Origin of the sequence: Pseudarthrobacter sp. NIBRBAC000502771, assembly GCF_006517215.1 — a bacterium.
In the GTDB taxonomy this organism is placed as follows: domain Bacteria; phylum Actinomycetota; class Actinomycetes; order Actinomycetales; family Micrococcaceae; genus Arthrobacter; species Arthrobacter niigatensis.
In genome coordinates this window covers 1,747,122-1,802,877 of sequence record NZ_CP041187.1, presented here as the reverse complement: position 1 = coordinate 1,802,877, position 55,756 = coordinate 1,747,122, and the positions used below count along the sequence as shown (strand labels likewise).

52 protein-coding genes and 1 tRNA gene (2 of these 53 only partly in view) are annotated in these 55,756 nt (G+C 66.1%); 25 read left to right on the top strand and 28 right to left on the bottom strand.

Annotation, left to right across the window (positions count from 1 at the left end; all coding sequences use genetic code 11):
* The 3 genes from NIBR502771_RS08420 to NIBR502771_RS08410 form a co-directional block, all read left to right on the top strand.
* A protein-coding gene (locus NIBR502771_RS08420) for an ABC transporter ATP-binding protein (protein WP_141159359.1) crosses the window boundary here: on the top strand, positions 1–1,271 show its 3' portion. 538 nt of this gene lie to the left of the window's left edge; only the last 1,271 of its 1,809 coding nucleotides appear in the window; the start codon falls outside the window, past its left edge; the stop codon is at positions 1,269–1,271.
* Complete coding sequence (locus NIBR502771_RS08415; RefSeq protein WP_141159358.1) at positions 1,268–3,094, top strand: ABC transporter ATP-binding protein; 1,827 nt, start codon at positions 1,268–1,270, stop codon at positions 3,092–3,094. The genes NIBR502771_RS08420 and NIBR502771_RS08415 overlap by 4 nt, the downstream gene beginning before the upstream one ends.
* 83 nt (positions 3,095–3,177) lie before the next feature.
* Positions 3,178–3,254, top strand: a tRNA-Pro gene (locus tag NIBR502771_RS08410).
* 140 nt (positions 3,255–3,394) lie between these two features.
* Here NIBR502771_RS08410 and NIBR502771_RS08405 read toward each other — a convergent pair.
* Positions 3,395–3,625 (bottom strand): hypothetical protein, encoded by a 231-nt coding sequence (locus tag NIBR502771_RS08405; protein ID WP_141159357.1) that lies wholly within the window; start codon positions 3,623–3,625, stop codon positions 3,395–3,397.
* A gap of 128 nt (positions 3,626–3,753) precedes the next feature.
* Between NIBR502771_RS08405 and NIBR502771_RS08400 the strand changes: the two genes are divergently transcribed.
* The gene (locus NIBR502771_RS08400; protein ID WP_141159356.1) at positions 3,754–5,019 is read left to right on the top strand and encodes a helix-turn-helix transcriptional regulator; all 1,266 of its coding nucleotides are present in this window, start codon (positions 3,754–3,756) and stop codon (positions 5,017–5,019) included.
* A gap of 53 nt (positions 5,020–5,072) precedes the next feature.
* Here NIBR502771_RS08400 and NIBR502771_RS08395 read toward each other — a convergent pair whose 3' ends face one another.
* Positions 5,073–6,011: a phosphoribosylaminoimidazolesuccinocarboxamide synthase gene (locus NIBR502771_RS08395; RefSeq protein WP_141159355.1), complete on the bottom strand. Its 939-nt coding sequence runs from the start codon at positions 6,009–6,011 to the stop codon at positions 5,073–5,075.
* A gap of 1 nt (position 6,012) precedes the next feature.
* A complete protein-coding gene (purD, locus tag NIBR502771_RS08390) occupies positions 6,013–7,329 on the bottom strand; it encodes a phosphoribosylamine--glycine ligase (protein ID WP_141161467.1) in 1,317 nt (438 codons plus the stop codon).
* A 99-nt stretch (positions 7,330–7,428) separates the two neighbouring features.
* Between purD and NIBR502771_RS08385 the strand changes: the two genes are divergently transcribed.
* Genes NIBR502771_RS08385 through NIBR502771_RS08375 form a run of 3 tightly spaced genes read left to right on the top strand, consistent with a single transcriptional unit; the run spans position 7,429 to position 10,474 of the window.
* Complete coding sequence (locus tag NIBR502771_RS08385; protein WP_141159354.1) at positions 7,429–9,015, top strand: molybdopterin-dependent oxidoreductase; 1,587 nt, start codon at positions 7,429–7,431, stop codon at positions 9,013–9,015.
* Positions 9,016–9,039: 24 nt separating this feature from the next.
* Complete coding sequence (locus NIBR502771_RS08380) at positions 9,040–10,056, top strand: asparaginase (protein ID WP_141159353.1); 1,017 nt, start codon at positions 9,040–9,042, stop codon at positions 10,054–10,056.
* Between the two features lie 40 nt (positions 10,057–10,096).
* Positions 10,097–10,474 carry a sterol carrier family protein gene (locus tag NIBR502771_RS08375; RefSeq protein WP_141159352.1) on the top strand — a complete coding sequence of 126 codons (378 nt, stop codon included), beginning with the start codon at positions 10,097–10,099 and terminating at the stop codon, positions 10,472–10,474.
* Positions 10,475–10,492: 18 nt separating this feature from the next.
* Here the strand turns inward: NIBR502771_RS08375 and NIBR502771_RS08370 are convergent, their stop codons facing one another.
* Positions 10,493–11,254, bottom strand: a complete 762-nt coding sequence (locus NIBR502771_RS08370) for an SDR family oxidoreductase (RefSeq protein ID WP_141159351.1) — start codon at positions 11,252–11,254, stop codon at positions 10,493–10,495.
* 129 nt (positions 11,255–11,383) lie between these two features.
* Here NIBR502771_RS08370 and aceE point away from each other — a divergent pair, with 129 nt between their 5' ends.
* On the top strand, positions 11,384–14,125 hold the full coding sequence (gene aceE, locus NIBR502771_RS08365; protein ID WP_141159350.1) for a pyruvate dehydrogenase (acetyl-transferring), homodimeric type: 2,742 nt from the start codon (positions 11,384–11,386) through the stop codon (positions 14,123–14,125).
* Positions 14,126–14,149: 24 nt separating this feature from the next.
* Complete coding sequence (gene nboR / locus NIBR502771_RS08360) at positions 14,150–14,791, top strand: nicotine blue oxidoreductase (RefSeq protein WP_141159349.1); 642 nt, start codon at positions 14,150–14,152, stop codon at positions 14,789–14,791.
* Positions 14,792–14,852: 61 nt separating this feature from the next.
* Here nboR and NIBR502771_RS08355 read toward each other — a convergent pair whose 3' ends face one another.
* The 8 genes from NIBR502771_RS08355 to NIBR502771_RS08320 form a co-directional block, all read right to left on the bottom strand.
* The gene (locus tag NIBR502771_RS08355; protein WP_141159348.1) at positions 14,853–16,400 is read right to left on the bottom strand and encodes an HNH endonuclease signature motif containing protein; all 1,548 of its coding nucleotides are present in this window, start codon (positions 16,398–16,400) and stop codon (positions 14,853–14,855) included.
* A gap of 55 nt (positions 16,401–16,455) precedes the next feature.
* On the bottom strand, positions 16,456–17,109 hold the full coding sequence (locus tag NIBR502771_RS08350) for a uracil-DNA glycosylase (protein WP_141159347.1): 654 nt from the start codon (positions 17,107–17,109) through the stop codon (positions 16,456–16,458).
* Positions 17,110–17,126: 17 nt separating this feature from the next.
* Complete coding sequence (locus tag NIBR502771_RS08345) at positions 17,127–18,107, bottom strand: aldo/keto reductase (RefSeq protein WP_141159346.1); 981 nt, start codon at positions 18,105–18,107, stop codon at positions 17,127–17,129.
* Between the two features lie 87 nt (positions 18,108–18,194).
* Complete coding sequence (locus NIBR502771_RS08340; RefSeq protein WP_141159345.1) at positions 18,195–21,029, bottom strand: molybdopterin-dependent oxidoreductase; 2,835 nt, start codon at positions 21,027–21,029, stop codon at positions 18,195–18,197.
* Positions 21,030–21,031: 2 nt separating this feature from the next.
* Positions 21,032–21,964, bottom strand: a complete 933-nt coding sequence (locus NIBR502771_RS08335; RefSeq protein ID WP_141159344.1) for a xanthine dehydrogenase family protein subunit M — start codon at positions 21,962–21,964, stop codon at positions 21,032–21,034.
* The gene (locus NIBR502771_RS08330) at positions 21,955–23,178 is read right to left on the bottom strand and encodes an XdhC family protein (RefSeq protein ID WP_141159343.1); all 1,224 of its coding nucleotides are present in this window, start codon (positions 23,176–23,178) and stop codon (positions 21,955–21,957) included. Before NIBR502771_RS08330 ends, NIBR502771_RS08335 begins: the two co-directional genes overlap by 10 nt.
* Positions 23,179–23,277: 99 nt before the next feature.
* Complete coding sequence (locus tag NIBR502771_RS08325) at positions 23,278–24,819, bottom strand: NCS2 family permease (RefSeq protein ID WP_141159342.1); 1,542 nt, start codon at positions 24,817–24,819, stop codon at positions 23,278–23,280.
* 9 nt (positions 24,820–24,828) lie between these two features.
* Positions 24,829–25,323 carry a nucleoside deaminase gene (locus NIBR502771_RS08320; RefSeq protein ID WP_141159341.1) on the bottom strand — a complete coding sequence of 165 codons (495 nt, stop codon included), beginning with the start codon at positions 25,321–25,323 and terminating at the stop codon, positions 24,829–24,831.
* A 311-nt stretch (positions 25,324–25,634) separates the two neighbouring features.
* Between NIBR502771_RS08320 and ligD the strand changes: the two genes are divergently transcribed.
* Positions 25,635–26,879 carry a non-homologous end-joining DNA ligase gene (gene ligD / locus NIBR502771_RS08315; RefSeq protein ID WP_141159340.1) on the top strand — a complete coding sequence of 415 codons (1,245 nt, stop codon included), beginning with the start codon at positions 25,635–25,637 and terminating at the stop codon, positions 26,877–26,879.
* A 13-nt stretch (positions 26,880–26,892) separates the two neighbouring features.
* On the opposite strand, the gene NIBR502771_RS08310 is transcribed toward ligD, so the two are convergent.
* Positions 26,893–27,897 (bottom strand): family 16 glycosylhydrolase, encoded by a 1,005-nt coding sequence (locus tag NIBR502771_RS08310; protein WP_141159339.1) that lies wholly within the window; start codon positions 27,895–27,897, stop codon positions 26,893–26,895.
* A gap of 118 nt (positions 27,898–28,015) precedes the next feature.
* A complete protein-coding gene (locus NIBR502771_RS08305; protein WP_141159338.1) occupies positions 28,016–28,225 on the bottom strand; it encodes a hypothetical protein in 210 nt (69 codons plus the stop codon).
* Positions 28,226–28,572: 347 nt separating this feature from the next.
* Here NIBR502771_RS08305 and pucL point away from each other — a divergent pair, with 347 nt between their 5' ends.
* Entirely contained in the window at positions 28,573–29,481 is a 909-nt protein-coding gene (pucL, locus tag NIBR502771_RS08300; RefSeq protein WP_141159337.1) for a factor-independent urate hydroxylase, read from the top strand.
* Between the two features lie 157 nt (positions 29,482–29,638).
* A complete protein-coding gene (locus tag NIBR502771_RS08295) occupies positions 29,639–31,171 on the top strand; it encodes a nucleobase:cation symporter-2 family protein (RefSeq protein ID WP_141159336.1) in 1,533 nt (510 codons plus the stop codon).
* Positions 31,172–31,254: 83 nt separating this feature from the next.
* Here NIBR502771_RS08295 and NIBR502771_RS08290 read toward each other — a convergent pair whose 3' ends face one another.
* On the bottom strand, positions 31,255–32,010 hold the full coding sequence (locus tag NIBR502771_RS08290) for an IclR family transcriptional regulator (protein ID WP_141159335.1): 756 nt from the start codon (positions 32,008–32,010) through the stop codon (positions 31,255–31,257).
* Between the two features lie 221 nt (positions 32,011–32,231).
* On the opposite strand from NIBR502771_RS08290, the gene NIBR502771_RS08285 reads away from it, so the two are divergent.
* The 4 genes from NIBR502771_RS08285 to NIBR502771_RS08270 are packed head-to-tail and all read left to right on the top strand — an operon-like array spanning position 32,232 to position 37,416.
* On the top strand, positions 32,232–33,677 hold the full coding sequence (locus NIBR502771_RS08285; RefSeq protein WP_141159334.1) for an NAD-dependent malic enzyme: 1,446 nt from the start codon (positions 32,232–32,234) through the stop codon (positions 33,675–33,677).
* A gap of 34 nt (positions 33,678–33,711) precedes the next feature.
* Complete coding sequence (gene aceB / locus NIBR502771_RS08280; protein WP_141159333.1) at positions 33,712–35,310, top strand: malate synthase A; 1,599 nt, start codon at positions 33,712–33,714, stop codon at positions 35,308–35,310.
* Position 35,311: 1 nt separating this feature from the next.
* Positions 35,312–36,586 carry an aldolase gene (locus NIBR502771_RS08275; protein WP_141159332.1) on the top strand — a complete coding sequence of 425 codons (1,275 nt, stop codon included), beginning with the start codon at positions 35,312–35,314 and terminating at the stop codon, positions 36,584–36,586.
* A 17-nt stretch (positions 36,587–36,603) separates the two neighbouring features.
* The gene (locus NIBR502771_RS08270) at positions 36,604–37,416 is read left to right on the top strand and encodes a bifunctional allantoicase/(S)-ureidoglycine aminohydrolase (RefSeq protein WP_141159331.1); all 813 of its coding nucleotides are present in this window, start codon (positions 36,604–36,606) and stop codon (positions 37,414–37,416) included.
* Positions 37,417–37,484: 68 nt separating this feature from the next.
* Here the strand turns inward: NIBR502771_RS08270 and NIBR502771_RS08265 are convergent, their stop codons facing one another.
* Complete coding sequence (locus NIBR502771_RS08265; RefSeq protein ID WP_141159330.1) at positions 37,485–38,666, bottom strand: zinc-dependent alcohol dehydrogenase; 1,182 nt, start codon at positions 38,664–38,666, stop codon at positions 37,485–37,487.
* Positions 38,667–38,850: 184 nt separating this feature from the next.
* Here NIBR502771_RS08265 and NIBR502771_RS08260 point away from each other — a divergent pair, with 184 nt between their 5' ends.
* Complete coding sequence (locus NIBR502771_RS08260; RefSeq protein ID WP_141159329.1) at positions 38,851–39,099, top strand: hypothetical protein; 249 nt, start codon at positions 38,851–38,853, stop codon at positions 39,097–39,099.
* 9 nt (positions 39,100–39,108) lie between these two features.
* Here the strand turns inward: NIBR502771_RS08260 and NIBR502771_RS08255 are convergent, their stop codons facing one another.
* The 3 genes from NIBR502771_RS08255 to NIBR502771_RS08245 form a co-directional block, all read right to left on the bottom strand.
* Positions 39,109–39,822 (bottom strand): HAD family hydrolase, encoded by a 714-nt coding sequence (locus NIBR502771_RS08255; protein ID WP_141159328.1) that lies wholly within the window; start codon positions 39,820–39,822, stop codon positions 39,109–39,111.
* Complete coding sequence (locus NIBR502771_RS08250) at positions 39,822–40,112, bottom strand: ribosomal protein L7/L12 (RefSeq protein WP_141159327.1); 291 nt, start codon at positions 40,110–40,112, stop codon at positions 39,822–39,824. The genes NIBR502771_RS08255 and NIBR502771_RS08250 overlap by 1 nt, the downstream gene beginning before the upstream one ends.
* 113 nt (positions 40,113–40,225) lie before the next feature.
* Positions 40,226–42,034 (bottom strand): glycoside hydrolase family 15 protein, encoded by a 1,809-nt coding sequence (locus NIBR502771_RS08245; RefSeq protein WP_141159326.1) that lies wholly within the window; start codon positions 42,032–42,034, stop codon positions 40,226–40,228.
* A 63-nt stretch (positions 42,035–42,097) separates the two neighbouring features.
* Between NIBR502771_RS08245 and NIBR502771_RS08240 the strand changes: the two genes are divergently transcribed.
* A complete protein-coding gene (locus NIBR502771_RS08240; RefSeq protein ID WP_141159325.1) occupies positions 42,098–42,829 on the top strand; it encodes a DUF72 domain-containing protein in 732 nt (243 codons plus the stop codon).
* Positions 42,830–42,861: 32 nt separating this feature from the next.
* A complete protein-coding gene (locus tag NIBR502771_RS08235; protein WP_141159324.1) occupies positions 42,862–43,974 on the top strand; it encodes an App1 family protein in 1,113 nt (370 codons plus the stop codon).
* Positions 43,975–43,978: 4 nt separating this feature from the next.
* Here NIBR502771_RS08235 and NIBR502771_RS08230 read toward each other — a convergent pair whose 3' ends face one another.
* From NIBR502771_RS08230 to NIBR502771_RS08215, 4 genes are all read right to left on the bottom strand, one after another.
* Entirely contained in the window at positions 43,979–45,523 is a 1,545-nt protein-coding gene (locus NIBR502771_RS08230; RefSeq protein ID WP_141159323.1) for a glycoside hydrolase family 1 protein, read from the bottom strand.
* 97 nt (positions 45,524–45,620) lie between these two features.
* Positions 45,621–45,998 carry a hypothetical protein gene (locus tag NIBR502771_RS08225; RefSeq protein WP_141159322.1) on the bottom strand — a complete coding sequence of 126 codons (378 nt, stop codon included), beginning with the start codon at positions 45,996–45,998 and terminating at the stop codon, positions 45,621–45,623.
* A 90-nt stretch (positions 45,999–46,088) separates the two neighbouring features.
* Positions 46,089–46,463, bottom strand: coding sequence for a J domain-containing protein (locus NIBR502771_RS08220; protein WP_141159321.1), 375 nt, complete (start codon positions 46,461–46,463; stop codon positions 46,089–46,091).
* 59 nt (positions 46,464–46,522) lie between these two features.
* A complete protein-coding gene (locus tag NIBR502771_RS08215; protein ID WP_141161466.1) occupies positions 46,523–46,948 on the bottom strand; it encodes an Hsp20/alpha crystallin family protein in 426 nt (141 codons plus the stop codon).
* Between the two features lie 146 nt (positions 46,949–47,094).
* Here NIBR502771_RS08215 and NIBR502771_RS08210 point away from each other — a divergent pair, with 146 nt between their 5' ends.
* The gene (locus tag NIBR502771_RS08210; protein WP_141159320.1) at positions 47,095–47,412 is read left to right on the top strand and encodes a MerR family transcriptional regulator; all 318 of its coding nucleotides are present in this window, start codon (positions 47,095–47,097) and stop codon (positions 47,410–47,412) included.
* A gap of 19 nt (positions 47,413–47,431) precedes the next feature.
* Here the strand turns inward: NIBR502771_RS08210 and NIBR502771_RS08205 are convergent, their stop codons facing one another.
* From NIBR502771_RS08205 to NIBR502771_RS08195, 3 genes are all read right to left on the bottom strand, one after another.
* The gene (locus NIBR502771_RS08205; protein WP_141159319.1) at positions 47,432–48,229 is read right to left on the bottom strand and encodes a phosphatase PAP2 family protein; all 798 of its coding nucleotides are present in this window, start codon (positions 48,227–48,229) and stop codon (positions 47,432–47,434) included.
* Between the two features lie 255 nt (positions 48,230–48,484).
* Positions 48,485–49,363 (bottom strand): NAD(P)-dependent oxidoreductase, encoded by an 879-nt coding sequence (locus NIBR502771_RS08200; RefSeq protein ID WP_141159318.1) that lies wholly within the window; start codon positions 49,361–49,363, stop codon positions 48,485–48,487.
* A 45-nt stretch (positions 49,364–49,408) separates the two neighbouring features.
* Positions 49,409–50,002: an adenylate kinase gene (locus NIBR502771_RS08195; RefSeq protein ID WP_141159317.1), complete on the bottom strand. Its 594-nt coding sequence runs from the start codon at positions 50,000–50,002 to the stop codon at positions 49,409–49,411.
* A 290-nt stretch (positions 50,003–50,292) separates the two neighbouring features.
* Here NIBR502771_RS08195 and NIBR502771_RS08190 point away from each other — a divergent pair, with 290 nt between their 5' ends.
* From NIBR502771_RS08190 to NIBR502771_RS08175, 4 genes are all read left to right on the top strand, one after another.
* Positions 50,293–51,036 (top strand): GAF and ANTAR domain-containing protein, encoded by a 744-nt coding sequence (locus NIBR502771_RS08190; protein WP_141159316.1) that lies wholly within the window; start codon positions 50,293–50,295, stop codon positions 51,034–51,036.
* Positions 51,037–51,104: 68 nt separating this feature from the next.
* Positions 51,105–51,515, top strand: coding sequence for a response regulator transcription factor (locus NIBR502771_RS08185; RefSeq protein ID WP_141159315.1), 411 nt, complete (start codon positions 51,105–51,107; stop codon positions 51,513–51,515).
* A 155-nt stretch (positions 51,516–51,670) separates the two neighbouring features.
* Positions 51,671–52,048, top strand: coding sequence for a metalloregulator ArsR/SmtB family transcription factor (locus NIBR502771_RS08180; protein WP_141159314.1), 378 nt, complete (start codon positions 51,671–51,673; stop codon positions 52,046–52,048).
* Positions 52,045–53,070: a cation diffusion facilitator family transporter gene (locus NIBR502771_RS08175; RefSeq protein ID WP_141159313.1), complete on the top strand. Its 1,026-nt coding sequence runs from the start codon at positions 52,045–52,047 to the stop codon at positions 53,068–53,070. The genes NIBR502771_RS08180 and NIBR502771_RS08175 overlap by 4 nt, the downstream gene beginning before the upstream one ends.
* 67 nt (positions 53,071–53,137) lie before the next feature.
* On the opposite strand, the gene NIBR502771_RS08170 is transcribed toward NIBR502771_RS08175, so the two are convergent.
* Positions 53,138–54,307 (bottom strand): acyl-CoA desaturase, encoded by a 1,170-nt coding sequence (locus NIBR502771_RS08170; protein ID WP_141159312.1) that lies wholly within the window; start codon positions 54,305–54,307, stop codon positions 53,138–53,140.
* 13 nt (positions 54,308–54,320) lie between these two features.
* Positions 54,321–55,418 carry a ferredoxin reductase gene (locus NIBR502771_RS08165; RefSeq protein WP_141159311.1) on the bottom strand — a complete coding sequence of 366 codons (1,098 nt, stop codon included), beginning with the start codon at positions 55,416–55,418 and terminating at the stop codon, positions 54,321–54,323.
* 244 nt (positions 55,419–55,662) lie between these two features.
* Between NIBR502771_RS08165 and NIBR502771_RS08160 the strand changes: the two genes are divergently transcribed.
* On the top strand, positions 55,663–55,756 hold the 5' end (the start) of the coding sequence (locus tag NIBR502771_RS08160) for a YnfA family protein (protein ID WP_246839889.1). It continues 224 nt past the right edge of the window; only the first 94 of its 318 coding nucleotides appear in the window; the start codon lies at positions 55,663–55,665; its stop codon lies beyond the right edge, outside the window.

Genomic DNA, 55,756 nt, shown 5'->3' with positions numbered 1-55,756 from the left:
ACAGCTTCCGGTTCCGTACCCGGTTCAGCAAGGTTGCCCGGCGCAGCCAGGACCAGGCCGGCGACCTCGCCACCACCGTAGAGGAATCCGTCCACGGCATCCGAGTGCTCAAGGCGTTCGGGCGCAGCCGCGAAGCCCTGGAAAACTTCAACGAGCAGGCGGAGGAGCTTCGCCAGACGGAGATCGCGAAAGCGCGCCACCAGGCGACCTTCACCATGGTGGTCACCCTGCTCCCCGAACTGGCCCTCGGTGCCGGACTGGTGGTCGGCGTGATGTTGTGCGCCAGCGGCCAGCTCAGCATCGGCTCGCTGGTTGCATTCTTCGCCACGGCCGCGGTCATCGCCTCCCCCGTGGAATTCTCCGGCATGCTGCTGGCCATGGCACTCACTGCCAAGACCGCCGTCGACCGCCATTACGAGGTGATGGACACCCGCAACACCATCACCAGCCCGGCGGAACCACGGCGCCCAGGGCAGCCCGCCGGGGCGCTCCGTTTCACCAACGCAACCTTCGCTTTCGAAGACGCCCCGGACAAGCCGATCCTCAAGGACATCAACTTCGATGTCCGGCCCGGCGAGACGATGGCCCTGGTGGGCATCACTGGCAGCGGCAAGAGCGCGCTGATCCAGCTGGTTCCCCGCCTGTATGACGTCACGAGCGGCGCCATCAGCATTGACGGCATCGACATCAGGGACTTCGACGTGGAGGAACTGCGCAGCATGGTAGGGGTAGCTTTCGAGGACACCACGCTCTTTTCGAATTCGGTGCGGGACAACGTGCTGCTCGGCGCCCCGGTCCGCTCCGATGAGGTACTCGATGAAGCCCTCGACGTTGCCCAGGCCCATTTCGCCTACTCCCTGCCCCAGGGTGTGGACACTCTGATCGGCGAGGAAGGCCTGAGCCTGTCGGGAGGGCAGCGGCAGCGCATTGCCCTGGCGCGCGCCATCGCCGCCCGTCCGCGTGTCCTGGTCCTGGATGATCCCCTGTCCGCCCTGGACGTCCACACCGAGGAATTGGTGGAGGGACGCCTCCGGGAGGTCCTCAAGGACACCACCACCCTTATCGTCGCCCACCGGCCATCCACCGTGGCCCTCGCTGACCGGGTAGCACTGCTCGAAAACGGGCGGATCGCCGCCGTCGGAACCCACACCGAGCTGCTGGCCCGCAACCAGCACTACCGCTACGTCATCGCCAGCCTGGACCGGGAGCCGCGGGACCTGGACTCCGAACTGTCGGCACTTGAAGACCGGGCCGAGGAAGTGACCCGATGAGCGCCGCAGCGTTTGGCACAGCCAACGAGGACAACGCCCACCTCAGCAAGGCGGAGAGCCGCGCGGTACGACGCCGGTCGCTGGCCCTGCTGGGGTCGCTGATCCGTCCGGTGCGGGTACGGTTCTGGCTCACTATTGCCATGGTGGTGCTCTCCCAGGCTGCGCGCGTGGCGGGCCCGGCCCTGATCGCCTTCGGCATCGACCACGCCCTCCCCGCACTCCAGGCCGGCGACAACCTCCCGCTGGTGTTCACCGGCGTCGCCTACCTGCTGGCAGCAATTGCGACGGCGGGACTCACCGCCCTGTACGTCACCTCCACGGCGCGGCTCAGCCAGGCCATGCTGCTGGATCTCCGCGTCCGGGTTTTCCGGCACACCCAGCGGCTTAGCCTCGAGTTCCACGAGAAGTACACCTCCGGCCGCATCATCGCGCGGCAGACCTCTGACCTGGAGGCGCTGCGCGAACTCCTCGATTCGGGCGTCAGCTCCCTGGCCTCAGGCATGCTGTTCATGGCTTTCACCGCCGCCACCATCTTTGCGCTGGACTGGCGGAGTGGGCTGCTGGTGCTGGCCGCCGGCGTACCCATGTTCTTCCTGGCCCGCTGGTACCAGAAACACTCGCAGATCGCCTTCCGCGAATCACGCGTGGTCTCCGCCCGGCTGATCGTGCATTTCGTGGAAACCATGACCGGCATCCGTGCCGTGAAAGCCTTCCGTAAGGAGAAAGAGAACTCAGAGCGCTACGGGAAACTGGCTGAGGACTACCGGCAGGTGACCGTTCGATCCATCAACCTCAACGGGATCTTCCAGCCTGGCCTGGTGCTGATCGGCAACGTCTGCGTGGCAGTGGTACTGCTCTTCGGCGGATTCCGCGTTCTGGGCGGCGACCTCGCAGTCGGCGTGCTCCTGGCCCTCATCCTGTCCACCAAGCGGTTCTTCCAGCCCGTGGACCAGATGGCCATGTTCTATAACTCGTTCCAGAGCGCGCAGGCCGCCCTGGAGAAGGTTTCCGGGCTCCTCGAAGAGGTGCCCACGGTCCGGCCGCCCAAGAACCCTGTTGCCCTGCCTGCGGCCACGGGGCGGATCGACTTTAGCGGTGTCGAGTTCCGCTACGGTGACGGCCCCATAGTGGTTCCCGCGCTGGACCTCCACATCCCGGCCGGACAGACCGTGGCGCTGGTAGGCCAGACGGGCGCAGGAAAATCCACCCTGGCCAAGCTCATCGCCCGCTTCTACGACGTCACCTCCGGAACACTCACCCTGGACGGTGTGGATCTCCGCGACCTGGCCACTACCGACCTCCGCCGCAACATCGTCATGGTCACCCAGGAAGCCTTCCTGTTCAGTGGCTCCGTTGCCGACAACATCGCCCTGGGCCGTCCGGAAGCGTCCCGGGCCGAAATCGAAGAGGCCGCCAAGGCTGTGGGGGCGCACGAGTTCATCCTGGAACTCCCCGAGGGCTACGACACGGACGTCAACAAGCGCGGCGGCAGGGTCTCGTCCGGCCAGCGCCAGCTGATCAGCTTTGCCAGGGCCTTCCTGGCGCGGCCTGCGGTGCTGATTTTGGATGAGGCCACCTCTTCGCTGGACATCCCGTCCGAACGCCTGGTGCAGGCAGGGCTGGCCCGGCTGCTGGCCGGGACGGAGGCAGCACGGAGGACAGCGCTGATCATCGCCCACCGCCTGTCCACAGTGGAGACGGCGGACCGGGTGTTGGTAGTTCACGACGGACGGATCGTGGAAGACGGCACTCCCGACGAACTCATTGGCGGCGGCGGACGGTTCGCTGACCTCCACGGCGCGTGGAAGGATTCGCTGGTCTGAGGCTGCCGGCAGGGGGCCGACCTCAGGATTTCGCATCGGGACCCGGAATCGGCTATCCTTGTAAAGTTGCTTTTGCAGCGGATCGGGATGTAGCGCAGCTTGGTAGCGCGCTTCGTTCGGGACGAAGAGGTCGCAGGTTCAAATCCTGTCATCCCGACCATAACGGAAAGAGGGTCTCCAAACGGAGGCCCTCTTTTTTGCATCTCGATGTGGTTACGCCAGTTTCCCGCCGGCTTAAAAGGAACAGCCCCGGAGCTGTTGCTCCGGGGCCACCCTCGCCTCCTGTTATGAGGAAGCTATTTACGCCGGGTCAGGCCAGTTGCCAATGTAGGTGACGATGGAGGTGTCCGTGGTAGTAGTGGTCTTCTTGTCCTTCTTCGCCTTGGTGGAGGCGGGGTCAGGCCAGTTGCCAATAGCTACCGACGTACCCGAGTTATCGGCGATGGAACCTGCAGACAGAACGGCCGGAGCCGCCGCGGAAAAAGCCAGGGCCCCAGCCAAGGCGGCCGCGGTTGCAATCTTCTTCAACATATAAGTTCCTCAATACGAGTCGGATTCGTTACAAAGCCAGCACTGTCCTTGTTGACACACATTGTAAAATATTTTCCACAGGGGCTGTCAAGCATTCACAGGCCCAGCTGTCCAGAAGGAGGAAACGCGTGGGCAACGGATTCGGAGAAAAGCTCCGGGCGGAGCGCCTTGAGCGTGGACTGACACAGGCCGAGCTGGGCAAGGACCTGTATTCACCCAGCTACATCTCTTTGCTCGAGACCGGTCGGCGTGAACCGACAGCTGAAGTAATTGAGGAATTGGCCCGACGGCTGGAGTTGGCACCCAAGGCACTGGAGGCTTGGAGCCAACCCATTTCCGTGAGTGACGCCGAATACGTTCTGGCTGGGCTTTATGCCCGCCAAGCCTGGGATCTGCGGGATTATCCGTTGGCGGCAAGCCATGCAGCCACCGCCGCACAAATAGCGCTTGACGGTAAAAACACCAGCGCCTGGTGGAACATGACCTACATGCAGGCCGAGTGCCTCATGAAGCAGGGCGACCTGCCGGAGTGCCAGAAGATTATCGAACGCCTCCTGGAACACCCCATGGCGAGAGAGTCGGTTGGCCTGGGCGTTCGCGCCCTGCAGATGCTGGCCGCTGTTTGCCATGGCCAGGGCCAACTGGCACTCGCCGTGGACCATGCGCTTGAGGCCGTAAAGCTGTCGGTCAACCTTCCCAGGGGGTCCACGGTCCTCATTGGCGCGCACCGGATTCTCATTGGGGCCCTCGCCGAAAGCGGGCGGCTGGATGAAGCCTGGAAGTATTGCCAGGCCCTGCTGGAGCAGGTGGATGAGCACTCCATGTCCCAGCTCGCTGGCGAAGTCGCCTGGGTTGTCGGCAATGTCGCGTTCATGCGGCACGATTACACCGAAGGCGTCAAGCACCACGAGCGGGCAGCACGACTGCTCTCCCCCGCTAACGATATTGAGCTTTGGGCTCGGTTCAACAAGGCTTCCGCGGCCGTCCGTCTATCCTCTGGAATTGTGGAGCCGGAAACACTGGCAGCCATTGAACGTGCGGAGCTGGCATTCTCGATTGTCGGGGGGACCAAGAGCGACGAACTCGAAGTCGCCTTCATTCGCGCGCGCTGGCTCTACCTGACCGGGGACATCGTGGCCGCCGTCGAAAAGCTCCGTGAGATCCATGCTGAACGCGACGCCCTGGGCAAGCACACCGCCGGTGAAGTTTCACTTCTGCTTGGCAAGTCGCTGAAGGCCGCGGGGGAAACCGAAGAGGCTCTGGTGCACTTGGAGGAATCACGAAAGGCGTTCGCCGCAGCCGGCGCGCAGGACCGGGTCCAGCAGGCATTGGATGCAATCCTCGAAATCAACCTGGCACAGAAACGGGCGGCTTCGGCTTCCAAGGCCAGCTGACCAAAAAGCCGGGCAAACCCATTCACATGGTCTGCCCGGCTTTTGGTTAAATTTTAGGAAAAGGTCTTGCCGGTGATTTTCTCGTACGCCTCGACGTACCGGCTGCGGGTACGCTCAACCACATCTGCCGGCAGTGCCGGCGGCGGGGTGTCGGAGGACTTGTCCCACCCGGACTCGGGGGACGTCAGCCAGTCCCGGACGTACTGCTTGTCGTAGGACGGCTGCGCCTGGCCCGGCTTGTAGGTGGCAGCGTCCCAGAAGCGCGAGGAATCCGGGGTAAGCACCTCGTCGCCCAGGGTGATGGACCCGGAGACGGCGTCGTACCCGAACTCTACTTTGGTGTCGGCCAGGATGATGCCGCGCTCCCGGGCAATCTTTTCCGCCGTCGTGTAGATCTTCAGCGTCAGTTCGCTGAGGCGGGCGGCGATGTCGTCCCCTACCAGGGCCACCACGGCGTCGTAGGTGATGTTCTCGTCGTGCTCGCCGATCAAGGCCTTGGCCGACGGCGTAAAGATGGCGTGTTCCAGCCGCGACCCGTCCACCAGCCCTTCGGGCAGCGGGATGTTGCAGACCGTGCCGGAAGCCTTGTACTCCACCAGCCCGGAGCCGGTGAGGTAACCGCGTGCGATGCATTCCACTGGGAACATGTCCAGTTTCTTGCAGATCATGGCCCGGCCCTCAACCTCGGCAGGCACTCCGTCCTCGGCGGTGGAGCCCAGCACGTGGTGCTCAACGCCCAGCTGGTCGAACCACCAGAGGCTCAGCTGGGTGAGGATGCGTCCCTTGTCCGGGATTTCACTGGACAGCACATGGTCGTAGGCGCTGATGCGGTCGCTCGCCACCACCAGGACGCAGTCCTGCCCAAAGCGCTGGAGGACGGCTTCGTCGGCAGGCTCGTAGAGGTCGCGGACCTTGCCTGAATAGACGTGCGTCCAGCCGGGCAGGTCCAGGGTGTCGGTGGCGTAGCCGCGGTTCTCCGGAGTTTCAGTCATGTCAGGCCTTTGCTTTCAGGATGGGCATTGATCCCGTGGCCCCGTAGGGCACCTTGATTTCGCCGCGGGCGGCTTTGCGGGCAATGTCGCTGCGGAACTGGGAACCTTCCAGCTGAACCAGCTCCACACCGTCGTACGCCCGTTCGCGCGCCTCCACCAGGTCGCTGCCCAGGGCGACGACCGCCAGGACACGGCCTCCGGCGGAAACCACCTTGCCGTCCACGTCCAGGGCGGTTCCGGCGTGGATGACGTGCACACCGTCCAGGGCTTCCACCTTCTTAAGCCCGCGGATTCGGTCGCCCGTGCGGGGCTTGTCCGGATAGTTCTCGGAGGCAATGACGACGGCGACGGCGGTTTCCTTTGCCCAGCGCAGCTCTTCCGCCGTGTCCAGTTCGCCCTTGGCGGCTGCCATGAGCAGCGCACCCAGGGGCGTCTTGAGCCGGGCAAGGACGGCCTGCGTCTCCGGATCGCCGAAGCGGACGTTGAATTCGATGACCCGGGTGCCCCGCGAGGTCAGGGCCAGGCCAACGAAGAGCACACCGACGAAGGGCGTGCCGCGGCGGGCCATCTCGTTTACGGTGGGCTGGGCTACGCGGTCCAGGACTTCCTGCACCAGCCCTTCAGGCGCCCACTCAAGTGGCGTGTAGGCACCCATGCCACCGGTGTTGGGCCCTTCGTCGTTGTCAAAGATGCGCTTGAAGTCCTGGGCGGGCGAGAGCGCCACGGTGTTCTGGCCGTCGCAGAGGACAAAAAGGGATACCTCGGGGCCGTCCAGGAACTCCTCGATGACCACGGAGCCGCCGGCGTCAAAGCAGGACTGGGCGTGGGCCAGGGCTTCGTCGCGGTCACGGGTAACCACAACGCCTTTGCCGGCGGCCAGTCCATCGTCCTTGACCACGTAGGGGGCGCCAAAGGTGTCCAGGGCGGATGCCGCTTCCTCTGCGTTGGTGGCCACCAGGGCCATGGCAGTGGGCACGCCGGCCTCGGCCATGACTTCCTTGGCGAACGCCTTGGACGCCTCCAGCTGGGCTGCGGCCTTGCTGGGTCCGAAGACGGGGATGCCGGCCTCTCGGACAGCGTCGGACACACCGGCGGCCAGCGGCGCCTCGGGGCCCACCACCACCAGGTCCACGGCGAGCCGTGTGGCCAGTTCCGCAACCGCATCCGGGTCGTTGCCGTTGATGTTGTATGTGGGGACCAGCTTGCTGATGCCGGCGTTGCCGGGCGCCGCATGGACTTCGGACACGTTGGGGTCGGCAAGCAGGGAGCGGACAATGGCGTGTTCGCGGCCTCCGGGGCCTATGACGAGTACCTTCACAGTCTCCAAGGGTACTTTGTGCACCCTTTCGGCTCCTAAGCTGTGTCCTGGCCTGCCCGCCCGGTCAATCCGCGTGCCCGGCCGCTCCGAATAGTAAACATGACAAAGCTTCGAAACCGGATAACGGGCCCCGCCCCCATGGCCGCGCTGGCAGGCGTGGTGGCAGCCGCCGTCGTGCTTGCCGTTGCGGAGCTGATCGGAGCGTTCTTTACCGCCCGGGCAACGCCGCTGTTTGCCCTGGGCTCGACCTTCATTGATTTCACCCCGCCGTGGATGAAGGACTTTGCGATCGCCACGTTTGGCACCAACGACAAGGCCGCCCTCTTTGTGGGCATGGGCCTGACCATTGCGGTGCTGGCGTGCATCCTGGGAGTGGTGGCCTACCGGAAGTGGATGCTGGGCGTCCTCGGGGTGCTGTTCATGGGGGCCGTGATCGTGGCCAGTGTGGTGACCCGCGCGGGTGTGGGCCCGGCAGACGCCATCCCATCCGTGCTGGGAACGGTTGCCGGCCTGGTGGTCCTGCGCCGGCTCATGGTTCAGCTGTGGGGGCTGAAGAAGTGGCCTGAAGCACCGGCTGACCGGGCGCACGACGACGACGCCCGGCACCAGGGTGCGCGCACCAACCGCCGGCGCTTCTTTGCTGCTGCCGGGGTTACCGCGGTGGCTGCCGGCATCGCCGCCACTGGCGGCCGCCTCCTGGGTGCCGCCCGCAGCAACGTCACCAGGGCGCGCGAAGCACTCACGCTGCCCACGCCGGCAAAGGCGGCATCGCCCGTACCGGCCGGGGTACAGTCCCCTGTACCGGGCGTGACCCCGTGGCTGACACCCAACAACGACTTCTACCGCATCGATACTGCCCTGAGCATCCCGGAAATCAACATTGATGACTGGCAGCTCCGTGTTCACGGCCTCGTGGAGCAGGAAGTCACGCTCTCCTTCCAGGACCTGCTCGACGCGCAGCTTATCGAATCCCACGTGACCCTCACCTGCGTGTCCAACCCCGTAGGCGGCAACCTCGCCGGCAACGCCAAATGGTTGGGCCTCCCCATCCGCGATGTCCTGGCCCGGGCCAAGCCCAAGGATGGCGCAGACATGGTCCTGTCAAAGTCCATTGACGGCTTCAGTGCCTCCACTCCCCTGGAGGTCCTCCAGGATGGCAGGGACGCCATGCTGGCCATCGGCATGAATGGCGAACCGCTGCCGCTGGAGCACGGCTACCCGGTGCGGATGGTGGTTCCAGGGCTTTACGGGTTTGTTTCGGCCACCAAGTGGGTGGTGGACCTTGAAGTCACCCGGTTCGCCGACAACAAGGCGTACTGGACCAACCGTGGCTGGTCCGAACGTGGCCCCATCAAAACGATGGCGCGCGTGGACGTGCCCAGGTCCTTCGCGAAAGTAGCTGCCGGAAAGGTGGCCGTGGGTGGGACCGCCTGGGCGCAGACGCGGGGCATCGCTAAAGTGGAGGTCCAGATCGACAACGGTGCCTGGGCGGAAGCCACCCTGTCCGCCGAAGCGTCCACCGTAACCTGGCGCCAGTGGTCCTACGAATGGGACGCCGCCCCCGGCCCGCACTACATCAAGGTGCGCGCCACCGACGGCACCGGGCAGGTCCAGACTGACCAGCGCGCGGACCCGGTTCCGGACGGCGCCTCGGGCTGGCAGTCGGTGATGGTCACTGTCCAGTAGGCGGCTGGCCCCTAGACTGGCGGTATGCCCCACAATCCGCACGCAACCTTTACCGTGGACTCCGCCGTCGAACTGGCCGTGATCGAACGCAGCGGCTTTGTGGAGTCGCGGCACATCGGTTCCGCCGTCCTCCTGTCTGCCGACGGTTCGGTGGTTACGGAGCTTGGCGACATCAACACGCCCATCTTTGCCCGGTCCACGTTGAAGCCTTTCCAGGCCTTGGCGTCCATGCAGTCAGGGGTTCCGCTGCGCGGCGCCCAGGTGGCCATCGCCTGCGGAAGCCACACCGGATCCCTGGACCACATGGACGTGGTGGCGGGCATGCTCAAGGCTGCAGGGGTCCGTGAGGACCAACTGCAGTGCCCGGAGGCCTGGCCGCAGGACGAAACCGCCAGGAACTGGCTGGTCCGCTCTGAGAAGGGGAAGTCGCGGCTGGCGTTCAACTGTTCCGGGAAGCACGCCGCTTTCCTTTGGGCCTGCAAGGAAAACGGCTGGGACACCAACAGCTACCTGGAGCCGAACCACCCCCTGCAGCAGCGGGTCCGGAGCGTGATCGAGGAATACACCGACGAAAAGATTGCCCATCTGGGGATTGACGGCTGCGGGGCTCCGGTGGCTGCTGTTTCCCTCAAAGGCCTTGCCCGGGCATACTCGCAGCTGGCCAAAGCCCCGGGCGACCAACGCTTCAGCGCCCGGGCAGCCACCATTGCAACGTCGATGCTCGATTACCCCTGGGCCGTCCAAGGCCGCGGTGAAGCCAACACCCTGGTGATGGATGAGCTTGAAATCATCGCCAAAATCGGGGCCGAGGGAGTCCTTGCCATGGCCACGCCCCAGGGAGTTTCCGTGGCCGTTAAGATCCTGGACGGGAACATCCGGGCGACTTCCCTGGTGGCCCTGACCCTGCTCGCTGCCGCCGGGGCAGTCGAGATCCCAGGGGTCGCCAGCGCCCTGGAGAAGGTCGTGGAACCCGTGCTTGGCGGCGGCCATCCGGTGGGCAAGATCCGGTTGGGTCCGGCGGTGTCCGCGCTCCTCGACTGACTCCCTGTTTCCCTGCCGACGCAAAAGGAAGACTGAAAGCATGGCCGTAGCCCGCCGTCGTATTGACGTCCAGGAAGGCAAAGCAGCCCTGAAGGCGTGGCGCGAAGCCGCGCAACCGCCGTCGGATACTCCCGCTCCGCGGACCGTCCTGGCCACTGCCGTGCGGTACTCGCTGGAGGAGCTGACGGCGCGGGCCCCGGGGAATTCGGTTGAGGTGCGGGTGCCGCCGTTCGGCGTCACCCAGTGCGTGGAGGGGCCGCGGCACACACGCGGGACCCCGCCGAATGTCATTGAGTGCGACGCCGCCACCTGGCTTGAGATGGTCACCGGGCAGCTGGCGTGGGCGGAGGCGGTCAAGGCCGGCCGGGTTGCGGCATCCGGCCTGCGTGCGGACCTGTCGGCCGTGCTGCCCTTCTAGCCCGCGCTTTCCGGACGGTCAGCCCCTGCCGATGAACGGCATGCCCGCGGCCGTAACCACCACCGAGCCCACGCTGGCCGAGGCCGGCATGTTGGCCATCATCAGCACCGCGCGGGCCGCGTCCGCCACCGGGAACATCGGCTCGATCCTACGGCTGCCATCCGCCTGCAGCGCCCCTGAGCCGACGCCGATGGTGTCCATGATCTCCGTGGCCGTGTTGCCGATGTCGACCTGGCCGCACGTGATGCCGTAGCCGCGCCCGTCCAGTTCGATGCTCTTGGTCAGCCCGGTCATGGCGTGCTTGGTGACGGTGTAGGCCACGGTCCGTGGACGGGGCGAATGCGCGGAGATGGAGCCGTTGTTGATGATCCGGCCGCCCTGCGGTTCCTGCGCCTTCATGGCCCGTACGGCTGCGGCGGCACACAGCATGGATCCGGTGAGGTTAACGGCCAGGGTGGCGTTCCAGTCTTCCAGGCTGATTTCGTCCACGCTGGCCGCCGGACCAAAGACGCCGGCGTTGTTGAACAGCACGTCTATCCGTCCCCACTGTTGCCGGGCCGTCTCGAAAAGCCGTTCGACGTCGCCGGGCCGGGTGACGTCGCAGGGCACCACGAGCGTATCCGGGTTGCCGCCAGCGGTTTCCTTGAGCTGCGCCTCGCGGCGGCCGGCGAGTGCCACCCGGTAGCCGTCCGCCAGCATCTGCCGAGCGACTTCCCGTCCGATGCCTGACCCGGCCCCGGTGACCACAGCTACTCGTCTGTTTTGATTCGTAGTACTCACGATGCTCTCCTCGTTCGGGCAGTCATAATTGCATCGTACGGCCACGTCTTCCTAATCTCGAATGGCAAAAGTGTTTTCTCACAATACGAAAACACTGCCTAATGCTTTCAAAGACGAAAAGAGGCTGCCGTGGCTGCAGGAGAAGATACCTCCCATATCCTCAGCGGGTTGACTAACCAGCTGCCTGATCGTGATCCGGAAGAGACTGCCGAGTGGGTTGAGTCCCTGGACGCGTTGATCAGGGAACAGGGTACCGAGCGTGCCCAATACATCATGCGGAGCCTGCTGCAGCGCGCGGGCGCGCAGAGCGTGGGGGTGCCGATGGTGACCACCACCGATTACGTGAACACCATCCCGGTGGACCAGGAAGCGGCGTTCCCGGGCAACGAGGAGTTCGAGCGCCGCTACCGGGCGTACATGCGGTGGAACGCCGCGGTCATGGTGCACCGGGCGCAGCGGCCCGATATCGGGGTCGGCGGGCACATCTCCACCTACGCCGGGGCCGCGACCCTGTACGAGGTCGGGTTCAACCACTTCTTCCGCGGCAAGGACCACCCCGGCGGCGGGGACCAGGTCTTCTTCCAGGGCCACGCTTCCCCCGGCATGTACGCCCGGGCGTTCATGGAAGGCCGCCTCTCCGAGGAGGACCTGGACGGGTTCCGGCAGGAAAAGTCCCGCGAGGGCCACGCCCTCTCCTCCTACCCGCACCCGCGCCTGATGCCGCACTTCTGGGAATTCCCCACCGTGTCCATGGGCATCGGGCCGATGAACGCGATCTACCAGGCACAGAACAACCGCTACCTGCACAACCGGGGCCTGAAGGACACCTCGGACCAGCAGGTCTGGGCGTTCCTGGGCGACGGTGAAATGGACGAGCCCGAGTCCCGCGGCCTGCTCCAGCTCGCAGCGAACGAGAACCTGGACAACCTGAACTTCGTGATCAACTGCAACCTCCAGCGCCTCGACGGCCCGGTCCGCGGCAACGGCAAGATCATGCAGGAACTCGAAGCGTTCTTCCGCGGCGCGGGCTGGAACGTGATCAAGGTCGTCTGGGGCCGGGAATGGGACGACCTGCTCACCCGCGACACCGACGGCTCGCTCGTGAAGATCATGAACGAAACCGTCGACGGGGACTACCAGACCTACAAGGCCGAGTCCGGCGGGTTCGTCCGCGAACACTTCTTCGGCAAGACCCCGCAGACCAAGGACCTCGTCGCGGACCTCACCGACGACCAGATCTGGAACCTCAAACGCGGCGGCCACGACTACCGCAAGGTCTACGCCGCCTACAAAGCCGCCACCGAATTCAAGGGCAAACCCACCGTCATCCTCGCCCACACCGTCAAGGGCTACGGCCTCGGACCGCACTTCGAGGGCCGCAACGCGACACACCAGATGAAGAAGCTCACGGTGGCGGATCTTAAGGACTTCAGGGATTACCTGCGCATTCCCATTTCGGATGAACAACTCGACGCCGACCCGTACCGGCCTCCCTACTACCACCCGGGCTTCGATGCACCCGAGATCGCCTACCTTCTTGAACGGCGGAGCGCATTGGGCGGCTTTGTTCCCGAACGCCGCGGCGGAGACGGGTCTGTTGATCTTCCGGAGGCCAAGTCCTACGAGGTGGCCAAGCGTGGCTCGGGCAAGCAGATGGCCGCAACCACCATGTCTTTCGTGCGCCTGCTCAAGGATCTGCTCCGCGACAAGAAGTTCGGGAACCGGATTGTGCCCATCGTGCCGGATGAGTCACGCACGTTTGGCATGGATGCGTTCTTCCCCACCGCGAAGATCTACAGCCCGGCCGGGCAGAACTACCTGTCGGTGGACCGGGACCTGGTCCTGGCCTACAAGGAATCCCCCGCCGGGCAGCTGATCCACCCCGGCATCAACGAAGCCGGCGCCGTGGCAGCCTTCACCGCCGCCGGAACCTCCTACGCCACCCATGGCGTCCCCCTGGTCCCGGTCTACGTGTTCTACTCCATGTTCGGCTTCCAACGCACCGGCGACGCCTTCTGGGCCGCCGGCGACCAAATGACCCGCGGCTTCATCATCGGCGCCACCGCAGGACGGACCACGCTCACCGGCGAAGGCCTCCAGCACGCCGACGGCCACTCCCCCCTCCTGGCCTCTACCAACCCCGCCGTCCTCACCTACGACCCCGCCTATGGCTACGAAATCGGACACATCGTCCGCTCCGGCCTGGAACGGATGTACGGGCCGGACTCCACGGACAAAAACGTCATGTACTACCTCACCGTGTACAACGAACCCATCATCCAGCCCGCAGAACCCGAGAACCTCGACGTCGAAGGCGTCATCAAGGGCATCTACCTCCTCGCCCCGGCCAAGATCGACGGTCCCCGCACCCAGATCCTCGCCTCCGGCGTCTCCGTGCCCTGGGCCATCGAAGCCCAACGCGTCCTCGCCGACGACTGGAACGTCTCCGCCGACGTCTGGTCCGTGACCTCCTGGAACGAACTGCGCCGCGACGGCCTCGCCGCCGAAGAAGAAGCCTTCCTCAACCCCGGCCAACCCGCCCGCGTCCCCTTCGTCACCCAGCAACTCGAAGGCGCCACCGGCCCCATCGTCGCCGTCTCGGACTACATGAAAGCCGTCCCCGACCAGATCCGGCAATTCATCCCCAACGAATACGCCACCCTCGGCGCCGACGGCTTCGGCTTCTCCGACACCCGCGCAGCAGCCCGCCGCTACTTCAAAAACGACACCCACTCCATCGTGGTGAAAGTGCTCCAACTGCTCGCGGCAAGGGGTGAAGTAGAGGCGGACGCGCCGTCGTACGCCATGGACCGCTACAAGCTGCTGGACGTCAACGCGGGCACCACCGGCGGCGCAGGTGGCGACACCTGAGCCTTCCTCCCATAGGGTGCAGCTATGGGTGACAGTAGCGGGACCGGTTCAGCGGGGATGAGGACCACCGGCGTGGTGCTCGCCGCGGGGGCGGGCACGCGCCTGGGCCTGGGCCCGAAAGCCCTGCTTCCGTTCCGTGGACGGCCACTTGTTGAGGCCGTTGCGGGAGCCCTGCTCGACGGCGGCTGCCGTGACGTGGTGGTGGTCCTCGGTGCAGGTGCGGCCGAGGTTGAAGCGTCCGCGAGGCTGGACGGCTGCCATGTCCTGGCCAACCCCGAGTGGGAGTCTGGAATGGGCAGTTCCTTCCTGCTCGGCGACCACGCCGCGGATGCGGCGGATCACCTCCTGATCGCCCTGGTCGATCAGCCGGGCCTGACCCCGGCGACGGTTCAGCGGCTCTTGGCCCGGCATCAGCCGGGCCGGATCACCGCCGCCGCGTACCGCCGCCGTGATTCCAACGACGACAGCTGCGCGGGCCTCCGCCGCGGGCACCCCCTGGTCATCGACGCCTCCCTGCGCGGCGCCGTGTGCGCGACGGTGACGGGCGATGCCGGAGCGCGTAGTTTCCTGCGCGCCCACCCGGATCTGGTGGACGACGTGGACTGCAGCGACCAGTCCACCGGCGAGGACGTAGATACGCCGGACCAGCTGGGTCTGCTCCGCTAGCACCCCGGCTCCACCAGCAGCAGACCTCGAATAGCAGAGCCGGCCTCCCGTAGCGGCATAATCAGGCGTGGGCACGCAGGAAGCGCGCAAGGGCATCTTCCCAGGGGGAAGCACCATGGCGAACGAGATCGATGCTGCCGTGCCACTTTCTGTCCGGCCGCTTTCCGTGCGGCCAGTGGGTAGGTTCCCAGTCTTGGTGTTCGCTTTGATAGTGGCGGCCTGTGGGTGAGGTCCAGCCGGGTGGGTCGTTCTTGGTGGCCGGGGTGGGTTTCCAGCCGGTGGCGTGTCGGAGTTTGTGGTGTTTCGGGCACGGCTGTCCCAGGTTGCTGATTCCGGTGGTGCCGCCCTTGGCCCAGGCGAGGATGTGATCGGCATCGTTGTCCAGGGAGTTGTTGCTGCACCCCGGGAACGGACACTTCCCGTCCCGCATCCGCAACCACGCCCGCATCGGACCTGTGACCCGGTAACTCGTCCGGCCGATCTCCAACGGGGCCCCGTCCCGCGGATCCACCAACACCCGGTAAAACGATCCGGCCCCGTTTGCGACCAGTCCCCGTGCCATCGACGGCGGAATGGGACCGTACCCGTCCAGCACCGCCGGCTCGTCCGTCAGGCCGAGCAGCGAGAACACCGGAACCGTGACCAGCACCTGCGCCCGGACCGGCGACAGCACACGGTCCCGGACAGCACCCACACGTTCGCTGGGGCTGCCGCCTGCACCCGCACCGCCGGTGGAGCTGCCGCTCGCGCCTTCGGTCAAACCGCGACTGCCGCTTGCACGGGTGTCGCTGGCGCCGGTGCCGTCGGTGAGGATCGCGTCGGCGAAGGTGTCGGCCCGGAGCTGGGTCAGGGTCCTGCCCTCGCCGGGGCCCTGCAGGCCCCGGGCGGTCGCGGTGAGCCGGTTCCACCCCGCCAGGGCCTGGTCCGCGGGAAGATACGCGGAGAGCCAGGCCATCCCGTCCTGGTCCGCCCGGAACTCCACCCGCCGCTCCGCGACCCCATTGGCGTGGCGTGCCTCGATGCTCTCGGCGTGGTGGCGTTCCCGCCAGGTCCGGGCCTTGGCCTTGAACCGGTGCGCCGGCAACGCACCCACCGGGCAGCCCCGCGCCGGGTCCGCGGCGCCCGGGTCCAGGAAATGGGCTTCCAACGCCGCCGCCCCCGCAGCATCAAGGCAGGCTGTCTCGTCCGCCATCACCACCGCGTGGCCCCAGGAGATCACCCCGGCCTGCAACGCCGACAAGGTCAGCGGCAACGTGGCAACAACGGCGTGCGAGGCCGTCAGGAACGACGACGCGGCCCGCGGACCCAGAGCCAACACGCACCCGATCTCCGCCGCGACCGCCATCTCCTGCGCACGCACCGGCACATCCGGCCCCGCAACCACGTCGGCGCTCTCCGCGTACGTCACCGCAGCCCTGGCCTTCAGGCCAGCGAACCCGGCCTCGACCTCCCGGGCACCGGCCAGAATGTCCAGGCACCCAGCCGCCACACCAGCCAACGGATCAGCCGCAGAAAACGGCTCCACACCAGCCGCGTCCACCTCAGCATTCAGCACAGCCAGGGCAGCACAGATCTCCCCAAACGCCCTCACCACCGCCGCTTTCCCCATAAACCCATCATGACAAGGGGGTACGACAATCAAGATCCATAACGGAGAATTCAGCTCAGGCCGGCATCCCACGCTCCAGCAACTGCTCCAGCCCTTGCTTGAAACCGGACCTGCCACCGTGGGCGGGATGCCGGATCTTCGGTACGTCCAGCCCGCTCCGCCGCAGGCTGTGCTGGGCCACGTTGCCCACCGCCACAAGGGAATCGATGCCGAAGAGAGCCGCAAGATCCTGCCAGAAAGGCGTGCCCAGCTTGGTCTCGGAGGTCTTGGGCGTGCGGTTGGAGGACGGCTTGTCCGGCTGGTGCGGGTGCCAGGGAAAAGCACTCCACAGCAAAGGCAGAATACCCACCTCTTCCAGGACCTGCCACAGCACCGTAGCCGTAGGTTCCGCGGCCACCCCCGCAGCTTCGGGCGGCAGCACATAGCCTTTGCCAGGGCCGAAAAGCCCGAAGCTGTTGGCGGGCCCTCCGAGGATGACTCTGTTGGTGAAGGGCACCCCGGTAATCCGCATGCCCCGGAATCCGGGCGCCTCCCCCACCAGCAGTACCTTGGGCCGGCGGTCCAGCATCTCCTGCAGGTAGAGCTCCAGGTTGTGCCGGCGGATAGCATTCGCCGGAACCGCATGGTTGAAGAAGTTGGTGCAGGCAGGCCCCACTTCCACGGCCGCCAGCCGTTCCACAAAGTCGCTGACAGAGCCGGTCACCGGCATGCTCCCGGGGCAACCGGCTACCAGCGCGGGTGGATGGCCTCACGGAAGTAGTGGTCGTAGATCCAGCGGACGCCTTCGTCGAACTCCTGCCCAACGCTGACCGCTGCCGCAGCAGCGTTTGACTGTGCCTGTTCCACGTTGCGGGCTCCGGGGATCACGGTGCTGACACCGTCCTGCGCGGAGATCCAGGCGATGGCCGCCTGTGCGGTAGTGGCGCCCTCGGGCACCAGCTGCTCGAACTCCTTGACCGCCTTGAGGCCCAGCTCGTAGTCCACCCCGGAGAAGGTCTCCCCGACGTCGAAGGCCTCGCCCTTGCGGTTGTAGTTCCGGTGGTCGTTCTCGGCGAACGTGGTCTCCTTGGAGTACTTGCCGGACAGCAGGCCCGAGGCCAGCGGAACGCGGGCGATGATGCCCACCCCTGCGGCCTTTGCCGCCGGGAGGACTTCATCCAGGGGCTTGAGCCGGAAGGCGTTCAGGATGATCTGTACCGACGCGGTTCCCTCGTGGCGGATGGCTTCCAGGGCCTCGTCGCTCCGTTCCACGGACACACCGTAGTTGCGGATGGCACCTTCGGCCACAAGGGTGTCCAATGCGTCGTACACCTCGTTGTTGCTGTAAACAGGCGTGGGCGGGCAGTGCAGCTGGACCAGGTCCAGGGTGTCCGTGCCCAGGTTCTTCCGGGACCGGTCAACCCACTGGCGGAAGTTGGCCAGGGTGTAGTTCTCGGGGCGCTGTTCCATCCGGCGGCCCATCTTGGTGGCAACCGTGACACCGAGGCGCGGGTTGTCCTTCAGGAACTTCCCGATGGCCTGCTCACTCTTGCCGTCGCCATAAACATCGGCGGTGTCAAAGAAGGTGACCCCCGCTTCCACCGAGGCCGCCAGGATGGCCTGCGCCTGGGCCGGGTCCACGTTGCCCCAGTCCGCGCCGAGCTGCCAGGTACCGAGCCCGACGACGGAGACGCTGCGTCCGGTCTTGCCTAAAATCCGCTGTTCCATCCCCCGACTATATGCAACGATGCAACCCGGGGTCAGATCCGACCCCGGGTTGCATCCTGACAAGCGGAAGTGTGACCTGCCACCGGCCTAGGTCGGAACGTGGTCCAGCCTGCGCACCAGCCCCGTCTCCTTCAGCCCCAGGTAGAGCCGGTCACGGGCGATCGGCAGGGACGCGAACCGCACTCCCGTCGCGTTCCGGATGGCGTTGGCGAGCGCCGGAGCTACCGGATTGAACGGGCTTTCGCTCATCGATTTCGCCCCCAATGGCCCCATCTTGTCGTTCGTGTCCGCGAAGTACACCTCACTGCGCGGAACGTCCGCGAAAGTAGGAATGTGGTACTGCCGGAGGATGTCCGTGGTGACCTTGCCGGCGTCGTCCACCACCACTTCCTCATACAGCGTGGCACCCAGGGCCTGGGCGATTCCGCCTTCGATCTGGCCGCGGCACTGGCGCGGGTTGACCACCACCCCGGCGTCGGCGGCCTGCACGCTTTGCAGGATCTTCAGCTCGCCGGTACCGCGGTTCACCGCCACCCGGAAGCCGTGCACGTTGAAGGCTACCGAGCGCGGCGTACCGCCCCAACGGCCCTCGGCAACAAGTTCGACGCCGGCATCCGCGGCCGCCTGCGCCAGTTCAGCCAGTGCCACGGGGGTCCCGTCGACCACCACGGCGCCGCCCTCGAGGACGCAGGCCGAAGCCTGGGTCTGCCGGATCCCGGCGGCAAAGGCGCGGATGCGGACAGCCAGCTCTTCCGCCGCTGCCAGGGTCGCCTTGCCGGCCACCACGGTGCCGGCGGACCCGAATGCACCGGTATCGTGCTCCACCAGGTCGGTGTCGGACTGCCGCACCCCCACCCTGGACGCTTCCGTCGAGAGGGCGGTAGCGGCAAGCTGGGCGTGCACCGTGGTGGTGCCGTTCCCGAACTCGGCGGTCCCGACGTCGGCCTGGTACGTCCCGTCCGGCAGGAGCCGTACGTGGGAGTGGGCAAAGTGGCCGCGCGGCGGGACAGTGTCGATCATGGACAGGGCGGCGCCTTCGCCCACCATCCAGTCGGGCCCAAGATCGGCCAGGCCTGCATCCCGGTAACGTGCCTTGCCGCGGTTCAGGGCGTCCCGGACCAGGTTGAGGCACTGGTCCAGTCCGTAGCTGCCGTAGTGGACGTCCTCTTCCGGATCCGGCCGGGTGGACAACATGTGGTCGCCCTCGCGGACCATGTTCCGGCGCCGGAATTCCAGTGGATCCATGCCAATCCCGGCGGCGAGCTCGTCCATGGCGGATTCGATGGCGAAGATCATCTGGCTCAGCCCATACCCGCGGAATGCACCGGACGGCACGGTGTGGGTGTACACCGAGTGCGCGTCCACTTTCTTGTTGGCGCAGTTGTACACGGCCAGGGATTCGCCGCAGCCGTGGAACATGACGCCAGGGCCGTGGTTGCCGTAGGCGCCGGTGTTGGTCACGACGTCCAGCTCGAGCGCGGTCAGCCGCCCTTCCCTGCTGGCACCGGCCTTCAGCTTGATGGTGAACGGGTGGCGGGTGGTGGTGGCGGTAAACTGCTCGGCGCGGGTCAGTTCCAGCTGGACCGGCCGCTGCAGCTTGAGGGCCGCAAGCGCCACGAGGTCCTCGGTGAGGACTTCCTGCTTGCCGCCAAATCCTCCGCCGACCCGGCCGGCCACCACATGCACTTTGTCTTCCGGGAGGCCAAATACCCGGCACAGTGTCCTGCGGACCAGGAAAGGGACCTGGCTGGACGTGCGGACCTGAAGCCGGCCCTCGTCATCCACCGAGGCGATTGCCGCGTGCGTTTCCAGCGCCACGTGCTGCACCCGCTGGGTTTGGTAGGTCTGTTCGTGGATAAAGTCAGCGGCAGCGAAGCCGTCAGCTACGCTTCCCAGCTCCGAGTGGAGTTCCGCGACCACGTTGCCGTCCGGCCGGGCAATGCGGGACGCGCTGCCGTCCTTGTCACCATGGACCAGGGGCGCGCCGGGAAGCAGGGCCTCCTGCGGCGAGAAGACCGCCGGAAGTTCCTCATAGTCAACCGTCAGCGCCCGCACTCCGGCTTCTGCGGCATCCACCGATTCTGCGACGACGGCGGCAACCCGCTGCCCGATGAAGCGCACCACGTCGTCCAACACCCGCGTATCGTCCGGGTCGTCGGTGAAGAGCTCGTGCTGGGCCGTGGAGAACAGCTGCTCCGGCGCGTCCGCATGGGTGAAGACCGCCACCACGCCCGGAATCTTCAGGGCAGCATCCGCATCTATGGACACCACCCGGGCGTGCGCGTGCGGCGAACGCAGGATCTTCAGGTGCAGCAGTGCCTGCTGCTGGTCCCTTGGGAGGTCCAGGGTGTAGCGGGCGGCGCCGGTGACCACTGCCCGGCTGGCAGGTGCAGGGACGTCGTCGCCCAGCCGGCCCTGCACCGGATCAGGCTGCCCCTCCCCCGCGATGCCTGAGCCCGGCCCGTCGGGATCAGGGTGCCCGGGATGTCCGCATACCGCATCGCCGATGGCGCGGTAACCGGTACAGCGGCAAAGGTTGCCCTTGAGGCTCCGGGGCAGGTTCTCCCTTTGCTTCTCGTCGAACGTCGCCGCGGTCATCACCATGCCTGCGGTGCAGAAGCCGCACTGGAAGCCCTGGCGTTCCATGAACTGCTGCTGGACCGGGTGCAGCTGCCCCTCGGGACCACCAGCGGCGGCTGCCAGCCCCTCGATGGTAGTGACCGAGTGCCCCTCGGCGCGGACGGCGGGATAGATGCAGCTGTGGACCGGGGTCCCGTCCACGTGCACGGTGCAGGCGCCGCAGTCCCCGCCGTCGCAGCCCTTCTTCACGCCGGTGTTGCCCTGTTCGCGCAGGAAGGTACGCAGGCATTGCCCCGGGCGGGGGTCCGCGCCGGCAGGTGTTCCGTTAATTTCGATGGCCATCGTCAAGCCCCTTTCGAAAGCGTGGTGGGCCCGGTTTGTGCTGACCCGGCCCGGGGCGGCCAGAAGTCGCCGGAGACGGGAATATCGTGGGCCCGCTCAGGCGCCGACAGCTCGGCCCGGATTTCCTCGGCCAGCCGGTGCGTCATGTCGCGGCGCCAGGCGGGCAGCCCGTGGATGTCGTCATGGTAGAGCCCCGCGGGGATGGCGTCGTCCAGCGCGGCGGCCAGCCGGTCTGCGTCCGGTACTCCCTCGAAGCGCAGCTGCACGGGTCGCTTGGTGGCGGCGGTGACTGTCAGGGTTAGGGAGGTGCCGTCGTCGAGCCGTCCAATGAGCAGAACCCCGGACCTGCCCAGGTTGCTCAGTGACAGGCGCCGGAAGGCCACCCGGGTGGAAAGGGCCGACGCCGGCAGGTTGACGCTTCGGAGCAGCTCACCGGGTGCCAGGCAGTTTTTCGCATCCCCGGTGACGAACTCCGCCACGGGGACGGTGCGGCTGCCGCCGCCTGGAGCGAGGATGGTGGCCACGCCATCCAGTCCGGCGCACAGCGAAATGATGGGACCGGCGGGCAGTGAGGTGCAGAGGTTGCCGCCCACGGTGGACATGTTCCACACCTTGAAGGACGCCACGAAGGAATCGCAGCACGCGCGGACCAGGTCCAGCCCGGGCCATGTGCGGCCGGAGCCTTCCGGCGAACCGGGCAGGGCGTACAGCTGCGCGATGGTGCAGGTGGCTGCCAGCTCGATCCCGTCTCCGGTGACGGTGATGGGTGTCCAGCCGGCCTTCCCGAGGTCCAGGAGCCGCTTGAGCGGCTGCGGGCCAAACGCGTAGCTGCCGTAGGAGAAGAGGACCGTGCCGCCGGCAAGCCAGGCGTCGCCGTCGCGCCATTGTGCGGGGTCGGTGGTGCGGACCACCGCCTCGATGGTGTTCATGTCCATGCGATCTCCTGCGTATCAAGGTCTGTGGGCGCCGGGGCTGCCGGGTGGTGGTGGATGGTGCCGGAGGTTTCCCGCAGCGGCAGGCAGCTGGCTGCGCGGGTGCGGGCGGCGATCAGTTCCGCGGTGACGGACACCGCCACTTCGGCCGGAGTGACCGCACCGAGGTCAAGGCCGATGGGCGAATGCAGCTGCGCGATACGCTTCGGCGCGACGCCGGCGTTGAGGAGCTGGTCAACCCGTTGGAGGTGGCTCCGCCGGGACCCCATGGCGCCCACGTAGGCAAGGTCAAGGGCCAGCGCCGTTTCCAGCAGGGGGAGGTCGAACTTCGGATCATGGGTGAGGACGGCGGCCACGGTGCGGCTGTCCGTCCGGCCTGCCGCCGCTTCCGCAGCCAGGTAGCGGTGCGGCCACTCAGTGACCACCTGGTCGGCGGCCGCGAACCTGGGCTGCGACGCGAAGGCCGGGCGGGCATCAACGAGGGTCACGTGATAGCCCAGCAGCTTGGCGGCGGGGACCAGCGCGGCCCCGAAGTCGTTTGCACCGAACACCAGCATGCGTGGCGGGGCGAGACGGGACTCCACCAGGACGGCGGGTTCCCCGGGATGCCGCCTGTGGCCGTCGCGCTCCGGCAGGCACTGCCCTGCCAGCACCAACGGGACCACACCGGCCCCACCGCTGCGAACCAGGGATTCCACGTGCAGCAGTGCCTCCCCGTGAAGCACAGCTGACAGCTCCGGACAGCCAGCCGCCCGGAAGGTACCCGGATCTGGCACCGCGACGGCGCCTCCTCCCCCGGCGCCGAGGGTCCGAACCAGCGCCACGGGGTGGGCCGGGGCGACGCCGGCGAGCTGCAGCAGGGCGGCCCGAAGTGGGTGCGGGGTTTCGCCGGGTGCCGCGGCCGGCACCGGCTGGATGTGGATGCCCAGTTCTCCCCCGCAAGTGAGTCCGGCCGCGAAGGCGTCCTCTGAACTGAAGCCAAACGTCCCGTGGCGCGGGACGCCGTCGTCCATGGCGTCCTGGGCGAGCGCCACCACGGCGCCTTCCACGCAGCCGCCGGAGAGGCTGCCCAGCACCTCTCCGGATTCGGTGACCAGCATGGATGTTCCCACCGGCCGGGGCACGGAACCGGACGCCGCCACGATGGTGGCAACGGCGAACTGCCCGTCCGCAAGCCGGTGCAGCCACGGATCCAGCGAAGGGATCAGGTTAAGCATGGCGGCACTCCTTCTTCCGCGCGGCGGTGGTGTCCATTGTCTGTCCTGCCAGGGGCCGGGCCAAGCATTGGCCCGGCCCCCGGTCTGGTTGGGGCAAGCTCAGCCGCCCAGCAGGTGGTTGATCGGTCCGCGGGCGAAGTACACCAGGAACCCGATGCTCACCACCCACATCAGCGGGTGGATTTTCTTCGCCTTGCCTGACGCCGCCCCGATGACGGCCCAGCTCACGAAGCCAACCCCGATGCCGTTGGCGATCGAGTAGCTCAGCGGCATGGTGACGATGGTGAGGAAGGCCGGCAGGGCCACGGTGAACTTGGTGAACTTGATCTCGCGGATCTGGGCCATCATCATGGCGCCCACCACCACCAGGGCGGCAGCCGCGACTTCAAGCGGCACCACGCTGGTGAGCGGGGTGAGGAACATCGAACCGAGGAACAGCACGCCGGTGACCACCGAGGCCAGGCCGGTCCGCGCCCCTTCGCCGATTCCGGCCGCGGAGTCGATGTACACGGTGTTGGATGATCCGGAGGTTGCCCCGCCCGCTACGGCGCCGAAGCCTTCCACGATGAAGGCCGCTTTCAGCCGCGGGAATGTGCCGTCTTTGTGGGCGACGCCGGCGCTCCTGGCCAGGCCGGTCATGGTTCCCATGGCGTCGAAGAAGTTGGTGAACACCAGCGTGAACACCAGCATGGTGGCCGCGAGTCCGCCGATCCGGCTGAATGAACCAAAGAGGTCGAAGTGGCCCACCAGGCCCAGGTCGGGTGCGGATACCAGCTGGCCGGACAGGACAGGGGTGTTCAGGTGCCAGCCGCCGGGGTTGGTGGGGCTGGCGGGGCCAAGCTTCAGGACGGCTTCCACGACGGCGGCCAGCACGGTGGTGCCGACGATGCCGATGAGCAGGCCGCCCTGCACCTTGCGCGCCACGAGGATGCCCATGGCCAGGAGGCCGACGACGAACACCAGCGTGGGCACGGAGGTGATGGAGCCGCCGTCGCCCAGTTGGACGGGCGGGCCGCCTGCCGCAGGCCTGACGAAGCCGGAGTCGACGAAGCCGATGAAGGCGATGAACAGGCCGATGCCGACGGTGATGGCGGCCTTGAGTTCCTTGGGCACGGCCCGGAAGATGGCGGTCCGGGCGCCGGTGACGCCGAACAGGACGATCAGGATGCCGTTGATGACCACCAGGCCCATGGCTTCGGCCCAGGTGACCTCGTGGATCACCGAGACGGCCAGGAAGGAGTTGATGCCCAGGCCGGCAGCGAGGCCGAACGGCAGGTTGGCGATCAGTCCGAAGAGGATGGTCATGACGCCGGCGGTGAGGCCGGTGACGGCACCCACCTGGGACGCGGAGAGCCAGCCGCCAGCCACATCGGTGGGTGCGTTGTCCGCGCTGAACCCGCCCAGGATGAGGGGGTTCAGGATGACGATGTACGCCATGGTGAAGAAGGTGACCAGGCCGCCCCGGAATTCGCGGGCCAGCGTGGAGCCGCGCCGGGTGATATGGAAGAAGCGGTCAAGGATGGAGTCCGGTGCAGGCGGCCGGGGCTTTTTTGCGGCCTGCGCCAACGCGCGCGGCTCCTGCCGGGAGATGCTGGCGGTTGGAGCCGAATGCTCCTCGTGGGAATGGTCCAGGATGGTCATTCCTGCCGCCTAGTAATCGATCCTGGATTCGAGCGTGTTCCAGGTACTGAACGGCTCCAGCGGGGCCGGGGCCTGGGGATCGCCCAGCTCCAGCTTGGAAACCGGCATCAGGGAATCCCGGTCCCGGTTTTCGAAGTATTCGTAGAACACAGCGTCGTCGAAGCCGACGGAGGCGGCGTCGTGGCGGTCCGCTGCGTAGACCACGCGGCTGACCCGGGCCCAGAGTGCGGAGGCCAGGCACATCGGGCACGGCTCGCAGCTGGTGTAGAGGGTGGCACCGCTGAGGTCGAAGGTGCCCAGCTCGCGGCAGGCAGTGCGGATGGCGGTGACTTCGGCGTGCGCGGTGGGGTCGTTGTCCGCGGTGACGCGGTTGACGCCGTCGAACGCCTGCCCGTCCGCCATGACGATCATGGCGCCGAACGGGCCTCCGCTGTTCAGGACATTGGCCGTTGCCAGCCGGATGGAGCGGGCCAAAAACTGTTCGGCCGTGACGGTGGTACTCATGATGCGACTTCCTTTTGCCGGGAAGCCTGTTGCCGCGCAGGACCAGTAAAACCAGGTGCGAACGGTTACCAGGCTTCAGCATGTGCTGTGAAGGTTAAGTTGCGCCTGGTAGATAGCTTCCCGGGTTTGGGTGCCCGCCTTTGGCAGAATCGAGATTAGCACCGGATTGTGGGCCACGCCATAGTTTTCTGGAAAATTTATTTCGCGATGTGAAATCCATGTTTCCACGGCTTCACGGAACGCCCCTTCTCGCCGGCCGCCCCCGGCCCTGCAGGGCTGACGCGCAAAAGGCCAACTGCTAGCGTGACGGCATGACTCCGTCAAAGACGCCGGCTGAGGTCCTGGACATTGAAGGCAACGAAGTCCGGATCTCGAGTCCGGACAAGGTGGTATTCCCGGATGCCGGCCTGACCAAGCTCGACCTGGTGCGGTACTACCTCGCGGTTTCGGAGGGAGCACTGCGCGGCGCCAGCGGCCGCCCCATGGTGCTCAAGAGGTTCCCCAAGGGCATTGATGCAGAACCGTTCTTCCAGAAGCGCGTGCCGGAAAACCACCCTCCCTTCATCGATACCACTACCCTGCATTACGCATCAGGGACTTCGGCCGAGGAAGCGGTGATCAGGGATGCGGCAGGACTTGCCTGGGTGGTTAATCTCGGCTGCCTTGACCTGAACCCCCACCCGGTGCGGGCAGAAGACCTTGAACACCCGGACGAGTTGCGGGTGGACCTTGATCCCATGCCTGGTGTGGACTGGACGCAAATCGTCGACGTCGCCTATGTGGCGCAGGAGGTCCTTGCCGATGCGGGACTGGTGGGATGGCCCAAGACCAGCGGGTCCCGCGGCCTGCACATCCTGGTCCGCATCGCGCCTGAGTGGTCGTACCGGGACGTCCGGCTGGCCGCGGAGACCCTCGCGAGGGAGGTGGAGAACCGCGCCCCCGGCCTGGCAACGGCACGGTGGTGGAAAGAGGAACGCGGCGAGAGCGTGTTCGTGGACTTCAACCAGAACGCCAAGGACCGCACGGTCGCGTCCGCCTACTCGGTCAGGCCCCTGCCGGACGCCCGGGTGTCCACTCCGCTGACCTGGGAGGAAATGCGCACCGCCCGGCCTGGACAGTTCACTGTCGCCACGGTGATGGAGCGGTATGCAGGAATCGGCGACCCGCACGCCGGCATCGACGGCGCGGTGGGGTCACTGGACGGGCTCCTTGCCCTGGCAAAGGAACTGGGGCCGGCGGAAAAGGCTCCGCGCAGCGGCAACGGATCCGGCCGCCGGCAGTCGCTGATGCCCCTCATCGAAGTGGCCCGGACCAAGACAAAGCCCGAAGCGCTGGCGGCGCTCGACGAATGGAAGGCCCGGCATGCCGCCGTCGTCGATTCCCTGCAGCCGGCCGACGTCCTGGTGGACGGGATGCGTGGTTCAAGCTCGCTCTGGTACCGGGTGCGGGTGAACCTGCAGCATGTCCCCGAGGCCGACCGGCCGCCGCAGGAGGAGCTCATCGCGGACTACGACCCCTGGGCCGGAAAGCAGTGGCCGGGGCGCACCGGTTCCTGAGCAGCGGGCCCGCTCACTGCCAGGCGCGCACCCAATCCACGCTGACGGCCCCCGCTTCCCCCAGAGTCTTCTTGTCTGACCAGATTCCGACATTCAAAAGCAGGTAGTGCGGCGCGTTTCCATCATTGGTGGCATATGAGTACTCAAGCTTTCCGTCGAAGTAGACGTCGTTGACGCCCGGCTTCCGATTCACTCCGTAGGTGTGGTAGGCCCCGGCCCAGCACCCGATGAAGTATTTAGCGGGATCGCTGCCAGGCGAATGATACACAGTGGTCATGGTGCCCTCAAGGGGTTCAGCGATGTCTATCTCCCCGGTAGCGGGGAACTTCTGGCCGGTAGTCCACCAGGCGGGCCAGTTATAGACACCGCTGGCGCAGGTTCCCGGGAAATAGATGCGAGCTTCCACATAGCCCGTGCTGTACTGGAAACCCATGTGCCCCGGAACGCCGTCCTTTGGGTTGCTGGAGAGCAACGCGCCGGAGTCGGCGTCGGAGAGCTGGAGGACGGCGTTTCCGTTTTCCACTTTGACGTTGCTAGAACAGGTCTTGACCTTGTTCTTCCTTGAGCCCGGATGACAATCACGGAACCAGTACGGAGTCCATAGGGAGGTGTTCAGAGAATTGAATTCCTCATCCAACACCAACCGCCACGGCCCGGGAGGGCCCACCGGACCTGCTTCCTTGCTCGCCACCACGGGCACGCCCTTGCCCAAGGCTTCGCTGACGGGGCCGTCTGTCGTGGAATCGTTGGATGTAGTTGATTCCGCCGGTCCCGAGGCTTGGGCGCCGGTTGCATCAGGGCCGGCCGCGTTCGCTGGCTGTTCAGCCGCCGCCGCTGGGCCGCCCGTGGAGTCCGAAAGCGCAGGCCCTGGTGTTGGATCAGCACCGGAGACGGAGGACTCCAGCCCAGGCAAAGCGGCCTGGACCGGCTCCTGGAGCCTGACAGCGCTCCCGGACAGCCCCGCGACAACCAGCACACCGCACAGGACCTGCAGCAGGCGGGCTCTTGTTCGTGGCATCGCTGTCCTTCCCCCGCACGTAATGGCGATGGCCACCAATGGACGAAACCCGAGGCCCACGGTCGGCTACCTATCGAGCAAGGGTAGGAGACTTCCCCCCTTAAGCCCCGAGTAGGGGCTACTCAGGTTTAGGGACTGCTTTACGCGCTTCCACCGGCGGAGTACGCAATGACTGCACCCACCTGGACAGGCGGCCCGTGAGGCGCAGGCGGTCCTCGGGCAGATAGAGGTCGGGGTCCACCCCGCCGCCGAGCGGGAGGTAGAACTCCTGTGCAGCCACTCCTGCGGACGGCGCTGCGGGCGTGGGCTGGTTTTCCTGCTGGTACATCGAACCCCCTCTTTTCGTACTGTGGAAATTAGTTTTTGCTTTATGAAAATATTAGGATGGCCATCCCATCCCGTCAATAGGAAGCGGCGGGAGCGCAGGCAGCCCGCCGGTCACAAATGGAATTTTCATTCTGTGATGTACACCACCGCGCAGCCGGGGTACGCTGTTATGCAACTCGTGGCGCACGTCACGTAACCTGGGAGCAGCAGGCAGGGTCGTAATGAGCTGGCATCAACGGATGCCGGCTCTTTTTTGTTGGGTCGGCTCCATCGGAAACGCGCATGAAACGCGCGCTTAATTTCAGTGATGGAACCTAGGTTCCACTTACCGGAAGTTGGGAAAAGACCATGAGCAGCAAGATCATTCTCGGCAGCAACCAGTTCGGCAAGGCCGAGGTCCGGGTCGTCAAGATCACCCGCGACACGGACCGCCATCAGATTGAAGACCTCAACGTCACCTCGCAGCTGCGCGGCGACTTCGAGGCCGCCCACCTGGAGGGCGACAACAGCCATGTTGTGCCCACCGACACCCAGAAGAACACGGTCTACGCATTCGCCCGCGAGGGCATCGGTTCCCCGGAAGCTTTCCTGCTTCGCCTTGGCGAGCACTTCACCTCGAGCTTCAGCTGGGTTGATGGCGGCCGCTGGGAAGCAGAGTCCTACAGCTGGAACCGGATCCAGGCCCATGGCAGCGAACACGACCACTCGTTCGTCCGCAACGGCCAGGAAGTCCGCACGGCAGTGCTGGTCCGCGACGGCGCTGCCGAGCACCTTATCTCCGGACTGAAGGACCTGACTGTCCTGAAGTCCACCCAGTCCGGCTTCGTCGGCTACCCCAAGGACAAGTACACCACCCTGGCGGAAACCACCGACCGGATCCTCGCCACCGACGTCTCCGCCCGCTGGCGGTACAAGGCCGGCACCGACTTCACGTCGTTTGATTTCAACAAGAACTACGACGACGTGAAGAGCCTGCTGCTCGAAGGCTTCACCGAAAACTACTCACACGCCCTGCAGCAGACACTGTTCGACATGGGAACCAAGGTCCTCGAGGCCCACCCCGAAATCGACGAAATCAAGTTCTCCATGCCTAACAAGCACCACTTCCTTGTGGACCTCTCACCGTTCGGCCTGGACAACCCCAACGAGGTCTTCTTCGCGGCGGATCGTCCCTACGGCCTGATCGAGGCCACGGTCCTGCGCGAAGACGCCGTTCCCGCCGAGAACGCATGGACGGGCATCGCCGGCTTCTGCTGAGCCAGTGCGGGTGGCCGGGCCGCCGCGACCGAGGTTTCGGCGGCCCGGCCATCCGCAACCCGCAGTTCCGCAAAACCGCAGCACCCCTAAAACTTCGACGTTAGCCAGACAAAGTTAGCCAGACGAAGACGTCTGCCATGAACCAGGAAAGTCTGCCATGAACATCAAGAACGCCCCGTCCCCCGGTACGAACAAGACCGCCGGCGACTCCAAGAAACGGACCAAGCGCCCCGCAGCGGGACGCCCCGAAGACGAACGGCTGTCAATAGGCAGCAGCTTTGCCTACGGGTTCCAGCACGTGCTGACCATGTACGGCGGCATCATCGCCGTCCCGCTGATCGTGGGCCAGGCAGCAGGCCTGTCGTCCTCCGACACCGGCGTCCTGATTGCGGCAGCCCTCTTCATGGGCGGCCTCGCCACCCTGCTGCAGACCGTCGGAATCCCCTTCTTCGGATCCCAACTCCCGCTGGTCCAGGGTGTCTCCTTCGCCAGCGTGGCCACCATGGTCGCGATTGTGACCAACGGAGGCGGACTGCCTGCCGTGTTTGGGGCCGTGATGGTTTCCGCCGCGGTTGGCCTGCTGATCGCACCGGTCTTCTCCAAGATCGTCCGGTTCTTCCCCCCGGTGGTAACGGGCACGGTGATCACCACCATTGGGCTGACCCTCATGCCGGTGGCAGCAAACTGGGCCATGGGCGGGAACAGCAAGGCGGAGAACTACGGCAGCATGGCCAACATCGGACTGGCGGCCGTCACCCTGGTCCTGGTCCTGGTCCTGAGCAAGGTGGGCAGCGCCACCATTTCCCGCCTGTCCATCCTGCTGGCCATGGTGGCGGGAACCCTGATCGCGGCAGCAACCGGGATGGCCGATTTCTCCAAGGTGGGCAACGGTCCCATTGCCGCTTTCCCCACCCCGTTCCTGCTGGGCACGCCGACGTTCGACATTGCCGCCATCATTTCCATGCTGATCGTGGTCCTGGTCATCCTCACCGAAACCATGGCGGACATCCTTGCAGTTGGCGAGATCGTTGGCACCCGCACCGACTCCAAGCGCATCGCGGCCGGACTGCGGGCGGACATGGGATCCAGCCTGATTGCCCCAATCTTTGGTTCGTTCACCCAGAGCGCCTTCGCCCAGAACGTGGGCCTGGTGGCCGTCACCAAGATTAAGAGCCGCTATGTGGTTGCCGCGGGCGGCGTCATCCTGGTGCTGCTGGGGCTGCTTCCGGTCATGGGCCGGGTGGTGGCGGCCGTGCCCACCGCTGTCCTGGGTGGCGCCGGGATTGTCCTCTTCGGGACCGTGGCCGCGAGCGGCATCCGCACTCTCGCCAAGGTGGAGTACCGGAACAACATGAACCTGATCATCGTGGCCACCTCCATCGGGTTCGGCATGCTTCCCATTGCGGCACCTACCTTCTACAACCAGTTCCCCGCCTGGGTGAGCACCATCTTCCACTCCGGCATCAGCTCGGCCGCCGTCATGGCCATCCTGCTGAACCTGCTCTTCAACCACCTGAAGGCCGGCAACTCGGAGAACCAGTCGGTATTTGTTGCCGGCACCGGCCGGGTGGTCCGCGAGGAGGACCTCAAGTGCCTGGCGGAAGGCGACCGGTTCGAAAACGGCAAGCTCATTGACTGCGACGGCAAGGAAGTCGCCATTGAGTCATCCGAAAAGGCGTCAGAGCACTGACCTTCCCCGGGTTGGACGACGGCGGCCCGCACCTTTCGCGAAAGGTGCGGGCCGCCGTCGTGGTTGTCAGTGAAGAGGGAGCCTTAGGTGCGGTTAAGCTCGCGGGAGATGGCCTCGGCCGCTTCCCGGAGGATGGGCACGGCCTTGTCGGCGAAGTTCCCGTCCACCCGGGACACCGGCCCGGAAACGGAAATCGCGGTAGGTGTCGGAGCGTTGGGGACCGCCATGGCGAAGCAGCGGACGCCGAGTTCCTGCTCTTCCTCGTCGATGGAGTACCCCCGCTCACGGATGAGCTTGAGGTCGGCCAGGAGTTCCTCCACGTCGCCGATGCTCTTCGCAGTGGGGGTGGGCATCCCGGCGCGGGCAACGATGCCCCGCACGGTGTCGTCGTCGAGCTGGGCCAGGATGGCCTTGCCCACGCCGGTGGCGTGGGTGTGGGCGCGCCGTCCCACCTCCGTGAACATGCGCATGGAGTGCAGCGAGGGCACCTGGGCCACGTAGATCACCATGTCCGAGTCCAGGACAGCCATGTTGGAGGTCTCCCCCAGCCGGTCAACGAGGATCTTAAGCTGGGGCTGCGCCAGGGCACCGAGCTGCTTGTTGGCGCCCTCGCCCAAACGGATGAGGCGGGGGCCAAGGGCGTAGCGCCGGTTGGGCAGCTGGCGGATGTAGCCGAGCGAGACCAGGGTGCGCAGCAGGCGGTGGATGGTGGGCAGCGGGAGGTCCGTGGAGGACGAGAGCTCGCTGAGCGTCACGTCGCCGCCGGCATCGGTGATGAGCTCCAGCAGTTCGAAGACACGCTCTACCGACTGCACCCCACCAGAGGCTTTCTCTGCCATTCCGTTGTCTCCTGTGGCTCGGAATCCGACAATTCTTATCCGCATCGTGAAAAGAATTGCTTAGGAAACCCAAGATACAGCACGGCGGTACCAGCCGCGACGCGGTCTTTGCGGTCGTATTCGGAGGGCTTGTATTTCCATAAAGTAGATAATAATATCCATAATACGAAAACATTCGGATGAGAGCAGAAGCCGGACAAGGCCTAACAGGAGGACATTCAATGGCGAACCCCAGCCCCGGAAATTCGATCACCCTGCGCGTGGAAGCACCCTCGAGCTTCAGCGCCACCAGCGAGCTCGCCGCGGCCGTCGGAGCTGCCGGCGCCGCCATCACCGCCCTTGATGTCACCGCGTCCCACCACGAAACCCTGGTGGTCGACGTCACCTGCAACACCACCGACGACGCCCACGCAGCGCGGGTCAAGGACGCACTCAACGCGCTCGACGGCGTCACGGTCCAGCACGTCTCGGACCGCACCTTCCTGATGCACCTCGGCGGCAAGCTCGAGGTGGTCCCAAAGGTCCCCCTGCGCAACCGCGACGATCTCTCCCGCGCCTACACCCCCGGCGTCGCCCGGGTGTGCCTGGCAATCGCGGAGGACCCCGCCGCCGCCCGCAACCTGACCGTCAAGCGCAACACCGTCGCCGTCGTCACCGACGGCTCCGCAGTTCTGGGACTGGGCAACATCGGCCCCGCCGCCGCCCTCCCGGTCATGGAAGGCAAGGCCGCCCTGTTCAAGCAGTTCGCCAACGTGGACGCGTGGCCGGTCTGCCTGGACACCCAGGACACCGAGGAAATCATCCGCACCGTCAAGCTCCTGGCCCCCGTGTTCGGCGGCGTGAACCTCGAGGACATCGCCGCCCCCCGCTGCTTCGAGATCGAGGCCCGCCTGCGCGAGGAACTGGACATCCCGGTCTTCCACGACGACCAGCACGGCACGGCCATCGTGACCCTCGCTGCCTTGGTCAACGCCCTGCGCGTGGTGGACAAGAAGATCGCGGACGTGAGGATCGTGGTGTCCGGGGTCGGCGCCGCCGGCTCTGCCATCATCCAGCTGCTCAAGGCCCAGGGCGCCCGGCACATTGTGGCCGCGGGCCGCTCCGGCGCCATCCACAAGGGTGAGGCGTACAACGATCCGCACCGCACCTGGATCGCGGAAAACACCAACCAGGAAGGGTTCGCCGGCACCCTGCACCAGGCCTTGGTGGGTGCTGATGTCTTCATCGGCGTCTCCGCCCCGAACATCCTGGAGGAGGAACACATCGCCTCCATGGCAAAGGACGCCATCGTCTTCGCCATGGCCAACCCCACCCCCGAGGTGGACCCCGCCGTCGCATCCCGGCACGCCGCCGTCGTGGCCACCGGCCGCAGCGACTTCCCCAACCAGATCAACAACGTCCTGGCCTTCCCCGGCCTTTTCCGCGGACTCCTCGACGTGGGGGCAAGCGACATCACCCCGGAAATGCTCGTGGCCGCCGCGGAAGCAATCGCCAACCGGGTGAATGATAATGAGCTCAATGCCAGCTACATCATCCCCAGCATCTTCGACCCGCACGTGACCGCCAACGTCGCGGCAGCCGTCGCGGCCGCGGCTCACGCCTCAAACGTGGCAACGGCTGCCGGACCGGCCGATTCCGCCGCGGAGCCAGCACTGGCCTCCGCCTGACCGCCCGACTTCCAGCCTAAGGAAAGGACCAGAAATGGCCATCACCGTCACAGATCCCCGGCCGATCGACCGCGCAGAGGAGATCCTCACCCCCAAGGCACTGGCCTTCGTGGAGGAACTCCACAACCGGTTCGCCGGCACCCGCAACGAGCTCCTGGCAGCCCGTGCCGTCAAGCGGCAGCGGGTGGCGGAAACGGGCAAGCTCGACTTCCTGCCGGAGACGCAGGACGTGCGCGACGGCGACTGGAAGGTTGCGCCGGCACCGGCAGCTTTGCAGGACCGCCGGGTGGAAATGACCGGCCCCGCCTCGCCGGCCAAGATGGCCATCAACGCCCTGAACTCCGGCGCCAAGGTGTGGCTGGCGGACCTCGAGGACGCCAGCACGCCCACCTGGGCCAATGTCATCGATGCCATCCTCAACCTCCGCGACGCCGCCCAGGGCACGCTCAGCTACACCTCGGAGGAAGGCAAGGAGTACCGGCTCCGCACCGACGCGCCGCTCGCCGTCGTGGTGGCCCGGCCCCGCGGCTGGCACATGCAGGAGAAGCACCTGCTGGTGAACGGTGAACCCGCGGTGGGTGCGCTGGTGGACTTTGGCCTGCACTTCTTCCACATCGCCAAGCAGCTGGTCCTCAACGGGCAGGGGCCGTACTACTACCTGCCCAAGATGGAGAGCCACCTCGAAGCGCGGCTCTGGAACAACGTGTTCGTGTTCGCGCAGGACTTCCTCGGCCTGAACCAGGGCACCATCCGCGCCACGGTGCTGATCGAGACCATCCCGGCCGCCTTCGAGATGGACGAGATCCTGTACGAACTGCGGGACCACGCCTCCGGCCTGAACGCCGGCCGCTGGGACTACCTGTTCAGCATCATCAAGTACTTCCGCGATGCCGGTGAGGAGTTCGTCCTGCCGGACCGCGCCTCCGTGGCGATGACCGCCCCCTTCATGCGCGCCTACACCGAACTCCTGGTCAAGACCTGCCACCGGCGCGGCGCCTTTGCCATGGGCGGCATGGCCGCGGTCATCCCCAACCGCCGCCACCCCGAGGTCACCGAAGCGGCGTTTGAAAAGGTCCGCGCGGACAAGACCCGCGAGGCCAACGACGGCTTCGACGGTTCCTGGGTTGCCCACCCGGACCTGGTCCCCACCTGCCGCGAAGTCTTCGACTCCGTCCTGGGTGACAAGCCCAACCAGGTGGACAAGCAGCGCCCCGAGGTTTCAGTTACCGCGGAGCAGCTGCTGGACGTCCAGTCCGCCGGGGGCCAGGTCACCGAGGCCGGCCTGCGCCTGAACCTCTACGTAGCCGTCGCCTACACGGCGGTGTGGCTGTCCGGTAACGGCGCCGTGGCCATCCACAACCTGATGGAGGATGCTGCCACCGCGGAGATCTCCCGTTCCCAGGTATGGCAGCAGATCCGCAACAAGTCCATCCTCGCGGACACGGGCAACACCGTCACCCGGGAACTGGTGGAACGGATCCTTGGCGAGGAAACGGAACGGCTCCGCACCGAATTCGGCGACGAAGCCTTCCGCCGCTATTACCAGCCGGCCAGCGAGCTCATCGCTGACATCTGCCTCTCGGACGATTACACCGACTTCCTCACCACGCCTGCCTACGAATTGGTGGGTTGAGATGGCAGCACCAAAATCCTCCCTTTCAGCCGCGGACTTCGCGCACATTGACGGGCAGCTTGCTGCCACCGACCGGCTGCTGGAACAGAACTACCCGGGCGACGACGGCTCCCGCCAGCCCGTGCACACGGTGTACGTGCCCGCGGACCGGTTCACGCCGTCGCTCGCGGCCGACTGGGGCGCCCAGGCGATCGCGACGGCGGAAGCCCACGGCGGCCTGGAAACACTGGGCCGGCTCTTGGGCCAGGACGCCGGGCTCGCCGAAGCCGTGGCGGGCCGGGTCCAGGCAAAACTCCGGACGGAACCGATCGAGGACCTGCGCCTCGACTTCGAGGACGGCTTCGGGGACAGGGGCGACGACGCCGAGGACGCCACCGCGGTTGCCGCGGCGTCCGCGGTGGCGCAGGCCGCCGCTGCCGGCTCCGCTCCCCCGTTCATCGGCATCCGCTTCAAGTGCTTCGAGGCTCCCACCCGGGCCCGCGGCCTGCGGACCCTCGACCTGTTCGTCTCCGGCCTGGCCGCGGCCGGCGAATTGCCGGAGGGCCTGGTCCTGACCCTCCCCAAGGTCACCACCGTGGCGCAGGTTCAGGCCATGGACTATGCGGTCTCCCGGCTCGAGGACGTCCATAGCCTTCCTGCGGGACGGCTGCGGTTCGAGGTCCAGGTGGAGACGCCGCAGCTGATCCTCGGCCCGGAAGGAACCTCTCCGGTGGCGCAACTGCCGCATGCCGTGCCCGGGCGGATCAGCGGGCTGCACTACGGCACCTACGACTACTCGGCTTCGCTGCAGATCTCCGCGGAGTACCAGTCCATGGAGCATCCGGTGGCGGACTTCGCCAAGGAGGTCATGCAGCTGGCCGTGGCAGGCACCGGCATCCGGCTTTCCGACGGCTCCACCAACATCATCCCGGTGGGCGACAACGTGGAGAACGCCTGGCAGCTGCATGGGCGCCTGGTCCGAAGGTCGCTGGAACGCGGCTACTACCAGGGCTGGGACCTGCACCCGGCCCAGCTGCCCAGCCGGTTCGCCGCCACCTATGCGTTCTACCGCGAAGGCCTGCCAGCTGCCGCTGCCCGCCTGCGCAACTATGTGGAGCGGACCGAAGGCGGCGTCCTGGACGAACCCGCCACCGCCCGGGCCCTGGCCGCATTCGTCCTGCGCGGCGTCCAGTGCGGGGCAGTCGGCGCCGAGGAAGTCCAGGCGCTTGCCGGCGTCGGACTTCCCCAACTCACCGCCCTGGCCCACCCGCGGCTCGCCACCACCTCCAATTCCTAGCCAAAGGATCCCTTTCAATGGGCAAGTACTACTCCCCCACCGGCGGACTCCCGCCGCAGACCCACCTGACCACGGAGCGCGCCATCGTCACCGAGGCGTACACGGTGATCCCGAAAGGTGTGATGACGGACATCGTCACGTCCAACCTGCCGGGCTTTTCAAACACCCGGTCCTGGATCATCGCCCGCCCCATCTCCGGCTTCGCCACCACCTTCTCCCAGCTGATCGTGGAAATCGGCCCGGGCGGAGGAGCCCCGAAGGCCGAATTCGAGGCCGGCGTCGAAGGCGTCATCTTCGTCACCCGCGGCAAGGTCAACCTCACCCTCGACGGTGAACTGCACCCGCTGGAGGAAGGCGGCTACGCCTACCTCGCTGCGGGTTCGGAATGGGGCCTGGAAAACGTCTCTGACGACGTGGTGTCCTTCCACTGGATCCGCAAGGCCTACGAGCGGCTGGAGGGGTACGAGGCCAAGTCCTTCGTCACGAACGAAAAGGACATCGAGCCCACGTCCATGCCGGACACCAACGACGTGTGGAAGACCACGCGGTTCACGGACTCTAATGACCTGGCCCACGACATGCAGGTGAACATCGTGACGTTCCAGCCCGGCGGCGTCATCCCGTTCCCGGAAACCCACGTCATGGAGCACGGCCTGTACGTCCTGGAGGGCAAGGCCATGTACCTGCTGAACAACGACTGGGTGGAGGTGGAGGCCGGTGACTTCATGTGGCTGCGGGCCTTCTGCCCGCAGGCCTGCTACGCGGGCGGCCCGGGCGAGTTCCGCTACCTGCTCTACAAGGACATGAACCGCCAGGTGAAGCTCACCTAGGCGCTTTCCGCCTACAACAGCACAGAGGCCGTTATGGGAATCCATAACGGCCTCTGTTGTGCTTTTGGTCAGGCGGCGGGGTTCAGGACCACCTTGATGCAGCCGTCTTCCTTCTTCTGGAACTTCTCGTACAGGGCGGGCGCACCGTCGAGGTTGGACCGGTGGGTGACCAGGTCCATGACGCCCAGCGGGTCGGCGTCGTCCTCCACGAGGGGAAGGATGTCATCGGTCCAGCGCCGCACGTTGCACTGCCCCATGCGCACCTGGAGTTGCTTGTCGAACATGGTGAGCAGCGGCATCGGGCTGGCCGTACCGCCGTACACCCCGCTCAGGGACAAGGTGCCGCCGCGTCGCACCGCGTCAACGGAAGCGTGCAGCGCTGCCAGCCGGTCCACGCCGCCGGTCTCCATCGCCTTCTGGGCCAGCTTGTCCGGCAGGAGGCCCAGCGCCTGGTGGGCGAACCCTGCCACCGGGGAACCATGGGCTTCCATGCCGACGGCGTCAACTACCGCGTCGGGGCCGCGCCCACCGGTCATCTCCCGGAGTTCGTCCCCGATGGCCTTGCTGTAATCCAGCGTTTCCACGCCGTGCCGCGCCGCCATCTCCCGCCGTTCAGCAACCGGGTCGATGCCAATCACCCGGAAACCGCGGTGGACGCCGATGCGGCCCGCGAACTGGCCTACCGGCCCCAGGCCGAACACTGCAAGAGTGCCTCCCGCCGGGACGTCCGCGTACTCCACGGCCTGCCAGGCGGTGGGGAGGATGTCGGAAAGGAACAGGTAGCGCTCGTCCGGAAGCTCGCTGCCCACCTTCACCGGTCCGTAGTCGGCGTGCGGCACCCGCAGGTACTCTGCCTGGCCACCCGGGACGGACCCGTACAGCTCGGAGTAGCCGAAGAGCGCTGCGCCGGACCCCTTTTCCCTGACCTGCGTGGTTTCACACTGGGACTGCAGGCCCTGCGTGCACATGTAGCAGGAGCCGCAGGCGATGTTGAACGGAACCACCACGCGGTCGCCCTTTCGCAGGTTGGTGACGCCGCTGCCCACTTCCTCCACGATGCCCATGGGTTCATGGCCAATGACATCGCCCTTGTGCATGTAGGGGCCCAGGACCTCATAGAGGTGCAGGTCGGAGCCGCAGATTGCGGTGGAGGTGATCCGAACGATCGCGTCCGTAGGTTCGTGGATGAAGGGATCGGGCACTTCTTCCACGCTTACCGATCGTTTTCCTTGCCACGTCAGTGCTTTCACAGTCTCCCTTTCGCTTCTGCTGTGCCCGTGGGGGTCTCCCTGGGGCCGGGCAGGGCACCTGCCGGCACCCTTTCTTCGACGCTATCTGTTTTGACGGAAAAAAGTAAGCATGCTGATTAAAAGGTTGTGGCCCCCACCCAGTGCCCATAGCGTAGGAGAGTCGGGAAGAAAGAAAGGGAACGCCATGTCGCTCTACCAGCCGGAACCGGTCGAGATCTCCACCCGCATGCGTCCGGGCGAATGGACGGAAGAAAGCCTCGCGGAACTGGTCAGCACTTACCGGATGCGCATCGAGGAGATGGGGGCACCTGCCGCCGAGGTCGCCACCGATATCGAGCGGAACGACGACGGCTCGGTCCAGGTCATCGTGTCCTGGACAAAGCCGGCCATCGCCGGCGAGGAGGGGTCCGTGCCGGGCGGACAGCCACTGTAGCCCGGAGATCTAGGAGCGCGGCTCCAGCGGGAGCAGCCGCCCGATGGCACTGGTACCCAGGTTCTGCAGCAGGTGGCGCGGCCCGTCATAGACCTCGACGGCGCCCGCCTCCCGAAGTTCCGCCGCATGGATTCCCCCGCAGGTGAGCCCAATGGCAGGGATTCCCAGGGCACCCGCTGCCTTCATGTCCCAAACGGCGTCGCCTACGTAAACGGCGTCCGCAGCGTCCACTCCCACAGCCTTCAGGGCCGCCTCCAGGATATCCGGCGCAGGCTTGCTCTCCTCCGCGTCATTGGCGCTGGTGGCGGCGTCGATGAAGGCGTCGGCGTCCAGTACGGAGCGCATGACTTCCAGGTCCCGCTGCCGCGCAGAGGAGGCCAGCGCCACGGCAACGCCGCCGGTATGGCACCGGCCCAACAGGTCCTTGGCCCCGTCCAGGGCGCGCAGCGCTGGCCAGTGCGAGGCGTAGAGTGCGCCGTGGCTGGCCATGATGTCTTCGTCTTCCTCCCGGTCGCGGCCGGACGGCAGGAGTTGATCCACCAAACGGGCGCCACCCATGCCCACGAGCCGATGGATGGCCGCCATGGGGACGTCGTGGCCGTACTGGCGGAACGCACCCCACCAGGCGACGGTGTGGATGTACGACGAGTCGATCAGCGTCCCGTCGACGTCAAACAGGACCCCCCGGCGGGAGCCGCCAGGGGGTGTGGTGGATTCGGCCATCAGCCCACCGCCGCCCGTCGGGCGCCGGGAGCCTTTTTCAGTTTGGCCGCTTCTTCCTTGGGTGAACTGACGGGCCGCACGCGTTCACGGATGACGGACCCGGCGCCGTCCAGGCTCTTGTCCCGGATCAGGCCCGTACCGGCAATTTCCCGGGCCATGGCAACGCCTGCCACCGCGGCCCGCTTGGTGGGGAAGGTAACCGAGATGGCCATCAGGTTCCCGCTTCCGTCCATCATCCTGATCCGGTAACCACCGTCAGGGGCATCCACGAGTTCAAAAAATCCGGCCATAACTATCACTCCTCCGTCAATCACGGCACTGTGCTTGGGAGCACTCCATGAGGTGTTAGTAAGTATACTTATCTATCCTGCGAAGGAGAAGTTCCAGCCCCCTCCGCGCCGCCTCAGCGCGTATCCGCATTGTCGTGCGGAAAGGGAGTGTCACTGCGGCGAACCGTATCCTGATGGAGCTCCAGGGCGCTAGTCACAAGCGCAAAGTGGCTGAAGGCCTGTGGCGTATTGCCCAGCTGCCGCCCGGCTTTTACGGCCCATTCCTCGCTCAGCAGCCCCACGTCGTTGCGCAGTTCCAGCAGCCGCTCGAAAAGTTCGCGCGATTCGTCGTGGCGCCCCGCCCCCAGCAGCGCCTCCACCAGCCAGAACGAGCAGGCCAGGAAGACCCCTTCATCCCCCGGCAGGCCGTCGTCACTCTCTTCCGGCTTGTAGCGCAGCACAAATCCGTCCTGGGTCAATTCCCGTTGGATCGCTTCGATGGTGCCCACTACCCGGGGGTCGTCGGGAGGAAGGAATCCCACGCGGGGAATCAGCAACAGGCTGGCATCCAGTTCCGGGCGGCCATAGGACTGCACGAATGTGTTGCGTTGGGCATCGAAACCATTGGCCATGATGTCGGCGTGGATCTGGTCCCGAAGGGCCTCCCAGCGTTCCACCGGGCCCGGCAGCCCCGATTCACGCACGCCCTTCACCATGCGGTCGGCGGCAACCCACGCCATGACCTTGGAGTGGGTGAAATGCCGGCGTGGTCCCCGCATCTCCCAGAGTCCGTTGTCCGGCTGGTCCCAGATGGTTTCCAGGTGCTCCATCAGGGCGATCTGCACATCCCATGCTTCGTCCGTGTGCTTCAGCAGCGAGTTCCGGGTCAGGGCCAGGCAGTCAAGGACCTCGCCCCAGACATCCAGCTGGAACTGCTCCGCCGCGGCATTTCCGATCCGAACCGGGGTGGAGTTCTCGTAGCCCTTCAGCCACGGCAGTTCCATCTCCGGCAACCGCCGCTCGCCGTGGATCCCGTACATGATCTGCAGGTCGGCGGGGTCGCCTGCCACCGCCCGGAGCAGCCAGTCCCGCCAGGCGGCAGCCTCCGCGGTGTAGCCGGCGGCCAGCAGGGCCTGCAGGGTCATGGCGGCATCCCGCAGCCAGCAGTATCGGTAGTCCCAGTTCCGCTGGCCCCCGGGCTGCTCGGGGAGGGACGTGGTGACGGCCGCGACGATGCCCCCTGTGGGTGCGTAGGTCAGTGCCTTGAGCGTCACCAGGGAGCGGACCACCGCGTCCTGGTATTTCCCCTTGACGGTGCACTGCGAGGACCAGCCCCGCCAGAATTCGAAAGTGCTGTCCAGGACGTGCTCGGCCTCAACGCTGACCGGACGTCCCACGTGGCTTGGCGCCCAAGTCAGCACGAACGGTACCTTCTCGCCGGCACTCACCGTAAAGTCGCTGACCGTGCGCATATTTTCGCCATGCAGCGGCGCCGGCGTCACCAGGTAGACGGCATCCGGGCCGGCGATGGCATGCAGCCCCCGCTTGTCCTTCCGCACCCATGGCACGATATGGCCGTAGTCGAACCGCATGACCAGCTCTCCGTGCATCTTGACGGTGCCGCTGACGCCCTCCACGATGCGGACGATGTCGGCAACGGAATCCCTGGGCGGCATGAAGTCGGTGACCCGGACCGTTCCGTCAGGCGTCTCCCACTCGGTGTCCAGCACCAGGCTGCCGTCCCGGTAGCTGCGGCGCGTGCAGGTTCCCCCTCCCTCAGGCGCCAGCAGCCAGCGTCCCGCGTCAGGGGTGTCCAGCAGCGCATTGAAGCAGGCAGGGGAATCGAACCGCGGGAGGCAGAGCCAGTCGATCGAGCCTTCCTTGCTGACCAGGGCCCCGGTGTGAAGGTCGCCAACCACCGCATAATCTTCAATTCGCGCCATGACAACACCCTGCCACACAGAGCTCCGAACGGAAGGGGAATATCCAGGTGTAGCGTGAGGCAAATGGCGATCCATATCGGCACCTCCGGCTGGAGCTATGACCACTGGGAGAACGTCCTGTACCCGCCCGGACTGCCCGTCCGGGACAGGCTCCAAAGCTACGTCTCCAGGTTCAACACGGTTGAGTTGAACGCCAGCTTCTACCGGTGGCCCCGGGACACCACCTTTGCCGGCTGGAACCGGCGGCTGCCGCCCGGTTTCACCATGTCCGTCAAGGCGCCCCGCGGCCTGACCCACGCACGCAAGCTCTATTCACCGGAGGTCTGGATTGAGCGCATTGCCCGGTGCTGGCATGAGCTGGGGGACAAGCGGGCGGTGCTCCTGGTCCAACTGCCCCCGCAACTGGAGCGCGACGACGCACGGCTGGACTATTTCCTTGCCGCGCTTCCGTCCTGGATCAGGGTGGCCGTGGAGTTCCGGCACGCCAGCTGGGACTCGCCCGAGGTGTACGCCTTGCTGGAGCGGCACCAGGCGGCTTACTGCGTCATGAGCGGCGCCAACCTTCCATGCATCCTGCGGACCACCGCGCCTTTCGCTTACGTCCGGCTGCATGGGCCGGACCACGAGCACCTGTACGGGGGTTCCTATTCGGATGCGGACATGCACTGGTGGGCGGACCGCATCCGCGAGTGGGACAGTGCGGGCATCGACGTTTTCGCGTACTTCAACAACGACGGCGGCGGGAACGCTGTACGGAACGCCTGGACCCTGCGCGGGATCCTGGGCGCAGGCTGAAGGCTGCCGCCGCCCTGTGGCAGAGTTAGGGCATGGACACGGCTCCGCAGAACCCAGCCCGGGACAACGCCCACGCGCCACGGCAGGACAAGATAGGCCAGTACGCGTTGTCCGGAAGCCGCTTCTTCCGTTTGGCGCACTGGGTGTCCGACTCGGTCAACGATGTCCGGATCACGCTGGCCAAGCGGTGGAAGTTCGTGCCGCAGACCATCGCCTACCAGGGCTACGGTTCCACCACGCGGGTCAGGGTGCTGGGGCGCGTGCTGCTGACCCACAAACCGCTGCCGGGGAGCAAAGCCGAACACGAGGCTAAAAACGGAAACCAGAACATCCGCGGCTGGCGCGCCTTCACCGGGGTGCCGCTGCAGTTTACCGACGTCGAGATCACCATCGGGGACGTCGTCACCCACGTCACGGCGGACCGGGGCGGACTGGTCGACACCGAGGTGGATGTACAACTGTCCCCCGGCTGGCACACCGCAATCCTGCGCGCGGAGGGGACCGACCCGGCGGAGGCTTTGATCCAGGTGATCGCACCCGGTGTGGAATTCGGCATCGTGTCCGACATCGACGACACCGTCATGGTGACCGCCCTGCCCCGTCCCTTCCTGGCGCTGTGGAACACCTTCGTGCTCAGCGAACGGGCACGCATGGCCACGCCCGGCATGGCCGTGCTGCTGGACCGCCTGACACTTGAACATCCCGACGCCCCGGTCATCTACCTCTCCACCGGCCCCTGGAACGCAGCCCCCACGCTGGGACGCTTCCTGACCCGCAACATGTACCCCAAGGGCACGCTGCTGCTGACGGACTGGGGCCTTACCCAGGACCGCTGGTTCCGCAGCGGCCAGGACCACAAGCACCGCAACCTGGAGCGGCTCGCCCAGGAGTTCCCGGACATGCGGTGGCTCCTGATCGGCGACAACGGCCAGCATGACGAAGCCATCTACTCGGCTTTCGCCGCCGAAAACCCGGAAAAGGTCGCGGCAATCGCGATCAGGCAGCTGTCCGTCAGTGAATCGGTATTCGCCGGCGGCCACTCCGAGGACGGGGACCACACTACTTCCCGCGTGCCGTGGATCTACTCCCCCGACGGCGCCGGCATCGCCAAGCAGCTGGCCTTGCTGGACCTGCTGCGCGGCTGACTACTCAGGGGTTGGCCAACAGGTCATCGGCGCCGGGGAGGTCGTCGCTGGGCAGCATGTCCGGAACCACCGCCTGGGCGATTGCGGCCTCGGCAGCGGCTGCCAGGTCGCGTTCTTCGATGAGTTCCTGGAACCAGAAGTAGGAGGCCTTGGGCGTGCGCTCCAGTGTTTCGAAGTCAACGTGCAGCAGCCCGAACGGCTGCTTGTAGCCGGCGGACCATTCGAAGTTGTCCAGGAACGACCACACATAGTAGCCGCGCAGGTCCACGGACTCGGCGACCCCACCGGGGGCGGTGGCCCGCAACGCCGTTTCAAGGTGGTCGGAAATGTACTTCAGCCGGCGTTCATCCGGGATGAACCGGGTGTTGGTGGACTTGTCCCGGACAATGATGTCCTCGAAACTGGCACCGCCTTCGGTGATGATCACCGGCGGCAGGTTGGGGTACCGGTCCGCCATCTCCTTCAGGGCCACCGCCATGTACTCCGGTTTGACCGGCCAGCCGTACGCCGTGATGTCCGCCTCCGGCCACGTCTCCACGTGGAACGGTGTTGCCCCGCTGCCTGTTGCGCTGAGGTCGCTGCCCATGGCTTCCGCCATGCTTGACGGCACGGTGCCGCCGCCGGGTCCAGCCGCCACCTTGGTAGGCATGTAGTAGTTGAGCCCGTAGAAGTCCAGGGGCTGGGAGATGATCTCCATGTCTTCGTCCGGGTGCTCGAAGGAACTGAAGAACTTGGCCGCACGGATCAGGTCCGGGTATTTGCCTGTCAGGACCGGGTCCGCGTACAGCCGGTTCTGGCCAAGGTCCATGACCCCGGCGCTGATCTTGTCCAGCGGATTGATCGAGTTCGGCACCATGGGTGAGTACACATTGGTCATCCCGATCTCGCCCGGCACCTTCGCTGCGCGCAGCGCCTGCACGGCGAGCCCATGGCCCAGCAGCTGGTGGTGGACGGTGGGAAACGCGCCCAGGGCCAGTTCCTTGCCGGGCGAGTGCAGGCCGAAGGCGTAGCCGTTCGCGCTGACCGTTGCCGGTTCGTTGATGGTGACCCAGCGGGCCACCCTGTCCCCGAACGCCTCGGCCACCAGGGCGGCATATTCGCCCAGCCGGTAGGCCGTATCGCGGTTCATCCAGCCGCCCGCTTCGTCCAGCTCCAGGGGCGTGTCCCAGTGGTAGATGGTGGCCATGGGCGAGATCCCGTTGGCCAGGAGCTCGTCCAGGAGCCGGTCGTAGAAGGCCAACCCCGCGCGGTTGGCCGGGCCGGTTCCGCCGGGCTGGATGCGCGGCCAGGAGAAGGAGAACCGGTAGGAGTCCACGCCAAGCTGCTTCAGCAGGGCCACGTCCTGCGGCATCCGGTGGTAGTGGTCAGTGGCCACCACCGGGCTGTGGTCCTCCACGATGGCACCCGGTTTGGCGGCGAACCTGTCCCAGCCGGAAGGTCCACGGCCGTCTTCGTCCAGGGCTCCCTCGATCTGGAATGCAGCGGTTGCGACGCCAAGCGTGAACCCCGGGGGGATGAGCGCTGCGAGGTCCTTGGCGGTGATGTGCATGGGGGTCCAGCCTTTTGGTCACGGAAGTTTGGTACGTCCCAGAATGTCACAGCGCAGGACCGCTGACGAGCAGCAACTCCGCGCCGGGCACCGGCGCCTACTGTGACCCGAAGAGGAACTCCTTGGCGTGCGCCACCGCCTTGCGGAAGGCGTCATTGCGCAGGGTCACCAGGTGCTCGGAGTCGCCGTCGGTCGGTTCAAGATACCCGGTATAGCCGGGCCGCAGGACCCAGATGTCTCCCGCCGGCGGCAGGTAGAACACGCCAAAGGACCGCTGCTGACTCTCGTCGGCCGTCCAGACCGGGACCACCGCCAGGGCAGCTCCCGTGGCCGGATTGATCCATTGCGCCCGCGGCAGCGGCTGTTCGTGCGCCTCGGGATCCAGGAAGGGTGCGGTTCCCGGGCCCCAGCGCTGTTCAAAGCGCTCATGGAATGCGGGAATGAGGTGTGAATCGTAGCGCCGCCAGTCGCTCATACAGCTTTGCGCCTCCTTGGATGATGGGGACTGCTTTTGATTGGTTCCCCGGTTCAGGGCCGGGGCCGAGTTCAGGCGCACTGCCCGGCATCAGGCCCACGGCCCGCTTTCCCACCGCACCGGGGTGATGCGGATGACAGGTCCGGGCCCGCGGCCGGGACTGCGGACTTTTCGGACCGGAACCACGGTGGGTGCCCCCGCAGCCAATCGCCTGTCGTAGTCCGCACGGCGCCCGGGATCACTGAGCACGTAAAACGCCTGCATGATTCCCAGGAGTTCGTCACGCTGCGCCGGGGCGCCGTCCGTTACCGGGTTTCCCGGTGGCCGTTCGTGCACGTCCTTGCGCCCGCCGCCCATGTCGGGATGGTGGCTGCGCATGAGGACCCGGTACGCATGGGAGATCTCCTGCCGGGTGGCTTCCCGGCCTACGCCCAGGACGGCGTAGTAGTCGGGGACATCCTTCATCCCAGCCTCCTGTTCCACCGGCGCCCCTGCCGGGATGGGCAGGGGCCCGCGGGAAGAACCTATGTATTGATCTCCTGCATCCCGCCCTGCTGGGTCTGGATCTCGATCTTGCGCGGCTTGGCCTGTTCGGCAACCGGAATCCGCAGGGTGAGGACACCTTGGTCGTAGCTGGCCTTGATCTTCTCGGTGTCCAGGGTGTCACCCAGGATCAACTGGCGGCTGAATACGCCGCGGGGACGTTCCGAGGCCACGAGCTCCACATTGGGCTGCGTGGGGTCCTGCCGCTCGGCCCGCACGGTCAGGACGTTCCGTTCAACGTTCAGGTCAAGCGAGTCCACCTTCACGCCGGGAAGGTCGAACGCCACGACGAATTCGCCGTCCTCCTGCCAGGCGTCCATGGGCATCGCGGCCGGACGCGCGGCGGTTCCGAAGACCTGCTGCGTGAGCCGGTCCAGCTCACGGAACGGGTCGGTACGCATCAACATCATTTCCCACTCCTTCAGCTTCCAAGGTGATGGATCTGCGTCTTCTGTCCATTGCCACCTAATCTATGGCAGTGAATATAGATTTTTTATAGCACTCGTGGAAAACTGAAGCAAGGCACCGGCCGGAACGAATTTTGGGAGTACAGATGGCAGATCCTGGGGCGGGGCGGCCCGCGCGTCCGCCCGGTTCGCGGGCCCTTTACGCCATTTCGGTGGCCGCGGAGCTCACGGGCACCGGGCAGCAGAACATCAGGCTTTACGAGACACGGGGGCTGTTGACGCCCTCCAGGACGGCCGGCGGTACCCGGCAGTACAGCGACGACGATATCGCCGTCCTGCAGCGGATCGGGGAACTCCTTGAGGAGGGGCTTAACCTGGCAGGCATTGCCAAGGTCCTGGAACTGGAGGCAGCGAATGTGGAACTGCGCCGGGCCCTGAAGCGGGCAAGGTCCCGGCCGCAGTGACGCGGCTCCGCGGGCGGCCTTAGTCCAGGCCGGATTCTTCCTTGGAGAGCTCCCCCGTTACCGGTTCGCCCGGAATCCTTGCCGTCCGCCAGGTATCCAGGGCGATGACTCCGCCCAGGATGAGCAGCGACAGCGAGAAGGATGCCAGGGTGTCGGTGGGCCAGTGGTAGCCCAGGTAGAGCCGGCTGACGATGGCAAGGATGATCCCGATCCCGGCCCCGATGAATCCGAACACCGCTGCCCGGGGGTTCCGGCGCCGGGAGAAGATCAGGTAGGCGCCCACCAGCAGGAAATCGCAGGCCCCCAGGACGTGCCCGGACGGGTAGGAGAAGGTCTGGTCCGCGCCGAACAGCATTTGGTCCACCGGCGGCCGCGAGCGCTGGACGATGTGCAGGATGATCTGGGAGACGATCACCCCTGCCAGCATCGCGGACGCCAGCAGGATGGGGCGCCAGGCATGCTTGGCTGCGAATCCCCAGATAAGGATCACCACCAGCACGATGATGGGCAGCGCGATGGGGCCGAAGAATATGGCCAGGAAGATCATGAAGGCGGTAAGTGCGGCTGAGCGGGTTGTGAGCAGCCAGTCATGCACCGGGTGGTCCGCGACGGTGAGGCCGTCCGCCTGCAGCACGCTGACCAGTGTGGCAATGAAGAGCGCCAGCCCCACGACGGCCAGGATGACCGATGCCCGGTAAAGTCGGCGCCGGTCGGCGGCATCGACGTAGCGTTCCTCCACGACGAACTTTTCATGGAAGGCGTGCCACCTGCCGGACTTAGCCCCCGCGGCTGCGGAACCTGCTGATTTCTGTGCCAATGTGCTGCCCGTCCCTGCGCCCTGGTGAGTGCACGCCGGATGGGCGTGCTGTGTGAATGCCTAGCCTGAAGATTATCCCCATGTAGGGCCGTTCGCTCCATCACCGGGCCGGAAGGACGGCCGGCGGCCACGGCGGCGGCCAGTAGGAGCCGGCAGTGGACCGGACAGGAGCCGGAAGCTCACGGCTTCCGGCTCCTTGGACGATCCCGTGCCAACCCCTGGCTGGCCTTCGGACCGTTTGCTGCGTACCTGGTCCTAGGCCTGGTCCTCCCCGGCGCCCGGGCCGCCTGCTGCGTGGTTCCGCCAGCTGTGCTCGGGCTCGTAGCCCAGCATCCGGCGCGCCTTGTCGATGGAAAGCATCGTTTCGTGCTCGCCCAGTTCCTTGGTGACCTTGACGCCGGGAAACACCTCGGCGGCGAGGCCCGCGCTGGAACGGCTCATCACGGTGTCGGCATTGGCGATGATGAAGGCCTCGAACCCCGGCTTGGCGTTCTCCAGCGCCCGGGCTACGGCCTGGGCGCCGTCCCGGCCGTCGATGTAGCCCCACAGGTTCCACTTCCGCAGCGTCGGGTCGGCATCGAAGGAGGGGAACTTTTCGTAGTCGGCTTCATCCATGACGTTGGAGAACCGCAGGCCCGTGATGCTCAGCTCCGGGTCCCACCGCGTCATTTCCACGGCCATCCGCTCCTCGAGGGTCTTCACCAGGGAGTACGTGCTTTCCGGACGCGGCGGGTATTCCTCATCCACGGGAATGTAGGGCGGGTCGATGTCGAACGGAAGCCCCAGCACGGTCTCGCTGGAGGCGTACACCACCTTCTTGATCCCGGCGCGCCGCGCGGCCTGGAAGACGTTGTAGGTGGACAGCATATTGTTCTCGAAGGTTGCTGCGTCCGGAAGGATGCCCGGGGCGGGAATCGCACCCAGGTGCACCACGGCGTCGAACCCCTCATGCCTGTCGTCCACCCCCAGCAGGGCGTCCACAACATGCCCGTAGTTGCGCAGGTCCACCACCAGGAGTTCGGGGCTGCGTTCACCTGCCCGGTCCAGGGTGAGGACCTGGTGGCCGTCGTCGGTGAGCCGGCGCACCACGTGCCGTCCCAGTTTTCCGGTTCCGCCTGTAACGGCAATTCTCATCAGTGTTTCCTTCTGTTGGAGTGCGTTCACCGTGCGGTGTTTCGGTCAGGACGGAGGGCGCGGGGCTGCAAGGAACTGTTCGACGGCGGCAATTGCCGCTGCGGTAATCCCGCCCGGATCGCCGCTGCCGTTGACGGACACCAGGATGCCCCGCCCCGCGTACACCGAGACTACTTCATGGGTCTGCCGGCGGTAGAGATCCAGCCTGCGCCGAAAAACGTCGATCGTGTCATCGGTGCGGCCCTGCTCCAGGGCACGCCGCTGCATCCGCTCCTCCAGTTCAGCGTCCGGCGCCGTCAGTTCGATGACAGCGTCCAGCACGTGGCCGTGGTCCGCGAGCATGCTATCCAGTTCCAATGCCTGCGGGGCGGTGCGTGGATAGCCGTCCAGCAGGAATCCTTTCCTCGCATCGCTTTCCAGGAGCCGGTCCTTCACCAGCGCGTTGGTGAGGTGGTCCGGGACGAAATGGCCGTCATCGAGGTACCGGGCGGCCTGGTTCCCCAAGTCCGTCTTCCGCCTGACGTTGCTCCTGAAGATGTCCCCGGTGGACACGGCCGGGACCTGGAAATGCCGCGCCAGGTGCTCGGCCTGCGTTCCCTTGCCGGAGCCCGGTGGGCCGATGATAAGGAGCCTGCTCATGTTCCTGTCCTTCCGCAGCGGGAGCACGGTCTATGGTCCAGTCGGAGGCAGCACCGGATCCCGCTTCATTGTGCCGGTTGGCCCCTGTCCGGCGCCAGCAACCGGTGTTACGGCTGGCGCGGGAATGGGATTCGCCCCACCGGGGAATGTATATACTCTGGTTATCGGTTTAGCAGCAGGCCGTTGGAAAGTTCGTCGATCCAGCGACCATCACCGGCTCCCCGCCCAACTGTGGGGCCGCCTATGTGTTGCAGGCTCGTTTTGACCTGAACGAATGGCACCAAGAAACCGTGGCCGGCGAGTCAACAGCAAAAACCGATACATCCATCACCGAACACCTGCATGAACTGGTCCTCAACAGCTCCGACGTTGAGGACTTCCTCAACGAACTGGCACAGGTGTCCGCACGTAACCTTTCCGAGCCCGGCGACGAGATGCTGTGCGCCATTACCCTGCTCCGGCAGCGGAAGACAGCGACGATAGCCAGCAGCAGCCCCGAGGCAAAGTCCATCGGACGGCTCGAGCACAGGTTCGCCGAGACTCCGAGCCTGACCGCATTCACGGCGCAGGAGACTGTCCACGCGCCGGACCTCGACGACGACGGGCGCTGGCCAGACTACTCCCCTGCCGTCCTGGCGAAGGGGGTCCGGTCGGTTGCCGCCCTTCCCTTCCGGCTCGAAGGTGAAACCAAGGCAGCACTGCTGCTGTACTCCCGCCGAGCCCATCGCTTCGGGGGCCGAGTACTGAAGTTCGCCGAGGATTTCGTCAGCCAAACATCCCTGGCGCTCCGCCTTGCAGTGCGCTTTGCGCATTACAGCGAGACGGCGGCGAACCTCCGCGCCACCCTTGAGTCCCGCACGGTAATCGACATGGCGGTGGGCATCATCATGGCCCAGAACCGGTGCAGCCAGGAGGACGCTTTCGCCATCCTGAAGACCGCGTCAAGCACCCGCAACACCAAGCTCCACGATGTGGCCGCGGCCGTGGTGAACGCCCTGGGCCAAGGGCCTGCGCGCACCCATTACGACGGCTAGGCCCCGCGGCCTGCTGCATCCCCGCCTGCCCAGTAGAATGGTGCCAACTTTTCGCCGGGGGGCTCAATTTGGAACAGCAGCGTGTTTGCCTTGTCGTAGAAGATGACGACGATATCCGGGGCCTGATCTCCGTGGTCCTTGCCCATGCGGGCTTCAAGGTCACCGCCGTGGCCACAGGCGCGGAGGGCATCGCCGCAGCGGCCGATCCCGCCATCGCCCTGGTCACCCTGGACCTTGGCCTTCCGGATATGGACGGGCACGTCGTGGCGCAAGCCATCGGAAACCTCACCACCGCGCCCCTGCTGTTCCTCACCGCCCGCTCCGAGGAGGACGACGTCCTTGCCGGCATGGCGTCCGGGGCCGCCGGCTACCTCACCAAACCCTTCCATCCGAAGGAACTGAAGGAGCTCGCCGGGCAGCTGTGCCCGGCGGCGGCCGCCTCAGGGGAGCCGCACCTACCCGGCAAATCGCACTGCTGAGCCCGCCGGCCGCGCGGCAGAACGCCTCGGCGGCGGAACGGCGCCCGACGGCGGCGCGTTGCCGCCGTCGGACGCGCGCCCTTCCTACTGCCGGTCGCCCAGGGGGAGCCGTGGATCCGTGTGCACCACGGCCGAAGGTATGACACTATATGCGCATGAATGCAGATAAGAATGCTTGCGCCTTGGGCACCGACAGCCAGTACGTGGAGCTGGCCGTGGAGGTGTTCGCCATGCTGGCCGATGCCACCAGGGTGCGCATAGTCCTTGCGCTCCGCGAGGGGGAGATGGCGGTGGGCGCCCTTGCGGACGTTGTGGGCAAATCTCCCGCCGCCGTATCCCAGCACCTGGCAAAAATGAGGCTGGCACGAATGGTGTCTACCCGCCAGGACGGAACCCGGGTGATGTACCGGCTGGAGAACGAACATGCCCGGCAGCTGGTGGCCGACGCGATTTTCCAGGCCGAGCATGCCCTCGGCGGGGAACCGGCCCACCACCGGATCGCCAACCACACCGCGCAACGGAGTGCCACATGAGCCGGCCGCACCAGGAGTCAACACACACCCACGGGCACGACCACGACCACGACCACGACCACGACCACGACCACGACCACCATCACCATTCCGGGTTCAAGGGCTGGCTGTTCGAACTGTTCGTGCCGCACACGCACGACGCCGCAGATTCCATTGACGACGCGATGGAAGCCAGCACCGAGGGCATCCGTGCGCTGAAGATCAGCATGTTCGTGCTGCTGGCCACCACCGTGCTGCAGTTCCTGGTGGTCCTGTTCAGCAGCTCGGTGGCCTTGCTGGCGGACACCATCCACAACTTCTCCGATGCCCTGACCGCGGTGCCCCTGTGGGTTGCCTTCATCCTCGGGCGCAGGGCCGCCAACCGCCGGTACACCTACGGCTACGGCCGGGCAGAGGACCTGGCCGGCCTGTTCATCGTGGCTGTGGTGGCGCTCTCCGCCGTCGTGGCTGGTTGGCAGTCGGTGGACCGGCTGATCCATCCCCAGCCGCTCCAGAACCTGGGCTGGGTCATGGCCGCGGGCCTTATCGGCTTTGCAGGAAACGAGGCCGTAGCCATTTACCGCATCCGGGTCGGCCGCAGGATCGGTTCCGCAGCGCTGGTGGCCGACGGCGTACACGCCCGGACCGACGGTTTCACCTCGTTGGCTGTGGTGATCGGCGCCGTCGGCGTCATGCTCGGTTTTCCGCTGGCGGATCCCATCGTTGGCTTGGTCATTTCAGCAGCCATCATGGTGCTGCTCTGGGGCACCGTCCGGAGCATCGGCCGGCGGCTCATGGATGGCATCGAACCAGACCTGGTTTCGCGCGCACTGCTGGCACTGGAGGAGACGCCGGGCGTCCTCGCGGTAGGAAACCTGCAGCTGCGGTGGTCCGGCCACCGCCTCCAGGGATCGGCACGGATCGAACTCGCTGACACGGAGTTGTCGCAGGCCGAAGAGATCCTTGACCGCGCCGGCCACCGGCTCCGGCACGCGCTGCCCAAGCTTGACCACATGCTCCTGGCTCCCACCACCCGGCGGTAGCAGGCACAAAACGCAGAAGTGGCCCTGCCAGACGGCGGGCCACTTCTGCGCTGATGGGATTTCCGGCCTAGGCCCGGGCAGGCTTTCCAGGCAGCGCCAGTTTGAAGACCTTGGCCCAGGACGAGCCCACCTGCTTCAGCAGCGGACCGGTGGTGTACTTCAGGCCGTAGCGCTGGCAGATCTCACGGACCCTCGGCGCCACCTCCGCGTACCGGTTGGAGGGCAGGTCCGGGAAGAGGTGGTGCTCAATCTGGTGCGAGAGGTTGCCCGTCATAAGGTGCATGAATTTCGAGCCTGAGATGTTGGCTGAGCCAATCATCTGCCGGACATACCAGTCACCGCGGGTTTCGCCGTCCACCATCTCTTCGGTGAAGGTGTCGGTTCCTTCCGGGAAGTGGCCGCAGAAGATGACCGCGTGGGCCCAGACATTGCGGATGGCGTTGGCAGTGATCGTGCCGAACAGCGCCTGCTTGGCGGATCCGGTCAGCATGGCGACGGCAGGAGTGGCCGCGTAGTCCTTGGTGAACTGGGTTACGACCTTCTTGCCCAGCGCCTTGAGGTCCTTGAGCAGGGCTTCCTTGGACTTGGTGCCTTCCTTGTACTCGGTCAGCTCGAGGTCGTAGATGGCGATGCCCCACTCGAAAACCGGCGCCAGGATGGCGTTGAACAACGGGTTGGCCAGATTGATGGGCTTCCACGGCTGGTTCTCGTCCATGCGCAGGAGGTTGTATCCGACGTCGTTGTCCTTGCCCACCACGTTGGTCCACCGGTGGTGCAGGTCGTTGTGGGTGTGCTGCCAGGACCGCGAGGGGGTGACGAAGTCCCATTCCCAGGTGGTGGAGTGGATGTCCGGGTCCCGCATCCAGTCCCACTGGCCGTGCAGGATGTTGTGGCCCAGCTCCATGTTTTCCAGGATCTTGGCCAGGCTGAGCAGGGTGGTCCCCGCGACCCACGCGGCTTTGTTCTTGCTGACCAGGAGGGCGGCGCGGCCGGAAATCTCCAGGCCACGCTGGATCTTGATCATCCGGCGGATGTAGGCGGCGTCCTCCGCCCCGCGCTTGCCCAGGATCTCGTCCCGGATGGCGTCGAGCTCACGGCCCAGCTCCGCTACCTGCTCATCGCTGAGGTGCGCGGCTGCGGGGGGCCGGACGGCGGGGCTGCCGGATTCGGCAAGCTTCCCGGGCCGGGTTCTCGAGCTTCCCGCGGGGGTGACCTTGCTTGGTGTGATTACAGACATTCCGTGGTGCTCCTCAGATTTCGAGGTTGACGGGTCCGGCGGCTGCCGAGACACACGTTTGGATGAGTTGGCCTGGTTCCCCGTGGATTTCCCCGGTCCGCAGGTCGCGGACCTGCCCCGCCAGGAGTGGTGTGAGGCAGCTGTGGCAGATGCCCATCCGGCAGCCGCTGGGCATCAGCACCCCGGCGTCCTCGCCGATGTCCAGGATGGGGGTGTCGCCGTCGGCTTCCACCTCCCGGTCGGATGCTTCGAAGGTGACCAGGCCGCCGTCGTGCCCTACGCCGGCGTTGAAGGTGGTGTTGAAGCGTTCGATCATGAGGTTGCCGGCGTCTCCGGCAACGGCGACGTCGGTTCCGGGTGCCCTGGTGGTCAGGGCGGCGCGCTTCCAGAGGGCCTCGGCGTCGTCCAGGAAGCTGTCCGGGCCGCAGGCGTAGGCCGCCCGTTCCTTCCAGTCGGGGCAGATCTCGTCCAACTCTTTGGTGCTGGAGAAGTCCATGCGGCCCTGTTCACCGGTGTACCAGTGCGCCAGGCGGAAGTTGGGGAACTGGTCCGCGAGCTCGGCCAGCTCTTCACGGAACAGGCTGTCACCCGGGGTGCGTGCGGAGTGGACCAGCACGACGTCGGCATCCGGACGCCGCGGCACAAGGGTACGGATCATGGACATCACCGGAGTGATGCCACTGCCGGCGGTGACCATGAGAAGGGGGCGGGGGTGCTCCGGAAGGACGAAGTCGCCCTGCGGCGGAGCCAGGAACAGGACATCGCCGGGCTTGGTGGTGCGCACCAGCGTGCCGGACACTGCGCCGACGTCGGTGACGGTGATGGCAGGATCCTTGCCTGCGGGAGCGCTAAGGGAGTAGGAACGCCAGTGCCGCACGCCGTCGAGCTCGACGCCGATGCGGGCCCACTGCCCCGCCAGGTGCGCCTTCCACCCGCGGCCGGGGCGGAAAAAGATGGTTGCCGACTGCGCGGTTTCCTGCACCACGCGGGTGACCACGCCCCGAAGCTGGCGAGCCGAGTAGACAGGGTTGAACAGGGCCAGAATGTCTTCCGGCGCCAAGGGGGTGGTAAGCACTGAGGCCGCCTGGGCCAGCTGACGTAGCCGGATCATACGGTTAAGCCTAGAGCGGTGTGAGCCATATTTCTCTCTCTCCGTCATATGACCGTTCCGCAGTCACACGCTAGTTATCGGCGCGAAGCCCCCACGTCGCCCTATAAGAGTAACGGTTAGGTATCAAGGAAGGTTCCCGCCGTCCTTTCGGCTCCCTCCCAGGGCGCCGCCGCGCCGCATTCCCGGCTGGCATGATGGCTTCGTGGGTATCCCTGGCGAGTCTGTCAATGTTTTCAAGACCATCATGCTGTTCGTGCTGGCCGCCGCCGCGGAAATAGGTGGGGCATGGCTGGTGTGGCAGGCCGTGCGCGAAGGCAAGGACTGGTGGTGGGCCGGGC

What these genes read in the sequence shown, in the direction of transcription:
- NIBR502771_RS08415 (WP_141159358.1), top strand. Translation starts at nt 1,268, where the DNA reads ATGAGCGCCGCAGCGTTTGGCACAGCCAACGAGGACAACGCCCACCTC.
- NIBR502771_RS08405 (WP_141159357.1), bottom strand. Translation starts at nt 3,625, where the DNA reads ATGTTGAAGAAGATTGCAACCGCGGCCGCCTTGGCTGGGGCCCTGGCT.
- NIBR502771_RS08395 (WP_141159355.1), bottom strand. Translation starts at nt 6,011, where the DNA reads ATGACTGAAACTCCGGAGAACCGCGGCTACGCCACCGACACCCTGGAC.
- NIBR502771_RS08385 (WP_141159354.1), top strand. Translation starts at nt 7,429, where the DNA reads ATGACAAAGCTTCGAAACCGGATAACGGGCCCCGCCCCCATGGCCGCG.
- NIBR502771_RS08380 (WP_141159353.1), top strand. Translation starts at nt 9,040, where the DNA reads ATGCCCCACAATCCGCACGCAACCTTTACCGTGGACTCCGCCGTCGAA.
- NIBR502771_RS08375 (WP_141159352.1), top strand. Translation starts at nt 10,097, where the DNA reads ATGGCCGTAGCCCGCCGTCGTATTGACGTCCAGGAAGGCAAAGCAGCC.
- nboR (WP_141159349.1), top strand. Translation starts at nt 14,150, where the DNA reads ATGGGTGACAGTAGCGGGACCGGTTCAGCGGGGATGAGGACCACCGGC.
- NIBR502771_RS08355 (WP_141159348.1), bottom strand. Translation starts at nt 16,400, where the DNA reads ATGGGGAAAGCGGCGGTGGTGAGGGCGTTTGGGGAGATCTGTGCTGCC.
- NIBR502771_RS08350 (WP_141159347.1), bottom strand. Translation starts at nt 17,109, where the DNA reads ATGCCGGTGACCGGCTCTGTCAGCGACTTTGTGGAACGGCTGGCGGCC.
- NIBR502771_RS08345 (WP_141159346.1), bottom strand. Translation starts at nt 18,107, where the DNA reads ATGGAACAGCGGATTTTAGGCAAGACCGGACGCAGCGTCTCCGTCGTC.
- NIBR502771_RS08340 (WP_141159345.1), bottom strand. Translation starts at nt 21,029, where the DNA reads ATGGCCATCGAAATTAACGGAACACCTGCCGGCGCGGACCCCCGCCCG.
- NIBR502771_RS08335 (WP_141159344.1), bottom strand. Translation starts at nt 21,964, where the DNA reads ATGGACATGAACACCATCGAGGCGGTGGTCCGCACCACCGACCCCGCA.
- NIBR502771_RS08330 (WP_141159343.1), bottom strand. Translation starts at nt 23,178, where the DNA reads ATGCTTAACCTGATCCCTTCGCTGGATCCGTGGCTGCACCGGCTTGCG.
- NIBR502771_RS08325 (WP_141159342.1), bottom strand. Translation starts at nt 24,819, where the DNA reads ATGACCATCCTGGACCATTCCCACGAGGAGCATTCGGCTCCAACCGCC.
- NIBR502771_RS08320 (WP_141159341.1), bottom strand. Translation starts at nt 25,323, where the DNA reads ATGAGTACCACCGTCACGGCCGAACAGTTTTTGGCCCGCTCCATCCGG.
- ligD (WP_141159340.1), top strand. Translation starts at nt 25,635, where the DNA reads ATGACTCCGTCAAAGACGCCGGCTGAGGTCCTGGACATTGAAGGCAAC.
- NIBR502771_RS08310 (WP_141159339.1), bottom strand. Translation starts at nt 27,897, where the DNA reads ATGCCACGAACAAGAGCCCGCCTGCTGCAGGTCCTGTGCGGTGTGCTG.
- NIBR502771_RS08305 (WP_141159338.1), bottom strand. Translation starts at nt 28,225, where the DNA reads ATGTACCAGCAGGAAAACCAGCCCACGCCCGCAGCGCCGTCCGCAGGA.
- pucL (WP_141159337.1), top strand. Translation starts at nt 28,573, where the DNA reads ATGAGCAGCAAGATCATTCTCGGCAGCAACCAGTTCGGCAAGGCCGAG.
- NIBR502771_RS08295 (WP_141159336.1), top strand. Translation starts at nt 29,639, where the DNA reads ATGAACATCAAGAACGCCCCGTCCCCCGGTACGAACAAGACCGCCGGC.
- NIBR502771_RS08290 (WP_141159335.1), bottom strand. Translation starts at nt 32,010, where the DNA reads ATGGCAGAGAAAGCCTCTGGTGGGGTGCAGTCGGTAGAGCGTGTCTTC.
- NIBR502771_RS08285 (WP_141159334.1), top strand. Translation starts at nt 32,232, where the DNA reads ATGGCGAACCCCAGCCCCGGAAATTCGATCACCCTGCGCGTGGAAGCA.
- aceB (WP_141159333.1), top strand. Translation starts at nt 33,712, where the DNA reads ATGGCCATCACCGTCACAGATCCCCGGCCGATCGACCGCGCAGAGGAG.
- NIBR502771_RS08275 (WP_141159332.1), top strand. Translation starts at nt 35,312, where the DNA reads ATGGCAGCACCAAAATCCTCCCTTTCAGCCGCGGACTTCGCGCACATT.
- NIBR502771_RS08270 (WP_141159331.1), top strand. Translation starts at nt 36,604, where the DNA reads ATGGGCAAGTACTACTCCCCCACCGGCGGACTCCCGCCGCAGACCCAC.
- NIBR502771_RS08260 (WP_141159329.1), top strand. Translation starts at nt 38,851, where the DNA reads ATGTCGCTCTACCAGCCGGAACCGGTCGAGATCTCCACCCGCATGCGT.
- NIBR502771_RS08255 (WP_141159328.1), bottom strand. Translation starts at nt 39,822, where the DNA reads ATGGCCGAATCCACCACACCCCCTGGCGGCTCCCGCCGGGGGGTCCTG.
- NIBR502771_RS08250 (WP_141159327.1), bottom strand. Translation starts at nt 40,112, where the DNA reads ATGGCCGGATTTTTTGAACTCGTGGATGCCCCTGACGGTGGTTACCGG.
- NIBR502771_RS08245 (WP_141159326.1), bottom strand. Translation starts at nt 42,034, where the DNA reads ATGGCGCGAATTGAAGATTATGCGGTGGTTGGCGACCTTCACACCGGG.
- NIBR502771_RS08240 (WP_141159325.1), top strand. Translation starts at nt 42,098, where the DNA reads ATGGCGATCCATATCGGCACCTCCGGCTGGAGCTATGACCACTGGGAG.
- NIBR502771_RS08235 (WP_141159324.1), top strand. Translation starts at nt 42,862, where the DNA reads ATGGACACGGCTCCGCAGAACCCAGCCCGGGACAACGCCCACGCGCCA.
- NIBR502771_RS08230 (WP_141159323.1), bottom strand. Translation starts at nt 45,523, where the DNA reads ATGCACATCACCGCCAAGGACCTCGCAGCGCTCATCCCCCCGGGGTTC.
- NIBR502771_RS08225 (WP_141159322.1), bottom strand. Translation starts at nt 45,998, where the DNA reads ATGAGCGACTGGCGGCGCTACGATTCACACCTCATTCCCGCATTCCAT.
- NIBR502771_RS08220 (WP_141159321.1), bottom strand. Translation starts at nt 46,463, where the DNA reads ATGAAGGATGTCCCCGACTACTACGCCGTCCTGGGCGTAGGCCGGGAA.
- NIBR502771_RS08215 (WP_141161466.1), bottom strand. Translation starts at nt 46,948, where the DNA reads ATGTTGATGCGTACCGACCCGTTCCGTGAGCTGGACCGGCTCACGCAG.
- NIBR502771_RS08210 (WP_141159320.1), top strand. Translation starts at nt 47,095, where the DNA reads ATGGCAGATCCTGGGGCGGGGCGGCCCGCGCGTCCGCCCGGTTCGCGG.
- NIBR502771_RS08200 (WP_141159318.1), bottom strand. Translation starts at nt 49,363, where the DNA reads ATGAGAATTGCCGTTACAGGCGGAACCGGAAAACTGGGACGGCACGTG.
- NIBR502771_RS08195 (WP_141159317.1), bottom strand. Translation starts at nt 50,002, where the DNA reads ATGAGCAGGCTCCTTATCATCGGCCCACCGGGCTCCGGCAAGGGAACG.
- NIBR502771_RS08180 (WP_141159314.1), top strand. Translation starts at nt 51,671, where the DNA reads ATGAATGCAGATAAGAATGCTTGCGCCTTGGGCACCGACAGCCAGTAC.
- NIBR502771_RS08175 (WP_141159313.1), top strand. Translation starts at nt 52,045, where the DNA reads ATGAGCCGGCCGCACCAGGAGTCAACACACACCCACGGGCACGACCAC.
- NIBR502771_RS08170 (WP_141159312.1), bottom strand. Translation starts at nt 54,307, where the DNA reads ATGTCTGTAATCACACCAAGCAAGGTCACCCCCGCGGGAAGCTCGAGA.
- NIBR502771_RS08165 (WP_141159311.1), bottom strand. Translation starts at nt 55,418, where the DNA reads ATGATCCGGCTACGTCAGCTGGCCCAGGCGGCCTCAGTGCTTACCACC.